Here is a 57671-nt window from a genome sequence, read left to right as displayed (position 1 = left end):
TACTAAATAGGCAATTCCTAAGCTGCTGACACATAAGGCTTTACTTTGAAGATCGCCTAATTTTTCTGATAATTTTAAACCTTGTTCCAAATAGTTAATTGCAGCTTCATAAGTTTCTGGTTCTAGGTTTTCCAATTCCTGAGCTTGCATGACTTCGCTGTAACCTAAATTTACCAGCGCGTTTGCTTCTCCTGTGCGATCGCCTGCTTGCCGACTTAGTATTAATGCTCGTTGACTGTAGTTAATTGCCTCAGGATAATTTTGCTGTTGCACGTAGGTACGGCTGAGGTGATTGAGATTGGCAATTTCACAGGCGCGATCGCCTGCATTTCTGGCTATCTCTAGCGCCTGCTGATGAAAATCAAGTGAGCGCTGGTATTGTCCCAAAGCACGCTGGGAATAGCCTAAAAGGGTCAAAATTCGCGCCTTTTCTTGAGTTCCCTCGCCTCGTCGCAGAGGTTCATCCAAATAATCTAAAGCATCTCGCAAATAAGTACCAGTAAAAGAGGCAAAAATCCCACCGTAAAAGGGAAAATACGGACGCTGGGCAAAGGTTCGCAAAATCTGGAGCATGATTTGAGAACAGGCATCGCTGTATACTGTCCCAATACTCCCAAAACCACTTGCTAACTGACTCCAAATCACTGCAAAGGTCAAAAAAGTGGAAATGGACAACTTTGGCCCCGCTTTCACATCGTAAGCTTGTTGGTCAAACCAGTTAATTAGTCCCCGTTGCAAGTACTGTAAAATCAATGCCATTTCTACCCAATCTCTAAGGGTAATCCCCCGTTGTCGCTCGGCAAACTCTATTGCAGATTCTTCCCTAGCTAAGGTGCGAAGCAGTGCTTGTGGTAACTCACTATTAAGTTGTTTCGCCCAACTTGCCCAAGGACCACGTTCTCCCGGTACACCGCCAAACCCCAGAGATTCTTTTTGCTCGTACATCCAACTGAGCAAGTTGTCTTGCAATCGCTGCCAAGAAGCTAAACCACGGGTAATCCCTTCAGAAAATTGTTGTAAATCAGCATCTGCCTGAGCAAATTGCAGCAATGCCTTTGACAACTGCTGTAACTGTTGTAAATTTAGTGGATACTTCTGATTCGGGTCAGTAACTCGGATAAATGTCGCTAGACGCTCGGCAGCAGGGGCTGTGGTGATTTCTGTAACTGCGAAGGCGATCGCTTCTGTGGCTTTGTTTTGCTCTGAAAAGCGTTGCCATTGACTTTGAATCGTCTTAATGGCTCTCAAACTGCGAGTCACCTTAGCTTTCTTGAGTTCGTCTTTTTCACTATCTATTTGGCTTTGGAAGGTAGTCAGGCGATCGCTCAAAGCTAGCTCAAAGACTTCCCCTGTACCGGAAGTAATTCCTTTCAGCAGCATTTGATACACCTGTTCTACAGAGCTAATTTTGCCCTTGAGGGTGGTTTCGACAATTTCATCGATTAAGGCAAGATAGCGATCGCTTAATGGCAGAGAGTCTGGCACTTTGGCTACTAGAAGAATGTCACATCAATTCTAATTCTAATCTTAGCAGCAGACGTAGAGAAAACAATTGGTCAATTTAGGGCAGTCATGGTCATAACTAAATGCAAAATTTAGAAAAAATTTATTTAGCGATTTGTGATCATTCCTTGAGCGATTCGCTGTTTAACTAGACGATAAAAAAATAATGGAATGCCTACAATATAACGGTCTGCTAGACGAGTCGGTTCAGTAATTAAGCGTATTAACCACTCCAGACCATTATCAGTCAGCCAACGCGGCCCGCGATATATAGAGTCAGTATAAAAATCTAGACAAGCACCCAAAGGTAAAAATACAGTAGTTTCAATTTTCTTGAAGTTATCTAAAATCCAGCGTTCCTGTAACGGCATACCAAAACCAATATATAAAATATCTGGTTGGAATATATTAATTTTTTCTATTACCAAATCATTCTCTTTTCCTGATTTTTCAAAATAACCATGATGTCCCTGTACGCGTAAATTAGGCGCAATTGATACTAATTTAGTGATTGCCTTATCAACTACGCCAGGTTTTCCAGCTAACAAAAATAAAGAAAGGTTTTCTTTCTCACACCTTAATGCTAAATCTTCTATGTAATCTGGTGCTGTCATTCGATGTGCAGATTGCATTGAATAACCGTTGAATCTAGCTCCTACCATTACACCAAATCCGTCACAAAATACTAAATCAGCCTTATTTAAAAAATCTCGATACCAAGACTTTTCATAAGCTAAATTCATTGCTCTGATATTCACATGTCCTACAACTGTTTTTTTTTGGTTTTTTGCTGCTTCTATTAAATAATCAACTAATTCTTGTACTTTAACTTTATGGAATCTTGTATCAAACAACTTCACTTCAGGAAAAGTTTTCATTTCTGCACCTCCCTTATTTATTAGCCAGTATACCAAGTTTAGAATAATGCAAACAACAAAAGAATAATACCTTTATCGCTTCTTGACTTTTCCTAATATTAAATCCATACCTTTTTAACGCCTATTATCCTTATACAGAATGAATTATGTCGTTTGTAAGTTCGGTATTTAAGACATAGTGTAAGTCACTTCAAACTATTTTCATGAAGATGGTTCTTAATTGATAACTGCTGTATATATGCATCTTAAATATGTAAAATAACTGTTTATGTCCAAGTTTTTAACTCTGACTCGTGCATTACTTCCCAAAGATATTCTCAGATTTTCGTCTGCAATTAAGGATTGCATTGCCTCTGACAATTGTTGAATATTCCCCGGATTAACTAACAAACCATTCTGATTTTGAGTAACTAATTCGGGTATTCCTCCAACTGCGGTAGTGATAACTGCCAAACCCCAACTCATTGCTTCTAGTAATGCCATAGGCAGACCTTCGTTGTAGGAAGGTAACACAAATACATCAGCTTTAGTTAAAAGATCGTCGCGTTCTTCTTGGTTTACCCAGTCAAGAACAATGATGTACTCAATGAGATTTAGACTTTGAATCAAACTCCGAGCTTGTTCTGTATCTCCATCCCCCGCCATAACCAACTTGGCTCGGCTTTGCTCAAGAGCAGGTATAGAAGCAAATGCCTTAATTAAATCAAATGCACCTTTGCGCTCACCAATGCGCCCTAAAAATAAGAAAAATATCTGTTTGGAATCTATTCGCTGTGGAATTTGGGCGGGAATTTTTACTGGGTTAGGGAGAACAATAACTTGCTCTGACTTCAAGCCAAGATTCTCAATATAGAATTTTTTCCAGCTATCTGATAAAACAATGAAACGGGTACATTTACAAAACGACCAACTTAGCCACTGCTTAAGCCATTCAGGTAGTTTAGAGTAAAACAAATGAAAATCAGCACTATGAGTATGAATAATTACTGGTTTTTGAAATAGCCAACCAATAAGAGTAGTGATTGAATGACGAAAAGCGCTACCTCTATCAGAAACATGAATGTGAATTAGGTCAGTCTTTTGGTTTAATAAGTTCCAAAATAACTCACCTATTGCCTGCAAAAACACTAACACTTTATGGATAGCAGAACCATTCGGTAAAGTAGCAATATGTTTAATTTGAATATCAGAGGTAGTTTCTTCAAGAATGAGCTTTTCCACAGAAACTATTCCACCTTGGCGCTCCAAGCTTTCGCCCAACATAGTAATTTTTATGGGACTCATAATTGCTATTCATCTGTTTTGGAAATTGAGTAAATGGCTATTTATATAAACTATTATAAGAACGAATTTCTTATAGTTTATATTCAAAGGCTTACTTTAGGGGCATTTTGAGAGTTAATGCTACTAACTCTTAAAATGCCCGATCGCAGTTCCACAAATTTATTCAATGTACGCTTTAGTAATTTTACAGGATTACTGCAAAAAAAAATTCTGCCATAGGAAGTGTTATGAAAGGATGTTTGAAAAGTATTGTTTTTAATAAGAAAATATTATAGATTTAACCCTCTTTTTATCTGAGGGTATGGTGGTTTCAAAGCCCCTCACGAGTGTGGGAGGTTTATAGAAAGGGTTTATAGTAGACTTTTTGCAGCTTTTTAACCATCTACTTAAACAATCCGAACTTTTAGAACTCTATAAACTATATCATGTATCACGTCCAAATCAAACATAATTTCCGATAAACTGCCGATAAAACTATAGAAAAAACTTAAACGATTTCTACGTTGATAACCGTAGTTTTTGGAATGATGGTAAAGTTCCAAATACAAGCTAAAATTCAATAATCTCCTATTATTCAAAACCCCAGGTTTCAAAATAGATAAGGTTTAACTCAGAAAGTAGCCATTATAAAGTGGGTACACAAGGACACATGAAAAACTTCTTCCCTTGATTCCCCTGACCCCTGTATTTGCAAAGCTTTGACCATAGCATAAGTTACAGATATGGTAACTTCTTTATAACTTCCCTGCTTTTTCCAGCTAGAACGGCACAATTTTTTGTTTAAGCTAAATCATAATATTTACAGTTCGGAAAAACCAATGAATTTATTTGAGCTTTTAGTAGGGGAAGACAATCATCCAGCCCTAGTTACACCTGATGGGCGATCGCTAACCTATAAGCAATTGCGCGAGAATGTTATTAGACTGGTATCTCAACTCAATAGCTTTGGATTGAAACGGGGAGAACGCATTGCCATTGCCATGACTAACGGTTCACCAATGGCGATTACCTTTTTGGCTGCTGCCATCTGTGGCACTGCTGCACCCTTAAATCCGAAATACAAACAAGAAGAATTTGCCTTTTACTACCAAGATACCCAAGCAAAAGCACTGATTACGTTGTCTGAGGGATTGGAAGCAGCCATTGCTAGTGTCACACCCGATATGATGCTGATTAATGCTAAGGTAAATACTGACGGCACATTAAGCTTTGAATTAGTCAAAACAGGTTCACAACCAGCAGAACCAGCGAATTCCGTAGTCCCCAACGCTGATGATATAGCGATGATTCTCCACACTAGCGGCACTACCAGTCGTCCCAAGCGCGTGCCGATTCGTCATCGTAACTTAATCGCTTCAGCCAGCAACCTAATTAGTGCTTACTCACTTACAGCAGCTGATACTACACTATGCCTAATGCCCCTATTCCATGTTCACGGATTGGTGGGCTGTTTGCTGGCAACTCTGGCTTCGGGCGGTACATTAGTTTGTCCTAATGGCTTTAATGCCTTAGAGTTTTGGAAACTGGTAGATACCTACAAACCTACCTGGTACTCCGCAGCGCCAACCATGCACCAGACAATTTTGGTGCGCGCTAGCCGCAACCCAGAAATTGTTAAAGCTAACCGCTTTCGTTTCATTCGCTCTAGTAGCGCTTCTTTGCCGCCGATTATCATTGAACAGTTAGAGGCAACTCTTAATGCTCCTGTGGTGGAATCTTACAGCATGACTGAAGCATCTCACTTAATGACCACCAATCCCCTACCGCCAAAAGTCAGAAAACCAGGTACTGTAGGTTATGGCTTCGGTGTAGAAGTAGGCATTATGGACTCTGAAGGCAACCTGTTATCTAAAGGTAGCTTGGGCGAGGTGGTGGTAAAAGCACCCAATGTTATAGATGGCTACGAAAACAACCCAGAAGCTAACGCCACTGCTTTTGTGAACGGTTGGTTCCGCACGGGGGATCAAGGTACTGTGGATGCAGACGGCTACCTCCGTTTGACTGGACGGATTAAAGAATTGATTAACCGGGGTGGGGAAAAAATTTCTCCTTTAGAAGTGGATGATGTCTTGCTGCGCTATCCCGCCGTCGCCGAAGCCTTAGCCTTTGCCGTCCCCCATAAATCTTTAGGAGAAGATATCCACGCGGCTGTGGTTCTGAAAGCAGAAGCTGGCGAAAAAGAACTTTTAGCTCACTGTGCAACTATGCTGGCAGACTTCAAAGTTCCCAAGCAAATTCACATTTTAGATCGACTACCTCGTACTGCTACCGGGAAACTGCAACGGTTGGCGATGGCGAAATTGCTGAATATAGGGGAGTAGGGAGTGGGGGAGATAACGGAAGTTTACTGTACATCTGTACTATAATTCAATACGGTTCAGTTAAGGCTAAAACTCTTTGCCAAAGTCAATTTTTTTAACGAACCGCATTCGCGTTAGCGTCTCCCCTTGGGAGAAGAACGCAAAGGACGCAAAGAGAAGAAAGAAATGCTTAACCCAAGCGTATTTTACTATAATTCCGTCGTTCCCACGTTCCTGCACCTCTTGACAAAAGTGCAATCACTTTAACCTCTCACCGATGCTCTACATGGGGATAGCTAATTAGGGGTTACTGCCTCAAGTCACATCATTTCACGAAATTAACGAGAGAGAATTTATTTATGAGGATTGTTAATTTTGAATTTTGAATTATTAGTAAGAACTGCCGCCTAAATGATAAGTTTTTAGCCGAACACGATATGAGCCAGCCTCCAAATCTCTGCCACAGGTGTCCTGCAATTAGTGTAGGTCTGACAAGAGCACATCTCCAAAAGTTATCTACACTGTATTGCAACCTCCTGCCTCCTTCACGACTTTGTTTTTAATTAAAAAGTATTGAATGCAGTTGACAAATTCTTCTAATTCTAAAATTAAATTAGTAGTACCTTTAAGGTCTCGATCGTTAGCTAGTTGTTCTAGTTTGTCAGCTACTAAGTACATAACTGTGGCTCCAATGTTGGCACTAGCACCTTTAAGGTGATGAGTTTCTCGCGCTATTTGCCCAAAGTCATCAGTTGCGATCGCTGCTTTAATTATTTCTAAACGGGGTTTAATATCTTCAACGCATATTTGCAATAGATTTAATTCAAATTCTTGATCATTTCCTGATATCTGATGCAAGTGTTCCCAATCAATTGCTAAGTCAGTGGAAACTGTTTGTTCATAGACAACTCCTTCTTGTTGGGAAACGATCACACCTGTCCAATGCTCTAAAGTCTCAGCCAATTTTTCTTTAAATACTGGCTTACTCAAATAGTCGTCCATTCCGGCATTTAGACACGTTTGTTTGTCTTCTTTCATCACATTAGCTGTCATCGCAATCACCACAGGACGATGACCCAATGCAAAAACGTCCTCTTGCCAACGATGAATTTCTTTTGTGGTTTCCAAACCGTCAAGAATTGGCATTTGGCAATCCATTAAAATCAAATCGTAAGGAATTTTTTCTAATAGCTGCAAAACTTCCTTTCCATTGGCAACGACATCAGCTTTATAGCCCAAACTCTGGAGTTGCTTTAGGGCTACTTTTTGATTCACCAAATTATCTTCGGCTAAGAGAATTCTTAACTTGGATTTAGTAGACGAGTTAGAGGAAGAAGTCAGAATACCTGAAGTTTCTGTACTCGGAATTTCTTCTGTAGGCTCTAGGCTCCTGCCTCTAAACCCTTGTTCTGATTCCGGCTGAGTTTCTAAAATATTTTTGATGGTATCAAGGAGTCGTGATGGCTTAATGGGTTTGAATAAATAAGCAACAAATCCGATTTTGAGCGCCTGTTGTACTTCATCCCGTTGATTAGTAGAGGCGAGCAGAATCAAAGGTATCTCAGCAATTGCAGAATTGGCTTGAATTTGTTCTTTTATTGTTATGTTATTTGTCTGGGGTATTTGCATATCAACCAAGGCAACATGATAAGATTTCCCCTGCTCGCTAGCTTGCTGAATAACTTTAACGGCCGCAGCAATACTGTCAGATCGATCTACCTCCATCCCCCAATGAGTAGCTTGATGGGAGATAATTTTATAATTAGTAGCGTTATTATCCACCACCAATAAGCGGCAATTTTGCAAAAGTCCGCGTTCGGATTTTGGCTCAACAGGCTCAACTTGTTTGGTAAAAAGTACCTCAAACCAAAACTTAGATCCTTTGTCCATCTGACTTTCTACCCCAATCACTCCTCCCATCAAAGTTACAAGTTGTTTACAGATGGCTAATCCCAAACCGGTACCACCATACTTGCGAGTGGTAGAAGCATCGACTTGGGTAAATGGCGTAAAGAGTTTGCGTTGGTCTTCAGGGCTAATGCCAAGACCTGTATCTGTAATGGCAAAATGGATGGTGGCTGTAGTCGAGGAAAGCGTAAGCAATTCGGCTTGCACTAATACTTCGCCAGCGCTGGTGAACTTGATCGCGTTACTGATTAAGTTCATCAGAATTTGCCGCAGCCGACCAGTATCTCCTTTGAGTTGGGTGGGGACGTTGCGATCGATCAGTACAGCAATTTCTAATCCCTTGTTATGGGCTGAGGGAGCCAATAATTCCACCACTTCTTCCACACAAGTAGATAGATCAAAATCTAGAGTTTCGAGAGCCATCTCTCCAGCCTCAAGTTTGGAAAGATCCAAAATCTCGTTGATTAAACTTAAAAGAGCGTCTCCACTACTCCGAATTGTTTCAATAAAATCTCGCTGTTCTTCGTCTAAAGGAGTATCTAACACCAAACTGGTCATTCCCAATACAGCGTTCATTGGCGTGCGAATTTCATGACTGATATTTGCCAAAAAGGCACTTTTCGTCTGAGAAGCTAATTCGGCTTGGCGACGGGCAATTTCAAGTTCTTGTCGCTGACGAGTTTCTGCTGCTAATAGTTGGGCTTGGGTTAAAGCAATACCTACTTGGTCGGCTATTTGTCGCAAAAGATCGGTTTCAAAGCTAGACCAGTGGTGGGAATCGTCACACTGATGAACTATGAGCAAACCGCGAAGTTCTTCTTTGACAAGAATAGGCACAACCAAATTAACTTTCACCCCAAACTGTTGCATTAATTCCAGATGGCTTTGTTCAACTTCCAGCAGATCCAAGTTAGCGAGTCCGAAAATCTTTCCTTGACGATACTGCTGTAAATAGTACTGTTGGAGATATTCTGCTTGAAAGTAGGGGGCGGTGTTGTTTTGCTCTTTCATTGCTGGTAAGCCAGAAACTACTGCTTCAACAACGGTGTTTGCAGACTGATCTGGCAAAAGCTGATAGATCAAAACTCGGTCAGTCTGGAGAATCTGTTGTACTTCTTCGACAGTGATTTGGAGAATTTCTTCGATATGCAAAGACTGGCGAATCTTCAGGGTGATTTCGGTAAATAGTTGCGATCGCAAATTTTGGCGTTGTATTTCTTCTTCAGCCTGTTTACGCTGGATAAATTGCCCCACTTGCTCGCCGATAGAATTCATCGCTTTGACTAAATCTTCGTCAAGCGGCTGGATTTCCCGGTTGAAGCAGGTAATGACACCGAGGATTTTGTTACCGCTGCGGATCGGAAAACCAAAAGCTGCGTGTAATCCTACTTGAGCAGCTATTTTGAAGTTAGGGAAATTAATATCTTTAGCGATATCAGCGATCCAAACCGATTCAGAACTAGCCCAAACCCGTCCAGGTAATCCAATTCCGGGTGCAAAGGTGGTTTGCCGCTTCAGTATTTCAAACTCTTGCATCTCAAGGGATGCTTTATGCCAGATATCGAGAAAGCGTAGCACATTTGCTTGCTCATCTATCATCCAAATTTCACCCAAATCCCATGCCAGACTCTCACAGATTCCTTGCAATATTTTGCGAGTAGCTTCGCTAATTGTGGCAGACTCTGCTAGGACGCGGGTTGCAGCATATTGTGCAGTCAGATGCTGCTGTGTTCGTTTGCTATCGGTAATGTCAATGCCAGTACCAACGATGTACTCAACACGGCCTTCATAGTCTTTTAAAATGGTATTCGACCAGGAAATCAGCCGCCGACTACCATTCTTCATTACCCAATAATTTTCGTACTCATGGGGGAGTTGACCAGTTAGCAATTGCTCGAAAATTGCTTTAATCGGCTCCACCTCTTCAGAGATCAGGAACAAGTTCCAGTAATACCTATCTCTGACTTCATCAAAGGAGTAACCAGTTATTTGCTCACAAGCTTGATTGAAACGAACGATTTGCCCTTGAGTATTGAGAACTATTACCAACGCGCCGACTGTATCAAGGACTGCTGAGATAAAGTTGCGTTCTTGATTTAAGGTTTCTTCTGTCCTCTTTCGCTCAATAACCTCACGATAGATCAAGTAGTAGACTATAGCAAGAACGATAAAACTTAGGCAAATAGCGATCGCAAGTGTCACAATTGTGTTGCGATCGCGATTCTTTGCGGCTTGTGACTGCTGTTGGAGTTGTTCCCTGGACTCGTTTTCCATCTCATCGATCGCCTTGCGGATATCATCCGTGAGATTTTGTCGATCGTTTCTCAGTAGTACTTGCAACGCCGCTTCTAATCCCTTGTTCTGGCGCAAGTTGATAGTCTCTTTTAGTTCAGTAAGTTTAGCCGTTATCAGAAATTCAAGCCTTGCAATCTGCTTTTGTTGATTCGGTCGATCTGCTGTTAAACTCTTCAGCTTGATAATTTCTCGATCGACGTTACCAAGTGCTGTTTGATACGATTTTAGATAAAGTTTTTCTCCAGTAAAGATGTAGCTACTTTGTCCAGTCTCAGCATCTTTTATCTGGGACAGTATTTCTTCTAGGCTATTAAGTTTTTGATAAGTGTTTTTTACTATACTGCGATTATTAGTAAATAGTGTTGTATTTTGATAAGAAACCACCCCAATCAGAACTAAAATTACCGACGACAAACCAAAACTTGAGGCAATCTTTTTGAAAAATTGCTTGCGTGCCCTTTGTGCCTGTTGGCCTTTCTTGGTAACAAGTACCAAACTTGCTAAATTTCGGCGCAATTCCAGTTGCTTAATGACTTGACGACCTAAAGTTCGTAATGCCTCTATTTGCTCTGGATTAAGTTTTCGAGGTACGTAGTCAATTATACACAGGGTTCCGAGCGTATATCCTTCAGGGTTAATCAGAGGGACGCCAGCATAAAACCGAATATTTGGGTCAGATGTTACCAGTGGATTTGTAACGAACCGTTTGTCATCTCTGGTATCAGGCACGACCAAAATATCAGGCTGGAGGATGGCATGGGCACAGAATGCAAAATCTCGGTGTGTTTCTAGGGCATCCAAACCGACTCTTGACTTAAACCATTGGCGATTTGTATCAATCAGACTAATTAAGGCAATAGGAGTCTGACAAATATACGAGGCTAAATGAGTCAGATCGTCAAAGGCGGCTTCCGATGGCGTATCGAGAATCTTATACTGCAAAAGTGTCTCGATTCTCTGTGCTTCGTTATCAGGTAATGGTGCTTTCATCCTTAGTTTACTTAAAAGCGTTAGCGTAATTTTACTGAGTTCTCTGTTGTGAAATAATCAGTCAAATGATTAAGTCTCTGCTGTATTTTTTGTGGGCTGGTTTATTTGAAATTGGGGGTGGCTACTTAATCTGGTTGTGGTTGCGCGAAGGTAAGCCCTTCTGGTGGGGCATCTTGGGAGGAATTGCTTTAGCTTTCTATGGGGTTCTTGCAACTTTCCAATCGGCAAATTTTGGCAGAGTATATGCGGCTTACGGCGGTGTATTTATCGCAATGGCAATGCTTTGGGGTTGGAAGGTAGACGGGGTAACTCCAGACCGCTACGACTTAATCGGAGTATGTTTAGCTTTGGTGAGTGTTTTAATTATCATGTTTGCTCCTAGAAGTTAAGTAAAATTTCTATATTATTTTTTTTGACCAATAACTTTTATATTGTTCCCTTTGAAACAGATAATAATCTCACGCAAAATTGCAAAAGTTTTTTCGCAACTAACCTGTCAAAAGCAAGCATCTAGATATATACGTGTTTATGCTTAAGATATAAATAAAACTTATAATGCAGTATTTTGCAACTACATGAGGTACACTCTTCCCCAACCCTTACGCTATTTGCTTCTCCCTTCTCTAGGAGACGATCGCGATCGCACGAATAGGCTATTTCTGTACCTCACATTGGCATAGCCTTTCTCTTTGACACGCTGTTTGCGTTCGTAGAGAAGTTTAAATCTGCTGTATATTTTGTGTAAATTCTCTGAAAATACTGGTGATACTTGACAATAATTATAAATTATTACCAGTATTTTGCTTTGTAACAGTAGGGTAAATAAAAATTTGGAATTTTGTCAGGCTTGAATAAGATACTATTCTTCTATTCTTCAAAAAATAAAGATGCAATGTAATGATTGCGTGTTTATACGCTAATTTAAATCTTGGCAACTACAATCCGGTTTATATTTTTGTTAACATTTCAAGAAAATTCAGGTTAAGTAACTTTTAAGACAAAAATGTGTCCATAAAAGTAATCAAATGTAGTTAAGGATACAAATCATTGGTGCTTAGGAAGAAAAAAAAGTGTTGAAGAAAGTTGTGATGATTGGAGCTATCACCCTACTATTTTTAGGAGGGCCGTTGATGGGCAATGCCTTTGCCCAAACCCCAACTGCTGCCCCGCCTACTGCTGATACTGGAGACACAGCATTTATGCTGATTTCAGCAGCACTTGTGCTGTTAATGACTCCAGGATTGGCGTTTTTCTATGGTGGATTTGTGCGATCGCGTAATATCCTAAACACATTGATGATGAGCTTTGTGTTAATGGCGATCGTGGGAGTTACCTGGATTTTGTGGGGCTATAGTCTTGCCTTTGCGCCAGGTTTACCGTTCATCGGTGGATTGCAATGGCTTGGGTTGAATGGTGTCGGGTTAGAGATAACCGATTATCTCAAAGGGTCAAACCCGCCGGAAGTTGTCTCTTATGCCGGAACGATACCCCATCAGGCATTCATGATCTACCAAGCCATGTTTGCCATTATCACCCCAGCCTTAATTTCTGGGGCGATCGTTGAGCGGATGAGTTTCCGCGCCTATTCGCTGTTTGTCCTCCTGTGGTCAACCTTTGTTTACGCTCCCCTAGCGCACATGGTCTGGGCGAAAGGTGGATTCTTGGGTTTGTATGGTGGATTAGGTGCCCTAGACTTTGCAGGCGGCACAGTAGTTCATATTAGTTCTGGGGTTTCAGCCTTAGTAGCAGCGATCGTCCTTGGGCCTCGGAAAACCCATCCCGATCGTCTTAGCCCGCCGCACAACGTTCCGTTTATTTTACTGGGTGCTGCCTTGCTGTGGTTTGGCTGGTTCGGTTTCAACGCTGGAAGTGCCTTATCTGTTGCCAGTGGAACTTCTGGTAATGTAGTCACAAATTTAGCAACAACAGCCTTTGTTGCCACCAATACAGCAGCGGCGGCGGCAGCTTTAATGTGGCTAATTTTGGAAAGCGTTTTACGGAGTAAACCAACCGCCGTGGGAGCAGCTACAGGAGCCGTTGCTGGTTTGGTCGGTATCACCCCCGCCGCTGGATTTGTCACACCGCTATCAGCTATTTTGATTGGTTTCATCACTGCCTTTGTTTGCTTCTATGCTGTGAGTTTCAAGCACAAGCTGCAAATTGACGATGCTTTAGATACCTATCCCGTGCATGGCGTTGGTGGTACAGTCGGGGCAATTTTAACGGCCATCTTTGCCACAACTCAAGTCAACGGAGGAGGTAAAGACGGAGTACTGCGTGGTAATTTGGGTGAATTGGGAGTTGAACTAGTAGCAATTGTCGTTGCTTATGTGATTGCAGGTGTTGGTACGTGGATTATTCTCAAAGTTATCGATGCTACAGTCGGGCTGCGAGTCAAAGAGGAAGCGGAACTTCAAGGTTTGGATATCAACGAACACGGCGAAGAAGGTTACAACTCCGAGTTTGGCGATCGTCCTACTTAGTAATGAGTGCTGAGTGCTAAGTAAAAATCTCACTCAATCCCCAATCCCCATTTTAAGATTGTGTAATTTGCGATCGCTAGCGTTAAAATTTGATTCAAATAATTGGTAAATTTCGCTAGTCGTGTCTACTTCTGCAAAAACCTTTCCTATCTGGGCATTTTTCTCGCTGTTAACCAACGGCATCCTAATGTTGGCGGTCATCCTGCTAATTTGGCAACAGCAGAGATTGGCCGCTTTTTTTGGGATAACGACATCTCCAGAGCCAATCAACCTGAACAATTCACCGCAAATTGCTACACCTGATTTAGGTCGCCGTCACCAACTTACTTATCAAGAGTGGGTAGATATCCTCAAGCAAGAAGCTAAGGTCGCAGCTGACCAACATACTCCGCATTTAAACATCCTGGCGGGAGATTCTCTGAGTTTGTGGTTTCCCCCTGAGTTATTACCCGAAGGGAAAAATTGGCTCAATCAAGGAATTTCTGGCGAAACTAGCAATGGACTCTTAAAAAGATTAACAATATTTGATCGCACCCAACCAGAGGTGATTTTTGTGATGATTGGCATTAATGACCTAATTCGGGGGATGAGCAATGGAGAAATTTTAGATAATCAGCGGCAAATTATCAATTACCTACAAAAGACGCATCCCACAGCGCAAATTGTTGTCCAATCGATTTTGCCACATGGCGCAGAAGAAGCAACTTGGAAAGGACGAGATAAACTTCTGGCTGTTGCCAACAGTCGCATTCGCGAGTTGAATCGGCAACTGCAAAGCATATCTACCAAAAAAGGTGTCAAATATCTCGATTTACATCCTCTGTTTACCAACAAGCAAGGAAATCTCCGCCGGGAATTTACTACTGATGGCTTACATCTAAGTTCTGAAGGTTATATGGTTTGGCGTTCTGCATTGCAGATTTATAGCGAGATTGAATTAAAACCCCAGCGTCAACGTCCTGCGCGAGAAAAAGGCTAAAGCCCAAAAAGAAGTAATATCTTTGAAGACAACTCTGTATCAATCGCGTCTAGGCGCGAGAAAATAAGCAATAGTGGTTTAAATAGAAAAATCTCATGGATACAAAAGCTTTTAAGCGCAGCCTCCAACATTCAGAAAATTACAATCGCAAGGGCTTTGGTCATCAAGCAGAAGTTGCCACCCAGTTGCAATCTGAGTATCAGAGTAACTTGATTCAAGAAATTCGCGATCGCAATTACACTCTACAACGGGGTGATGTGACAATCCGACTAGCACAAGCCTTTGGCTTTTGCTGGGGTGTAGAAAGAGCTGTAGCAATGGCCTACGAAACTCGTCAGCACTTCCCCACAGAACACATCTGGATTACTAACGAGATTATCCACAACCCTTCTGTAAATCAGCGGATGCAGGAGATGGAAGTAGAATTCATCCCCATTGAAGGAAAGAATAAAGACTTTTCTGTTGTGGGAACTGGTGATGTAGTCATATTACCCGCTTTTGGGGCTAGCGTTCAAGAAATGCAGATACTTCACGATAAAGGCTGCAAAATTGTTGATACTACTTGTCCTTGGGTATCTAAAGTTTGGAATACAGTAGAAAAGCACAAAAAAATCGATTATACATCAATCATTCACGGGAAATATAAGCACGAAGAAACAGTTGCGACTAGTTCTTTTGCTGGCAAATATTTGATTGTGTTAAATTTGCCAGAAGCAGAATATGTTGCTGACTATATTATCAATGGTGGCAACCGTGAAGAATTTCTGACAAAATTTCCTAAAGCTTGTTCAGCAGGATTCGATCCCGATCGCGATTTAGAAAGAGTTGGCATTGCTAACCAAACTACCATGCTTAAAGGTGAAACTGAGCAAATCGGCAAGCTTTTTGAGCGGACTATGTTACAGAAGTATGGCCCTACTGAGTTAAATCAGCATTTCCAAAGCTTCAACACCATTTGTGATGCTACTCAAGAACGGCAAGATGCCATGCTGGAATTAGTGGAACATAATTTAGATTTGATGGTAGTAATTGGTGGGTTTAATTCCTCGAATACTACTCAGTTGCAACAAATTGCCTTTGAGCGAGGAATTCCTTCTTATCATATTGATACTGTTGAACGTATTAAATCAGGATATTCTATTGAACATCGGCAATTAAATGGACAGTTAATAACTACAGAAAACTGGTTGCCTAATGGAGAAATTGTTGTGGGAATTACTTCTGGTGCTTCCACGCCAGATAAGGTGGTAGAAGATGTGATTGAGAAGATTTTTACATTAAAAGCAACAGCAGCGCTGGTTTAACAGTTCTCAGAAAGACTTGCAAATAAAAAATATCCAATTACTTATTGTGGGGTGGGCATCTAGCCCGCCTTACAAAAATTATCGATTTCATTATTGGCGAAATACCACACCAATATCAGTTAAACCTCATCTATGTTGAGAACCGTAGTTTTTGCCCTCACCCTAAATCCCTCTCCCTACTTGGGAGAGGGACTTCTTTCCGGCTCCCCTTCTCCCAATATTGGGAGAAGGGGCTGGGGGATGAGGGTTTTTCTATTCATACAGAACTACGGTTTTCAACGTGGACGCAGTTTATCAGTAACTAATCTTCAGTGTTCGAGTAATTTGAAAAACTTGCTAGCTTCTGCTGATGAAATCGCAGCCAGGTGTCAAAGGCTAGCAGCAGATATAAATACAGGACGCATTACTGAGATTGTCAAAAAGTATGAAAACGATTACGGAGATTATTTGTTTATAATTGCCGATAAAGTCGAGCTAAAGGGTAAAAGATAATCAGTGAGGTACAAGAATCCCACCCTTAACCTCCTCCCAAAAGCAAGGAAAGGACTATCGGGACTATGATGTACCTGACTATGATTAGGAAACGCTATATTTATTCACACATCACGCGCTTTGAAAAAATTATAGATAGCAAGGCCAATGGCTATAAGCAACACTGCGTGAATTAGATTTCCGGCAATATGAAGTGTCAGTCCTAATGCCCAAAAGGCAACCAGGATAACAACAATACCCCAAAGTATACTCAACATATATTTGTCCTGAATCAAATCAGTTTTTATTTGTTCAAATATTTTACTCCCGATCTTCACTTTTATTCTATTTGCCTTAAGAAAGATTACTTTACACCACCACTTAAAGTGACTTGGTATGCTTAATCTTTCGTTACTATTTAATTAGATAAAGATAGCTGTTAGTAGTTTTAAGCAAAGCCTTATCTCAAGCGACAGGATTGCTCTATAGTCGGAGTCTCCTCAAGTTGCACCATTATCAGAACAGCAGGTGCATCGCCTACTGTTCCAGATAAGTGACCTTTATGACCTTGCGCGTCTGCTTTTGTATTCTGATCTTCTCCAAATGAAATTTCGCCAGGGCCCATCTCGACTCGCTGTCCGTCCATAGTCTCCACAAACCAGCGTCCCGACAGTGGGATTATCCACTGGGGCTTGGGGTTCTCATGCCAGTTGCCAACCCATCCTACAGGTAGCACAGTAAAGGTGATTGTGGCACCGGACTGTTTCAACTTAGAAAGCCACTGCGGTGAAGTATCTGGGGCTATGCCTTTTTCCATGAAGTCCTCAATTTGACAACGGGATTGGTGACTTATACCGTCGCGATCAATCCAGACGTGCCAGTAGTCAATTGTTGGTTTATTTGATGAGTTGTTCTGCATAAAAATGGCTCTTTTTTATTGTGTGAGTCAGGACTAAAGTCATTATTTTCTAAGCACTAAAGTGCTTACTCCAAACTCTGAAAACTTGCAATAATTGCTACTAATCAACTGCAACTGTATAATTGCATTGTTCCCATTTATTGCTTTCAATCCAGAAAAAGGTAAAGCTGATTGGCTGTTGCTGGTTATCAGCAACAGAAATATCTACAAAATTCACTCCTAACTTTGTGGAAGTAGAAAGCGTATCTTTTACGGTTTGCCAATTATCATCTGACCAATGCAATTGAAAAGATGCTAAAGCGTGAATTCGCAATGTGTGACCTTTTTTAACTTTGTCTACTTGACGGTTAAACTTCCAAATTTCCAATGATTTACACTGCTTTCTTTCGCCTAGATAGCGATTTGCCACCTCTGGAATAAAATCAAACACCTGTCCGTCATGAGTTGACCGTAGCAGCTTGATATACTCTGCGTGTGCCCACATTAAAGGCATGGCTGAACCTGTTGGTTTTCCTAAATACATATAGATATCAGGTATATCTGCCTCATCCCAAACCTGTTCTGGTAGCAAACAAGTGTCTGAAGCAAATCCTTCCATCGCCTTGATATATGTTTTGACATCGCCGCCAGCAGCTAGTTCATAATGTCCTCGTTCTCCTGCCAAAAGAGGCCAAGCGCGTCCCTTACCCGAACCGACATAAGGATTTCCGTCTTTTTGCTGACCGTAGCCGTCGTGGTTGTAACGATGCCAACAAGGCCCAACAGGTGTATCTACTTTCAATACTGCATCAATTACTTTGACAGAATCAACAATAATCGGGTCATCTGGTTTACGAATTCCATAGCGTACTAATTGGAAAAATCCGCCATCGACAATTTCTTTGGCCGGAAATTCTGCTGGTTCACCAGCTGGTTGACTGCTAATGAAAATAGTTCCTTGGTTAGGATTTTCGTTGGGGTGAGGATTATTAATATCTGAGGGAGTTATTCGGATATAATGCCGTTTGATCCCAGGAACTAAAGTTCCTTCAGTAGTAACTGTCCAAGCTTCAATGTGAGATTCTAAAAAATCTGCGTATTCTTCAATAAACTTTGCTGTTGCTTCATCTCCACGTTCACGAACAAATTGAGCAGCACAGATTAAGGCGGCAATATTGGATGCTAGTGTTGATGGTGAATAACCACTGTTTTCTTCCCAGCGTTCTTGTTGGGTAGCCGGGCCGTGACGAATTAAATAACCCGCCGCCCGCAGAACCATCGGATAAATATCGAATTTTAAACAAGTATTCTGTTGGTGCAATAGCCATGCTAGAAGAATCGGAAATGCCACCTCATCTAGTTGGATACCTTTCCAGTAAGGTTTACCATCAACCCAGAAATTTTGGGCAAAACCGCCATCTTCCTGCTGGCTGGTGGCGAGATAAATTAGCGATCGCACTGCTGTTTCTGTTTGACCAGCAGCCACTAAACCTGATGCACTGCTTACCATATCCCGCGTCCAGACAAGGTGATATCCGCCTTCGTCTTGGTCGTTTTTGGCTTCACCCCAGGGGATCGCAAGGGATGCAATCAACGCACCTGGATAAACTTTGTCTTCATGTGCTAACAACAAACTAATGCTGTTGTGATACAACTTCCCATCATTGTATGAAACATCTTCGAGGGGTCGGATATTGCGGCGCGATCGCTTCCACTGTTCGCTGTATTGCTGCTTCTGCTGTTCAAAAGGAATATTGAGCGATTGAAATAGTGTAGAAATTGCATTGTGCAGGTTTGTACCAAACGCCAGTCCTAAAGTAAACTCTTTAGTGCGATCTAGATTTAGTTTTCCAGTCAGAGCAAGGTTGCCATCCACTGCACTGTCAAACTCCCAATCCATCTGGAAATTATCAGCTAAATCTGTCCAGCCATCACTTTCACCCACGTAACCACAGGAAAGGCGGGTAAAGGGAACTGTTGCACCCAGCGCCAGCCATGTTCCTTGTTTCTCGGCTATTAGAATATGATGCCCAGCAACCTCTACAGCGTAACCATTATTACCCATACCTCCAACTTCCAGATGCGGCGCACACAAAGTATATAAATGAAGTTGGGAGATAAAATCGTCCTCTCCTGTTAATTTTGTGTGCTGTAAGATACAAGATAAATGCGGGTCGGCAATTACTTCTTTGATTACGGCATAACGTCCTTGGGGATCGGAATTAGTGATACGGTATCCTAAACCATGAGTCCACATCGGTTCCACTTTGGATTCGAGATCGCCTTTCTCTTCGTGGAAAAAGCTTTTCCCATCAGAAATTAGATACTGCAAATCTCGAATTTGGGGTCTGTCTACTGTAGGATGGTAGACTTCAGTAACAACACCATTCCAGATAGTAAACCAAACGCGACTAGAGGTAGAGTAAGCTGTTCCGACTCCATCTTTATTCGCTTGAGTCCATCGAGGTTCAATACCTGGCGAGCCAAAAGCTTCTGCTTGACCAATAATCTTTACCATACTGTTTTGTTGTACCGATAAGCTTTGAAGATTTTTGGAAAATTATGTATTTGATATTTATCTGATTAAAAATTTATTGAGAATTTGGCGAAAATTGGCGAGCGGCGGTTAAGGATTTTGCTTCAATAAAAATTTGTTTTATTTCAGGATGTTTTTGGCGAATTTTTACTTCTAAATTTTCTACGGTTAGTGCTATATCCTCACCTGTAAGATTTTTAGAAAATTGAATTTCTAAGTTGAGTAATACTTCCTGGGGAGCAAGCTGCATTGTTAATATACGTACAACTTCTTGCACTCCTGGTTCTGTTTTTGACAAAGAGCGGATATTGATTATAGTTTGAGGATTAGCACTTTCACCAACTAATAACCCTTTACTTTCTCTTGCTAGTACCACTGCTACTATAGCCAATATAATGCCAATAACAATCGAGGCAATGCCATCAAAATAAACATTATTAAATAAATGTCCTAAAAAGATTCCTATTAAGGCAACAAATAAACCTAAAATTGCAGCAGAATCCTCAAATAATATTGTAATTACTGTGGGGTCTTTACTGTTTTTGATTGCTTGCCAGAAATTTTGTCTTCCCTTGGTCGGCAAAAACTCTTTTAAAGCTACAGTCCAAGAATAACCCTCCAATAATATTGCCATACTTAACACAATATAATTCCACATTGGGTTTTCTAGAGGGCTAGGTTTAATTAAATGAGTGATTCCTTCATAAATTGACATACCGCCGCCAAGGGCAAAGATCAGGATAGCAACGATGAAAGTCCAGAAATAAAGTTCTTGACCATAACCAAAAGGATGGCTATCATCTGCTGGCTTTTGGCTTCTGCGAATTCCTAGCAAAAGTACCAGTTGATCGCCAGTATCTACCACCGAATGAATTCCTTCAGAGATCATAGCGGAACTGCCAGTAATGGAGGCAGCAATAAATTTAGTAATAGCGATCGCTAAGTTAGCGCCCATCGCTGCAAATATAGTTTTATGAGATGAATTAGATGCCATGAGAGTAAATAATAATTATGCAGAAACTTCTAATTCACCATCCAGATGGGTAACTTCCCATTGGGTTTGTGTGCCATCACGCCAAAAGCGCAATCCCACCGTAGCGTCTCCTACAGACAAATTTGTGAGTTCTAAATCGGGTAAGAAATCTGGTAGATTCGGCTGTACTTTTAACTGTTGTTTTGAGGCATCGGCTTTAAGTCCTAAAATGGTACGAATGAGTAAGAAAATTGAACCAGCAGCCCAAGCTTGGGGTATATTAGCATCTGGGTAGGGAACTGGAAAGTTATCATCTTGGCGTTCAATTCCCGCAAACAATTCTGGCATTCGCCCAGCTTGAAAATAACTAGCAGCAGCAAAAATCCCCTCAGCAATGCGGTTAGCTTCTTGATGATAGCCATACTTTTTTAATCCAGCCGCAACGATCGAGTTATCATGAGGCCAAACACTACCCCGTTGATAACTAATCGGGTTATATGCCGGATTTTCAGATGAAAGAGTCCGCACACCCCAACCACACCACATATCTGGTTGAAAAAGTCGGTTAACAAGTTTTTTTGCTCGTTCCTGTGGTACGATACCAGACCAGAGCAGATGACCAGGATTTGAGGTAATTGATTGAATTTGTTGCTTTTTATCGTCTAATCCTAAACAGTAAAAGCCAGCTGAATCCATCCAAAAGCGCTCGTTAAATCGTTGATAAAGTTCTTCGGCTTTTTGACGCAGCTTTTTCGCTTGCTCTTTTTCGCCCCACACTTCATAAATTAAGGCTGCTCTTTGCCAAGCGTCATAAACGTAACCTTGTACTTCACACAAAGCGATTGGCGGTTCAACTAACTGACCATTTGGGTAAACTATCGAGTCCCCCGAATCTTTCCAACCTTGATTGCGTAATCCTTTTGACGAACGAGTTAAATACTCAACAAAGCCATCGCCGTCAAAGTCGCCGTATTTGTCAATCCAACTTAGGGCTTTTTCCAATGGCGCTCGACACTCATCAAGCATACTGACATCGGCGTTCCAGTTATAGGCTTCAGCTAAAGTAACAATCCAAAGGATGGTAGTATCTACTGTTCCGTAGTAGGGATGATATGGAAGGAGGTTTAATGTAGTTAACTCATCGCGGCGCATTTCGTGCAGCATTTTGCCTGGTTGAGCATCGTGCCAATCATCCAACTCAGTTGCCTGGAGTTGAGCCAGTTTTAGTAAGGTGCCACGGGCAAATTCATGATAAACTGCGATCGCTTGCAAACTAGCAATTATCGAGTCGCGTCCAAAAACGGCAACAAACCAGGGAATACCAGCAGCAGGCATCCAAAATTGATGCCCATTGTCATGTACCTCAATCCGCAACGCTCCCATATCTACGAGCGCTTGCTGATAATATTCGGCAATTTCAGCATTGGACGATCGCAACTTTGTCGCATTAATCAGAAACTCATCCCTAACTTTTCCGGCTTTTGTATTATGAGGTACAGCGCAGGTGTCTTGAGGTTTGAAGACATTTCCATTGGCTAGGGCTGTAAAATTGATACAAGTGTGCCATGTTTTGCCAGAAGCAATGGTAACATCAAACATTAAACGACCATTGGCATAGCGTGGCTCAGAACTAGTACAAACTGGCTCAATCACAATACCTCTTAAAAAAGAGCCGTTTCGATATTCAGTAGTGAGTACACCATTTTTCCAGGTGGTTTCTGTCTCACCCCGCGTCAAGATTTGCTGTGATTTGACATCAAAAATATCCGCAAAATCAGAGCGCACAGCTAGCATTAATTGAAACTTAACAGTTTCACTGTGATAATTAGTTATATCAATATCTTCATGCATACCTTCCACAATGTCGCGCCGAACTGTTACAAGCAAACTACCAGGAGGTAAAGTGCCGTTGATAATAGGAAGTTGCGGGTTGGTGAATTGGTAAAGCGCATTATGATGGGTGATAATGCTAGAAGCTAGCAGCGAAAGTGGGTGGCGATTGAGAGAAATTTCGTAGTAAGAAATTAGGCGTGTATCCCAAACAAAAAAACCTTGAGGTAAATTTTCGTCGATAGAACCATCACTAGCTGTTACTAAAAAAGAAGAACCATCGTTGATGGTTATCAAACCAGGATTAACAATGACTTTTGTCGGCATTATCTATTAACCATTCTCTGTAAAACCTGGATACAAGGTCATACCACCGTCTACAAACAGTGTTGTACCATAAACATAATCAGATTCATCAGAAGCTAACCAAACTGCTGCTTTGGCGATGTCTTCCACCTCTCCGACACGTTTGGCTGGAATCAGTTTTAGTAACTTCTCCTCTGCTTCTGGAGTATCCCAAGCTGATTTATTAATGGGAGTTTTGATTGCACCAGGAGCAATACTATTGACGCGAATTTTGTGGGGTGCAAGTTCTTGGGCAATACTTTGCATCATCATATTAATACCACCCTTGCTAGTAGCATAATTAACATGACCCGCCCAAGGAATTACTTGATGCACTGAACTCATACAAATAATCTTACCTGCGGCAGATGAAATTTCAGGCTGTACACCCCGGCGCAAAAATTCCTTTGCAGCTTCCCGCGCACACAAAAATTGTCCTGTCAGGTTCACCCCAATAACTCTATTCCATTGGTCAAGGGTCATATCTACAAACGGTGAATCTTTTTGAAGACCCGAATTGTTTATCAAAATGTCAATAGTGCCGAATTGCTCGATCGTCTGGCTGAACATTGCCTTTACTTGGTCTTCTTCGCTAACATCAGCTTGAATAGCAAATGCTTCACCATTAGCCGCTTTGATCTCATCAACAAGTTTTTGAGCTGACTCAGCTCCCGAATGATAATTGACGGCTACTGCTGCACCTGATAGAGCTAAATAGCGAGCTATAGCTTCACCAATACCAGAACTAGCACCCGTTACAAGTGCTTTTTGACCTTTGAGCAGGTAAGGGGAATAGCTCATAATGCTTTCAATACTTTTAAAACTTGTATTCGTTGTGAGTGTCTGAATATTCGGAAGACTTTCATCATATTATTTTTGCTTTTTGGACGTAGTAGTAACTTGGCGATTTAAATTATCAAATCAGTAAGCTATTTATGAACAAAGCAAAACATTTTTATGATTTTAATAATATTTAGTATTTTTCTAATCTATCCAGAGAAAGATAAATAGCATATTTTTTATAAATGATATTTCAATTATTTGTCATTTGTGTGGCAATAGTATGTTTTTATTTTGAAAATTTGTAAAATTTAAATTTGAAAGCTAACATCAATCTCAATAAAGATTTATGGTATATTCAAAGCAAGTTTGGTTAAAGTAAAATTTTGATTTAATCAAATCTAAAATGAGCTAAAGTAATAAAACCATATAAAGTAAGACGTTAAAGATTTTTTAGCTGCCTCTAAAGTATCTGAGTTGATTGGCTGTTGTCAAATATCCTATCTAATCAGAAATAACTCTCTTTTAATTTTTGTAAATGCAAATTTACATATAATATAATATAAATCAAAAAGATAGTTATTTTAGTGAGTTTTGACATTAGTGAAAAATAATCGCTGAAAAAGGAAGTATGTAAAAAGTTTTTTATTTAAAAATTTACTTAAAACTTTTCAGTGCATCGTAAATTTCCAATGTTTTTTAATTAGTTGAACTGTGGCGTTAGCACAGTATTCTTAAAAATATGAATGGTGCGTTAGGCGGATGGAAATTCCATGCAACGCATCTACATTATTTAGACCCATGAAGGAGAAAGCGATGCCTGCTCTGTCTCTGAATAACCAAAATTTACCATACCCTGACCCTCTACACCCGATAGTTGTCCATTTCGTAATTGCGATGGTGCTTTTTTCTTTCGTGTGCGATGTGCTGGGCTATTTCACGCGCAACGTGCGTTTATTTGAGGTGAGTTTCTGGAATATGTTTGTGGCCTCAGCAGCTATCTTTATAGCGGTGATTCTTGGTCAGTTTGAAGCAGGTCTGGCGAACATCTACCCAGCAGTCCAACCAACACTGAATTTTCATACGTTGATGGGTTGGTCACTGGCGGCTATTGTCGTTGGCATTACAGCTTGGCGTTTTGTGATTCGCAAACGCACCCCACGGAAAGTACCGCCTGCTTACTTGGGTGCTGCAACGTTTTTAGTCTGGCTAGTGTGCTTGCAAGTCTATCTAGGGAGTAAGCTAGTTTGGGTGTATGGGTTACACATCGAGCCAGTTGTGCAAGCGATGAAGCAGGGAGTTTCGCCATGAACTGGCAACTGATTGACCAGTTGAGATTGAGGCTGAATGCTAACGGATTACCTTATGAGATTCCGATACATCCGCAACTGGTGCATCTAACATTGGGTTTATTCATTCTTGCGATCGTTTTTGATATTGCCGGAGCGCTTTTTGCTTTAGAAAAACCAATCTTCAAATTTTTGGGTCTGCCTATTCTGCGTTCTGGTTTTTTTGATGTCGGCTGGTATAACCTCATAGGAGCAGCTTTTATAACTTTTTTCACGGTTGCAGCTGGTTTTTTCGAGCTACTGTTAGCAAATCCACCAATCGATCAAAAGAGCGTTTGGGGGTTAACTGCTGGTTGGACGATGCTTTTGCATGGTTTGGGTGGCGTTTTGCTGTTGGGAGCGATCGCAGCCATGACAGTATGGAGAGGTTTACAACGCTATCGCTGGCGCAAGGATGCTTCTAGGCAGGTGCAGTGGAGTTACTTGTTAGCAGGTATTGCAATATTGGGCATCTTGTTTGTCCACGGAACTTTGGGAGCGCAATTGGGAGAAGAGTTTGGAATTCACGTTACTGCTGCGAAGTTACTCCAAGAAGGTAAAAACCCAAATTTACTACCCAAATAATCAAGCAAGAAGCACTGTTACATGAGATTATTATGTTTAGTTTTTTTGAATATGTACTAATAGCGTTTTATGTCGCAGGGCTGCTAATTGTCAGTCGATGGATTGGACAACAGGCGTTTTCTTGGATGCCTCCCCAGGCGACAGCAGAAGCACAACGCGTAGATGATTTATTTAGCTTTTTAGTCTCAATTGGAGCATTTATTTTGCTGGGGCTTGTTGGTGTTATTGTGTATGCGATCGCTTTCCATCGCGCCAGCCCGGAAGACTACAGCGAGGGACACCCTTCTAGAGGTAATGGGAAGCTAGAAATATTGTGGACAGCGACCCCAACTCTGCTAGTAGTATGGATTGCCTTGCAAAGCTTCAATATTTATCAGCAATTAGATATTTTGGGTCTAAACCAAATTGTGCATTTGCACACACCCCTAGAATCTGCACCCGCCTACGCTGCAACCGTCAGTGATGTCCCCAAACCTGCATCTGAAACAATTGATGTTTTCGTTAAGCAGTGGGATTGGTCTTTCCGCTATCCAAATAATGTTACCAGCAAGGAATTACACTTGCCAATCAATCGCAGCACTCGCTTAAATATGCAAGCCCAGGATGTAATCCACGGTTTCTACGTTCCTGAGTTTCGCTTAAAACAGGATATTGTTCCAGGGCGCAAGATTGACATTGTGCTAACACCCATTCGCCCAGGCAAATATCGACTGAAAGATTCTCAATTCAGTGGTACTTACTTTGCCTTGATGGAGGCAGATGTATACGTTGAATCCCTTGATAAATATAACCAGTGGCTCGCGCAAACGGTATCTAGTGAAACTGCGAACGATAAAAATCAGGCAGTTGCCGAAAATATCCAACCACCAAAGACATTATTTAAAAGCGGCTGGCACACCATCACACCTCCTCAACCTGCTATAGCGAATCAAAGGAAGATAAATAATGACACATGATATGAGTGAAGCTATAGCCAAGAATAGAGAACATCAAAATGACTGGCGGCAATATTTCAGTTTCAGCACCGACCATAAGGTAATCGGTGTTCAGTACATGGTGATGACCTTTATTTTCTTTCTGCTTGGCGGGCTGTTGGCGATGATTATCCGTGCTGAGTTGCTCACCCCGGAATCAAATTTAGTCGATCGCCCCCTCTACAATGGTTTGTTCACCATGCACGGGACAATCATGATTTTCCTGTGGATTATTCCCTTCAATGCAGGTCTTTCTAACTACCTAGTGCCATTGATGATTGGAGCGCGGGACATGGCTTTTCCCCTGCTCAACGCCATCTCTTTTTGGATTTTGCCACCAGCCGGTCTTCTACTACTATCTAGCTTCTTGCTGCCTAACGGGACTGCACAAGCTGGCTGGTGGTCTTATCCACCAGTTAGTCTGCAAGTTCCAGGCGATCAGTTCATTAACGGTGAATTCATTTGGATAGTTAGCCTAGTACTAATCGGCATCTCCTCAATTATGGGGGCTGTCAACTTTGTCACTACTATCTTTTGGATGCGGGCACCAGGGATGACATTTTTTAGAATGCCCGTCTTTGTGTGGTCAGTTTTTAGCGCCCAGTTGTTGCAACTGATTAATTTGCCCTCCTTGACGGCTGCATTGATACTACTGTTGCTTGACCTCTCCTTCGGTACACAATTTTTTAAACCTGAAGGAAGTGGCGATCCCATTATCTACCAACATTTATTCTGGTTCTATTCTCACCCCGCAGTGTATATCATGGCGCTACCAGCCTTCGGTATTATTGCGGAAGTTCTGCCAGCCTTTTCTCGCAATCCTCTATTTGGCTATCGGTCAGTTGCTCTTGCTTCTTTAGGTATCGCTGTAGTCAGCATCTTCGTCTGGGTGCATCACATGTTTACCAGTGCTACCCCCGACTGGATGCGGATGACCTTCATGGCCACCTCGATGTTAGTTGCCATACCCACTGGTGTTAAAGCATTTGCTTGGACTGCCACCATCTGGAGGAGCAAATTGCACCTAGAGACACCAATGTTATTTGCGATGGGAGGTGCAGCGATGTTTATTTTTGGCGGTGTGACTGGTGTGATGCTTGCCGCCACCCCATTTGATATCCACGTCAATAATACTTACTTTGTAGTAGGTCACTTCCACTACATCGTTTTTAATACCATCACAATGGCAATCTTTGCAGCCATTTACTTCTGGTTTCCCAAAATAACTGGCAGGATGTACGCTGAGGGTTGGGGTAAGCTGCATTTCTGGTTGACCTTTATTCCTGCTAATATCACCTTTTTCTCCATGCACCCATTAGGTTTGCAAGGGATGTTACGCCGAATTTCTTCCTACGATCCTCAGTATCAGGGTTGGAACGTCATCGCTAGCCTGGGATCGTTCTTACTAGGAGCATCGACACTGCCCTTTATTGCTAACATTGTCGGTTCCTGGCTATATGGAGCCAAAGCAGTTGATAATCCCTGGCACGCTACGGGATTGGAATGGACAACTTCCTCACCACCTCCGCGAGATAACTTTGAAGAGATTCCTGTTGTCAACAGACCTCCTTACGACTATGGCGATCCAAAATATTCATTCGTGGAAAATTCTGATAATGCTGAGTCAAATCGGTAGGGACTGGGGAGTGGGAAGGAGATATAGTTATAAATTCTTCAATGCCCAATCCCCAATACTTCGGCTCCCTTCTCTACGAGAGGCTGCGCCAACGACTACCAAGAGGGCAAGTCGCTCAGTACAAGTGCCCAATCCCCAATTCCCAATTCTTAATTCCCAATTTCCAAAATTATGCAACGTGGCAACATTCATATAGATGAAAGTCCGATCCGTTTTGATCGGTGGCTGCGACGCTTACCGAATTGGTTACAGCGCTTTCTGCCAAGTGGTGGCGGAAGTCATCAAGATCATCATGGCAAAGGAATGTTTGGATTTACTGTGTTCCTGTTGTCAGAAAGTATCATTTTTTTGAGTTTTATCTTTACTTATGTTGCTCTACGACTGAATACTACTAACTGGCTACCACCCGGTATTTCTGGCCCAGAATTGTCTAAACTCGTGATTCTTAATACGGTAGTTTTACTTTCTAGTAGCTTTGTGATCCAACCAGCAGAAAATGCCCTCAAGCGTAATCAACTGGGTAAATTTCGCGGGCTATGGCTGATAACGATCGCAATGGGAACCTACTTTTTAATTGGTCTATTAATTGAGTGGAAAAATCTTGATTTTAAGATTACTACAGGATTAGTTGGTTCCACATTCTATTTGCTGACGGGTTTCCACGGTTTACACGTTCTGGCTGGTGTTGTGCTTCAGATAATTATGCTGATTCGCTCATTCATTCCAGGCAATTATAATAAGACTCACTTCGGTACAAGTGCGACTACACTATTTTGGCACTTTGTAGATGTAGTTTGGGTCTTCCTTTTCTCGCTTATCTACCTTTGGCGGGCATAAAATTTTTCAGTTAACCAAGTATTCTCAGGAGGAATTTCATGAACTTATTATTGCAAGAACTACCAGCCTCAGAACTCGCCCCAAAAGCAGTTCAAGAAACACCAGCACCAGGTAAAGACCCTCTCATTGCACAAGGTTTACAAAAAGAACAATATATTGGCATTATTGGGCTAGCGATCGCTCTAATTGCTGCTGTGGGATTTTTTAGTCGTAGAGTCGAATACGCTATTGCTTTCGCTTTATTCCTCAGCGTCATTTTAATTGCGTTATTTTTATTTATATAGCAGATTTGTCATTTGTCATTTGTGCTTTTGCAAAAGTCTTAATTTTGACTCTTTCTTTGCACCTGTGCGTCATCAAGCAAAAAAATCTGATTTAAATGCTTAACATCCTGGCAAAATCATAATTTGACATACTTTGGAGATATTTTATGAACAGCCCAGTTTATCAAACTGTTATTGTCGGTGGTGGCTTCACCGGCTTATTTACAGCCTTACACCTAGCTAAGGAACATTATCCTCGTTCTGTAATTTTGATCGATCAAAATGAACGCTTTTGCTTTAAGCCGTTACTATATGAATATTTCGATGGTGAGATGGATACTTTTCAAGTAGTACCGCGTTTTTCGGAATTGCTTAAAGGTAGCGGTGTCATCTTTGTTCAAGATACAGTGCAATCGGTAGACTTGCATCAACGAGAAATAAAATTAGTTTCGGGAAACTCCTACAACTACAGTAATTTAGTATTAGCTTTGGGTAATGTTACTGCTTATCATCATCTTGAAGGTGCCCAAGAATACGCTTTCCCTTTTTGGACACAAGAAGATGCGATCGCTCTTGACCGTCATTTACGCGACTGTTTACAAAAAGCAGTCAAAACAGAAGATATAGAACAACGCCGGAAACTATTAACAGTAGTCATAGTTGGTGGTGGTGCTTCTGGTGTAGAAATGGCAGCTACTTTAGCAGATTTACTCCCACATTGGTATAGCGCTATGGGAGGAAGTTCTAGTGAAATCCGTGTAGTACTGCTTAATCATGGTCAAAAAATCCTTGATGCCGATATTAACGATCCACTACGCCCAATTGCTGAGAAAGAATTACAAAAGCGCACTGTACCAATTGAAATCCTTACGGGAGCAGAAGCTACTGCTGTTCACCCTAATGCAATTGAATATAAGAGTAATAATCAAGTTAATACACTGGCAACGTATACCACAGTCTGGACAGCTGGTACTTCTATTCATCCACTGATTAAAGATTTACCAATTTCCCAAGAACATCGCGATCGTCGCGATCGCCCCATAGTTACTCCCACAATGCAACTACTTGACTTTCCAGAAGTCTTTGCAGGCGGGGATTGTGCAGCCGTTGAGAATAAATCACTACCGCTAACAGCCCAAGTTGCTTATCAGCAAGGAGCCAATATTGCCCAAAATTTGAAAGCATTAGCGTTGGGCGAAGACCTCAAACCAGCAAAGGTAAATATACGCGGAACTCTCTTAAAATTAGGGTTAAATAATGCTGCTGCTAACGTTTTTAATGTTTTGGAAATTACAGGCGAATCCGGGCATTTAATCCGTCAAGGCACTTATTTAACGCTATTACCAACTCCAATTCATGATTTTAAAGCTGCTAGTGAATGGGTGGATGAAGAGATTTTTCACCACCACCTTGACCCTCATGATGTGAGCAAAAAAGTTGTCCAAGCAGTGGAAGTAGTTGGTGCAGGAGTTGTAGGTGTTTTAGTTGCCAGAAAACTATTGAAAATGTTGGGTTCGGAGGATAAAAGAGACTAGGGATTAGTAATCTGTCAACTTTAAATTGATGTGGAAACAAGTTCGTAGTAAGGACTAAAGTCCTTATTTTCTAAGCACTTTAGTGCTTACTACAAACTCTTCATTACTAGCTTGACAAGCCACTAGAGATTGGGAGAGGGTAAAGGGGACATTGATTTATGAATACACCTACTCATATCAACGTACAGGTGCAAAGAATTCGAGCTATTGGATTAACAGTGACAAACTGCGATCGCTCTTTAAATTTCTATCAAGAAGCACTGGATTTTAAACTAGTTTCTGATATTACTGTTGAAGGGCACAAGTACAGCGATTTAGAAGATGTAACTGGGACAAAAGTTCGCATTGTTAGCTTACGACTTGGAGATGAATTTATCGAGTTGATAGAGTATCTCAATATTCAGGGTAAGCCGATTCCCAGCGATTCACAAAGTAATGACCTGTGGTTTCAACATCTGGCGATTGTTGTAAGTGATATGGATCGCGCTTATGCTCACTTGCGTTCATTTCCCATTGAACCAATTTCAGTTGCTCCCCAGACAATACTACCTGATAATGAAGCATCTGGTGGTGTCCGTGCTTTCAAGTTTAAAGATCCTGATGGCCATGATTTAGAGTTAATTTGGTTTCCGCCTGATAAAGGTAAAAAGAAATGGCATCAAAACAGTCATAGCTTGTTTTTGGGAATCGATCATAGTGCGATCGCAGTTTCTAACACTGAGCAAAGTCTACACTTTTACTGCGACCTTCTGGGAATGCAAATTGATAGCCACAGCCTTAACTGGCGTGCAACTCAAACTCGCTTGGATAACTTACCAGGAGCCAAAGTGAGAATTACAGGACTGCAACCAGTTGAAGATGGTGTAGGAATTGAACTGTTAGACTACATTTTGCCTGGAAAGGGCCGTCCGATACCAAGTGACTGGAAAAGTTGCGATATTGCAAGTGTGCAAATTGAGCTTATTGCCAATGATATTGAGCAGCTAATAGATAAGCTACGGCAAAATCAGATACCGATTGTAGATAACTCTTTTTCTAAGAAGCAAGGTTATTTAATAAAAGATCCTGACAAACACACCATTCTACTCATTGCAGAATGATATTAGGGAAATTTTCATAAATCAGGGCGCAATTTCAGACGACATAAATTTTAATACATTTAGTCATGCTTTTGTCACAATTTCGCAATAGCTTTGTCAATACCCCGTGTAATGCTATAGCTCTGGCTTGGGAAATAGTCTCAGACTAAACCCACATACCAGAATCTACAAAGGAGAATCACTCAAGGCACAGTCCCTTATGAAGATGACTCTTCAAATAGAAATTGCAAAATCTCATCCAGTTGGAAGGAACAAGAAGATGAATTGGAAAATACTTGCTTTGCTCCCTGCTTTGACTCTAGCAGCTGCTTTGCCTGCTTACTCTTTAACTAATAAAAGTCAAAATACAACGGCTACTACTACCCACATTGCCCAAAGTACTCCGCAAGGCAACATGATGAAAAAGCCTAATGCTATGCACAAGCCTAATGCTATGCACAAGTCTAATAGTATGGCAAGGCGTAGTACTGGTACTGTATTAACAGTAGGCAGCAGGGGAGATACAGTGAAAACTGCTCAGAATTCTTTAAAGCAGCAAGGATTTTATACAGCAAGTGTGAATGGTGTCTTTGATAATAAGACTCGTGCAGCAGTGATGAAATTTCAGAAGTCTAAAGGATTAAGAGCAGACGGAATAATTGGACGCCGGACTTTAGCCGCTCTTAAATAAAATGGTTTACTAATATCCTGATTGCAAAAATGTCTTAAAGACAAAAGGCTAGGAAATGAATTCTAGCCTTCAATTTTCACAAAGCCAAGCGTCTTGATAAATAATGTATGTTTCAGCGTCCAAAAATTAAAGCATCAAGTGAATAAGCTCCAGGGCCTAAAACCGCGATCGCAATCAGCATGACGCAGTACATAAAAGCTTTTTCCCAACTTGGCGGTTCACCTTTTCCTAAAGGCCCTTTATACTGTTGTTCAGGAATTAAGTATGGATCTTGGGCTACAAAAGGCTTACTTCCAGAAATGTCTAAATAAATCGCAAAAATCATTGAGCAGAGAATCGGCAAGGTTGCTAAGAGTGTCAGGAATCCAATCATTAGAAAAATTCCCCCACCTAACATCGATGCAGCTGATAAAAAGCAAAGAGAAACAGGCGTTTTTAGAGAATCAGCCCATTGTTGAAGATGCGTTATTTTGGGATAGCCATGTAGTATAAACAACCAGCCAAGGCTAACTCTTAATAGTAAAAGTGCCAATCCGGGAAATCCGTCAAGATACACAAAAGAGAGTGAACTTAACAAGTGTGGGCCTAATTGGGGGAAATTAAATGCAGCGAGAAAAAAGGCGATCGCTACACCCAGCCCAAATTGATAAATCATAGTTGTACACCACGGGTATTAAGGTCAATAGCATATAAAGAATGACCGGCTGTGATAAATAAGCGATCGCGTTCTTTACCACCGAAAGTCAGATTAGTGCTTGTCTCCGGGATGAGAATTTTTCCTAGCTTAGTCCCGTCTGGGGCGTATACCTGCACGCTGTCTTGAGAACTAGTAAAAATATTGCCATGTTCGTCAACCCGAAATCCATCCGGTTGTCCTGGATCGATGACTGCAAACACACGCCCATTTTTTACATGGCGATTATCTACAACTTCGTAGACGCGAAGATGATGAGGCCCACCAGGAATATTAAACGCAGCTGTATCTGAAACATATAGTAAACTTTCGTCTGGACTGAAAGCCAGCCCATTCGGGCGTACCATATCCGTTACTACAGCATAAATCTCACCAGTAGTCGGGTTAAAGCAGTATACGTAACTTCCAGGTTGTTCCTGTTCGCCGCCGTAACCTTGGTTTGGCTCGGTGATCCCATAAGGCGGATCGGTGAACCAAATCGTGTTGTCACTTTTGACTACCAAATCATTTGGACTATTCAGGCGTTTGTCCTGGTAGCGATCGATTAAAACCTTCCATTCCCCATCGTGTTCGCGTCGGATAATAGCCCGCAGACCGGAGGAACACGCAACCAAACGACCCTCTAAGTCGCGGTAATTACCGCTTTGGTAATCAGATGGGTCGCGTATAACACTGACGTTTTTGGTAGAATTCCAGTGCAACAGGCGGTTGCCGTGAGCGTCACTCCACACAACGCTATCATCTTCGTGAAAGTAAACAGGGCCTTCGCTATGGACTGCACCGTTTGCCAGCTTTTGCAGTGAAGCACCTGGGCGTACTAAGGCACAGATGCGATCGTCAGAAATCTCAATGGCTTCAGGCATAGGAATCTCCTGTTATTTAACTTGGTTACTGGCGATAAATGGCAGGTTCAAGTTAATGTCAATTTAAAAATTAATAGGCTGTAAAATTATTCCACACTTTTATAGATATCAAATATGCTTGAGTTACATAATATATAGACAAAAATAAAATTAAAATTAAATATTAGCCCCTCTTTAGACATAAATAAAAATTAATCCCTTGGGTATAATCTAAAATTTTAAATTGACAATACCTCTGTAACTCTAGGTTATACCCATCCATCTACCACCAACTTTTTTCCCAATTCTCAGTTAAAACAACTTTTTTAAGTTTATCTATGTCTAAAGGCTGAATTTATCATCTTAAGAGATATACCATCGATAAGTTGAAAAAATCAGAGTTTGTGACATAAAGTAAAATGTAGAAATAAAAACTATTTAAATATTTCTCAATTAATCGGTTTGGCGTAAATTGTTCTTCATCTAATAAATAGCTTATGGATCTTGGTCTGAAAGATAAAGTTGCTGTAATTACTGGAGGTGATTCTGGCATTGGAAAAGCGACAGCTAAATTGCTCGCTCGTGAAGGTGCAAAGGTTACTATTATCGATAAGACTTCGGAAAGTCTTCAACTGGCGGCTGAAGAGTTGAGAAAGTCTGGAGAAATATTTACACTTCAGGCAGACCTCACTCAGCCCAAAGAAGTCGAAGCTGCTAAAAAGCAAATTATTGAGCGCTTCGGAACAGTTCACATCCTTGTTCATGCAGCAGGAATCACAGGTGCTACGGGAGATTTCCTGGAACTAAGTGATGAAGAGTGGTACAAGACGATTGAGGTTGACTTGATGGCGGCGGTACGCACCTGTCGCGCTTTTATTGGGGCAATGCGTCAAACTGGTTGGGGAAGAGTCATCCTCATTAGTTCGGAAGATGCACTACAGCCCTACCCAGAAGAGATGCCTTACTGCGCTTGCAAAGCAGCAGTACTGAATCTTGCTAAAAATTTATCTAAAGCTTATGCAAAAGATGGCGTGTTGGTAAATGCAGTTTCTCCTGCCTATATTGCCACCCCAATGACTGACGCAATGATGGAAAAGCGCTCAAAACAATTGGGTGTAAGTTTTGATCAGGCAATTGACAGTTTTCTTGATGAACAGCGCCCTCACATCGAACTTAAACGACGTGGCAAAGCAGAAGAAGTTGCGGCTGTGATTGCATTCCTTTGCTCTGAGCAATCAAGCTTTGTGGTTGGTTCTAATTATCGGGTAGATGGTGGCTCGGTTGCAAGTTTGTGAGCAAAGGAGGTTTAGGAGAAACTAGTGGTCTGTCCGATTAATTCTGATATGGTGAATCAAATTTAAATTTTTCTTCTTTCCTTCTTCCTTTGCGCTCTTTGCGTCCTTTGCGGTTCGTTCTCTGAATCTCTCAAAACTAATCGGACAGACCACTAATCCCGAACACAGTATGCCAGTTTTTTATTGTTATATCAATTCGTCATGAAAGGGTGTAAAACCTTGTACCCGTACTCAGACTAACATGTTATCAAATTTTAAAGAATTGGTATAACTCTTATTCTTATTTTGAGAGTTGATTATGAAACAGATAGAAGCAGTTGTTGGTAACATCAACGATTTAAATGATGGCGAAATGCGACAAGTGTCTGTCGGCGAGACAGAAATTTTATTAAGTCGTATAGATGGAAAGTTTTATGCCGTCGGCGCACACTGCACTCATTATAAAGCGCCACTGGCTGAAGGGGTACTGAGTGGACATCATGTTGTTTGCCCCTGGCACAATGCCTATTATGACGTAACGACTGGCGACCAACAAGAGCCACCTGGTTTGGATGCTTTAGCTTGTTATAAAGTACGCATTGAAGGTGAAAATGTCATTGTCAGCGTACCAGAGGACACTAAAGGATTGCGATCGCCGGCAATGGCGAAATTCGACCCTAATGTTGATGGGCGGACATTTGCGATCTTAGGCGCAGGGGCAGCGGGTGTCCATGCCGCAGAAACTTTGCGAGTAGCTGGATATCAAGGGCGAATCGTGATGATTACTCAAGATAACAAGCTACCCTACGATCGCACCAAGCTGACTAAAGACTACTTCATTGGTAAGACATCCGCAGAGGAAATGCCTTTGCGATCGCCTGATTTCTTCAAAGAACACGCGATTGAAGTGCTGTTGAATAAGCGAGTTGAACAGGTGCAAACAACGGCAAAAACGATCGCCTTTACCGATAGCGACACAGGCGCGTCTAGTGATTCATTAACCTATGATGCCTTACTAGTAGCAACAGGAGGAAAACCACGCCAGCTAGATATTCCCGGTGCAGACTTGCAAAACATTTTGACATTACGTAGTTTTCAAGATACAGATCGCATCTTGACAACCATCAAGCAAAAAGGACAAGCGGTAGTCATTGGCTCCAGTTTTATCGGCATGGAAACGGCAGCTGGGCTGAGGCAGCATGGCTTAGAAGTAACTGTTGTTTCACCGGATTCTGTACCTTTTAAGAAAATTCTGGGCGAGGAAATTGGCAAACTATTTCAGCAAGTCCATGAGAAAAACGGCGTTTCCTTTAAGTTTGGTAGGAAAGCGGTGCAATTTGAGGGTAGTGACAAGGTTGAAGCTGTAATTTTAGATAATGGCGATCGCTTAAAAGCAGATATTGTAATTGTCGGAATTGGCGTACAGCCTGCAACAGACTTTCTTCAGGGTATCGATTTGCATCCTAAAGATGGCAGTGTTGTTGTTGATGAATACTTGCGTGCAGGTGATGGCATCTATGCCGCAGGTGATATTGCCCATTATCCCGATTGGCGGACAAACGAATCGATTCGGGTTGAACATTGGCGAGTCGCAGCACAGCAGGGGCGAATTGCCGCTCAGAACATGACAGGGAAAGCAGTCAAATTTAGAGGGCTTCCTTTATTCTGGACAATGCAATTCGACTTTCCGTTACGCTACATCGGACACGCCCAAAGTTGGGATGAAATAATTGTCGATGGGGATTTGCAAAAACAGGAATTTATCGCTTTTTATCTGAAAAACAATCAAGTCTTAGCAGTTGCAACCAGCCATCAAGATACAGAAACAGCAGCGATTTCAGAATTGATGCGCTTGAACCAGATGTTAACTGTTGATGAATTACGGCGTGGTACAGTTGATTTGATTAACAGAGGACAGCCTGAAGTTAGTAGTAAGCGCTAAGGCATATATGACAAACATCACTGAGCGCTATGACATTATAATTATCGGTACGGGAGCAGGTGGAGGTACGCTAGCCCACCGCCTCGCACCCACAGGTAAAAAAATTCTAGTGCTGGAACGAGGCGACTTTTTACCGAGAGAAAAAGATAACTGGAATCCCCAGGAAGTCTACCAAAAACATCGTTACCACACCGATGAGCAATGGTATAACAAAGAAGGCAAAGTTTTTAAGCCTCAGACAGGTTACTGGGTTGGCGGCAATACTAAACTCTACGGTGCAGCCTTAATTCGATTCCGGGAGCGAGATTTTGAAAGGGTAATTCACAAGGGAGGAATTTCTCCAGAATGGCCGCTCAAGTACTCAGACTTTGAGCCGTACTACACACAGGCAGAAAAGCTGTATGACGTGCATGGCCAAGCAGGAGAAGACCCAACTGAACCACCTCGCAGCGAAGCATATCCTTATCCGCCAGTGAGTCATGAGCCGGATATGCAGTCCCTTGCTGATGGCATCCGCGAACTGGGTTATTACCCATTTCACCTACCACTAGGATTAAAGCTTAATGAAAGCGATCGCACCAAGAGTCCCTGCATTCGTTGCGATACTTTTGATGGATACCCCTGTCTCGTACACGCAAAAGCTGATGCCGATGTTAACGCCATTCGTCCTAGCCGCGAGATGTATGCCAATTTCACTCTTTTAACTAATGCCAAAGTCTTGCGGCTGCATACCAGCGAGTCGGGACGAGAAGTGACGAGGGTAGAAACTGAAATTGCCGGGGAAAAACATTGGTTTACCAGCGATATTGTCGTTGTTGCTTGTGGTTCTATCAACTCAGCAGCCTTGCTGTTACGTTCTGCTAACGATAAGCATCCCAATGGATTGGCAAATAGTTCCGATCAGGTGGGACGGAATTACATGAAACAGCTGGAAACCGCGATAGTTTCCATACACCTAGAGGTGAATCACGCTAAATTTCAAAAAACGATCGCTGTCAACGATTTTTACTGGGGAGAGCCGGATTTTCCTTACCCAATGGGCATGGTGCAAAATACTGGCAATGTACTAGCAGATATGATTCCCGCAGAGGCTCCGCCACTCATGGCTCCATTTATCAAGCTGATTCCTAATTTTGAGAGAAATTTGCTAGCCGAGCGATCGGTTGGCTGGTGGTTGCAAACAGAGGATTTACCAGACCCAAATAATCGGATTCGTGTGGTGGGCGATCGGATTCATGTTGATTATACATTGAACAATATTGAAGCAAGCGATCGCTTAATCCATCGTTGGACATCTGTACTCAAGTCAATTCCTCATTCGGCTAAAAGCGTCTTGCCATTTAGCATTTATCCCCGCACTCAAATACCTGAACAAGCAGTTGCTCATCAATGTGGTACTTGTCGATTTGGTACAGATCCCAAAACTTCAGTCCTTGACCTCAATTGCCGTACCCATGATGTCGATAATCTCTACGTGGTAGATAGTAGTTTCTTTCCCTCAAATTCAGGTGCTAACCCGACATTAACGATTATGGCTAATGCGTTGCGCGTTGGCGATCTGCTTGCAGCAGCGTTTCGCTAATGCATAATAGCTGAACGATTGCAATAGTGATTGATTTAATTTGTAAGGATAAAAAGGGCAAACATTATGACAAATGATGAACGGCAAATTACACCACAACAGCAACCACAGATTCAATCTCAACAGAACGAGTCAGAAGGTATACAATCCCATCCTTTGGCTACAGGTCTAGGTACTGTGGGAGGTGGCGTTGCAGGAACGGCGTTAGGTCGCTCCATTGGTGGTAAAGTGGGTGCTGCAATTGGTGGGATTGCCGGGGCAATTACTGGTGGCATTGCAGCCAATAAGCTGGTAGAGTATGCTGAAGAATTAATTGAAGAAATCCAGCCGACAAGTGGATTAGGATTAGGAGCCGATCGCAAACCAATTGAACTACCCTCTCATTATTCTTGGGAAGAATTACAAGCTTTATCAAAACCTTCAGCAATTTACAAGGCTTAGAAGGGTTTAATATCAGGTTTGGTTAAACACTTATAATATATGTAGGTTGGATTGAAGAACGAAACCTAACATTTTATTCTAGTTAATGTTGGGTTTCACTGTTATACCCCAGTGGCGAAGCAAGCTATAACCCAACCTATATATAGCAATCCTAAATGAGTAGTAAAAAATATAGATAAGGAAACGAACCGCCAAGAACGCCAAGGACGCAAAGGGAAGAAAGAAGAAAGAGATATATCATTTTCACAAATGATTTAGGACTGCTATATTTTGAAAAACATTAGTTTTACTTTTCAAAATTTCAATATGTGAATATACTTTATTAGCTTTAGAAGGGCAATCTACTAAACCCTTTCTATATTCTTCAAGATAAGCCAGAAACTCCTCTATTACTTGATAGCAATTGTTCGTAATCCTTTGGTGTATCAATATCGATATTTCCTAGTGGAAATGGAATAGAAAAAACTTCATTTAGGTTATTATTAATAACCCTTTTTGCTCCTGAAGTTTCTTTTAAAGTAGCAAGCTCTGAAAAAAATGTCTGATTAAATAAAGCAGGTACACCTAGTGTATCTCCATATTCACAAGCAATAATCGGTTTTTTTGTAGAATAATATGCATCAATAAGTTGATTAATAAGTTGGTGAGTAACAAATGGCTGGTCGCAAAGTGTAATAACTACTGCTTCTATTTTTTGCGGAAAATTATTTAAAAATTCAATCCCACTCTTGATTGAAGCACTCATTCCACAAGCCCAATCCAAGTTTTTAACTACTCTAACGGGAAGTTGCTCGATTTGGGGATGAATCTGTTCTGCGTTGGCTCCTAGTACTACTACCACAGGTTGACAAACTGAAGCGATCGCCATTTCTGTAATGTATTGTAACAAACTACGTCCTTGGTAAAGCAATAGTTGTTTAGGTGTACCCATCCGTGTAGATGCACCAGCAGCAAGAATCATAATCGCTATGGTTGATTTTTCATTGTCTATAGTAGTCATAAAAACTATGTGGTGAGTAGCAAGTTTGAGTTGCTTTCATCGTATTGGTGAATTGGTTGATTGCGATTTCTTAAAAAATTACCACTGCGATTTGTTAGCACTGCTTGAATTTCTGCAATAATAGCGATCGCTATTTCTTCGGGTGTATCTGCTCCGATGTCAATCCCAATCGGACCATGCAATCTGGTTAATTGCTCAGTAGTATAAACTATTCCTTGCGAACCTAAATCTTCAAGCAATCTTTCAGTACGCGCCTTTGGGCCTAAAACCCCTATGTAGCGTGCAGGAGATGGCAGCAACGTTTTCAAAATTTCCAGGTCATCAAGATAATTATGCGTCATCACTACAGCAACTGTGTTGACATCTATAAATACCTGTTTTTGGACAATTTCTCGCCGAGTCAGAATCACATCACAAGCTATTGGAAATCGCGCTCTAGTTGCCTCATTAGCTCGACAATCGACTACAGTAACGTCCCAACCTAATGCTTGAGCAAACTGTGCTACGGGTATAGCGTCATAACCTGCACCAAATATTACTAAAGGCGTGGGTGGTTGAATGACTTCAATAAAAACTTCTGCACTGCCTAAAGGTAACTGATAGTTTTTTACACTAGACTTTTGATTAGTAAAAGCTGCTTGAGTATCTGCAATCAAAGATTGAATTAAATTCGGATCTTTGATGTCGGTGATAATTTTACCATTTGGATACACCAGTAAGCGCGACCCAAGTTTCACATCTACCCCGCCTTCAAAAGCAAAGACTGTAGCAATAATACCCAAATGTTTTTTATGAAAGCACTCTTGTGTAAAAGCGATCGCATTCGGTGAACTTTCTGTTTCAAGACGTTCGATCAGAACTTGCACTGTCCCATTGCACCCCAGACCAAAGCCCCAAAGAATATCTTCAGAGGCGGTGTTATCGTAACTAACAACAATTGGTTTGCCATCTGACATTCGTTGTTGAGTATGCTCAAATACGTCGTTTTCCAAGCAACCAGCGCTGATTGTTCCGATCATCCGACCTGTATTTGTCATCAGCATTTTGGCACCCGGTCGGCGATAGGTTGAACCTTGAGTTTTGACTACAGTGGCAAGGAAAGTGATTTCGCCATTTTTTTTACTTGACTCGAAGCCTTCTAAAATTGCTTGTAATTCGTTCATTTGATTACTGATTTTTCTGTTTCTAGCAGTTTGATGAACTTGAGTAGACAGTCCCAATGAAAACAATGTGATAGACTGTGCCATTGTGCATTGCTGCTAGTGTCAAACACTCCTTCGATTTGCCGCTCATTAACGATTACAATATATGCGTTAGATTGAGGTGCGATCGCGGTGTTCTGCTATCCAAGATAAACGAAAATACCACTGAAATCATGCCCCGCAGGATAGTTGCCAACTTTAGTCATATAGTTGAAGACTTAATTACTAGTTTGCGTCAGTGTTATACCTTGCTGATTGTGACGCATAACCTAGCGCAAGCCAAGCGCATCGCGGATCAAGTTGCTCTGTTCTGGGTGCAGTCCGGTGTTGGGCAATTGATTGAGTTAGGTTCAGTGCAGCAAATTTTTGAGTACCCCCAACATCCCTTAACAGCAGCTTATGTCACAGGTGCAAGAGGTTGATTTGAAATAATTATACTCCCACTGCAATAAAGACGGCGTTGCTGAATCAAGGGATGAATTTTACCTATTGAAATGTAAAACTCCTCATTCTCTTTGCGCCTCTGCGTAATATAAATTCATATTCACACTCAGCAACGCCCAACAAAGACAGGACTTTGAGCAATTCTTCATTGCACCCATTATCAGTCAGTGTATGCTGCATTATTATATACTTCACTACTAGGTGGTAAATTTAATGGTACATTGAACGCACACACATCTGAAGCACTACCAGGCATAAATACAAATTCAACCGGAATACCATTTTTTGTGGTTAATAGCTGAATCACCTCATATAAATACATAATTTTATGTTATCATTTGTGCCACAGGAAATGAAAGACCCTGCTCCTTACCATCTATTGACAAGCATCGTTGCTCCTCGCCCAATTGCCTGGGTGTCTACAATTAGTGCCTCTGGAATTCCCAATCTTGCCCCGTATTCCTTTTTCAATGCAGTAGCAGGTTTTCCACCAACTATTATGTTCTCAGTCGCATATCGTAGACATGAGCCAAAAGAAAAAGACACGTTACGCAATATTCATGAAGTTGATGAATTTGTGTGTCATGTGGTGGATGAAACACTGTCTCAGGCAATGGTTCAAACCGCAACGGAATTTCCCTATGGAATTAACGAGTTTGAAAAAGCCAACTTAAAAGCTATTCCTGCTACAGATGTCCGACCATTGCGGATTGAAAGCTCACCAGTGGCAATGGAGTGTAAAGTCACACAAATAGTTGCAGTGGAAGGAACCAATAATGTAATGGTATTGGGTCGAGTGTTACGATTTCATGTGCGTGAAGACCTATACCGCCAAGATTTGGGGTTAGTTGATACTGTAGGGATGCAGCCGATTACGCGTTTAGGTGGGCCAGTTGAGTATACAAATATTGGGAAACTATTTGAGATGACAACTCCAAAAGTATGATGGGAGGTTAATTTACAAAGAAAGGCAGTGGGCAGAAAGCACAAGGAAAGAAGTATTAATCAAAACTTTACTGACCCTGACTTTGATAGAATTCGCCAAGAGCAACTGTTCTAAATTTCAGTTGATGGTTTTTTGTAGCAAGTGAACGATTAACATTACCGTAAAGATTTAAGTCTTTTATTCAAATGAATTCATACACTGAAACAAAATTTCTTGTTGGTGATATTCCATACCAAATATTTATTCAATATTACAGCGATCGCAAACACCAGAGTTCCGGCAATCACAACTCCATCGGCTGTGAGATTTTGCCGCACTCGTGGCATCAAAATTGCACCGAGAATCGCCCCAAATCCAAAGCAACCGAGTAGTAAACCATACCCACCCACCTGCTCACTGTCGCAAATCCTGTTGTGCTACCAAAGGCAGCAATGCTAACAAAGCACTCGTGCAACTACGTTACAGCAGAATTCAAGTATGAGAGAAGTCATTAGCCAAGCTCCCGCCGTGTCCTCCATCCAACCGCCAATGTTGGAGACAATTGAGGCAATCTGGCGATCGCGAAACAAAGATTTACGGAGCGGACTCCAAGCAGAGATTGTCAAAGTAATTCGTAATTGATAATTCGTAATTCGTAGTTGCAATCAGTTCAGGATTGTACCCTCCACTGATTTTAAACCACCAAAATCTCTGATTTGGCGGGGGCTATGACACCAAGTAATTACGAATTACGAATTAGGAATTAGTAATTATTTGGTCATAACTGCGGTATGCAAGTATTTACTTCAGCATTCGAGGAGCGGGGCCACGAGTTGTATCTAATCCTGACACACGAGGTAAGGTAATCGTCTTGCCTGTTTGTGCGGCTTCGTAAATCAACGCTATCAGTTTTTGGTCTTGCAAACCTTCTTCACCAGGCGTATGGGGTTGTTTATTTTGAATCACACAATCTGCCATGTGATCGATTTCCAAAGCAAACTGATTTTTCTCACCTATCCGCACTTCGCTAATGTTTTCTGCCATGCTATTCGTTGGTGATTTGCGCGAAATCATCATCCGCAAACCGTTGTAGGAGAACCCCGGATCAAGTTGCGCCCAAGCATCAGAACCGAAGACACGAAAGCGACGTGCTTCGTGGAAGCCGTAGCTAGTGGAGCAAATCCCTAGTATCCCACTGGGAAACCGCAATTGGAAGGTGACACTTTCTTCCACTTCTTTGAAGCGGGTATCGCCAGGAGTGCTGAAGATTTGGGCGCTAATTGCGATCGGTTCCTCTCCCGTCAAATAGCGAGTTGCATTCAAGCAATAAACTCCCACATCCGGTAAAGAGCCACCTCCAGCTAAGGCGCGTTTCAATCGCCACTGGTTTAAGTCACCGCCTTGGTTTTGGCCATTGTCTGCCTGAATCACCTTCACAGTTCCCAATTCTTTGCTGCGGATCATCTGAATCATGGCGCGATGATGCGGCTCATATTGGCAGCGATAAGCAATCATCAGCTTGCGATCGGCTTGTTTGCACGCATCAATCATTTGTTGAGCATCTTCGACTGTGGTTGCCATTGGCTTTTCACACAGAATGTGCTTTCCTGCTTTCGCACCACGCACCGTATATTCCCGGTGCATACTGTTAGGCAATACTATATAAATCACGTCAACGTCTGGATTGTTGCGGAGATTATCGTAATTCTGATAGTTGTAAACGTTCTGCGGTTTGATGCCATACTGCTGTGCAACAAGATTTGCTTTGGCAGCATCACCACTAACTAATGCAGTTGGCTTTGCTAGTTTACATTCTGCAAACGCAGGCATGATTTCTTCTAATGCTAGTCTCCCTAGTCCAACGATCGCAAACCCCAAACGTCGCTCTGGGGGTAATGCAGTTGGTGGCCCACCTGTATCAACCTCAGTCTTTTCTGAGATGGGCGGAAACTGAATCTGAGACGGTAAGGGGCCTCCGCGTGGGGTGGCTTGTCCAGTTGGCTGTTGGGCAACAACCTCTTGGCCCATACTACCAATTGCGGTGGCTGAAATGGCTCCTAACCCAGCAGTAGTGAGAATCTGACGACGAGAAAATTTTCCTTTAAACACTTCAGGCATCGTGGTTCCTTAATGATGAAATTTTGGATTTAGTACAACAATTCGTAGCGAATTAAATTTGGAAATACCCTGCAATGCCAATGCGTCGCCTGACAATGCCAATGCGTCGTCTGACAATGCCAATGCGTTGACTAACAATGCCAATGCGTTGACTAACAATGCCAATGCATTGCCTGACAATGCCAATGCATTGCCTGACAATGCCAATGCGTTGACTGACAATGCCAATGCGTTGACTAACAATGCCAATGCGTTGTCTGACAATGCCAATGCGTTCCTCTGCAATTAAAAATCTACGCTCTTACGCAAAACTGTACTTAGAGAACTCGAAGAAATAAATTATCTAATTCCTTCATGCAACGCTAATATTAGATTTTTCTGGCTAAAACTCTTTAACGTAGATGCAGAGCGATTTGCCACAGGCTATCGCCTTCTTGACGAGACACTACGCGTAGCTTGCTACTTTGCAGAAGTACGCGTAGCGGACGCAAAGGGAAAGAAGAAATGTTTAACTGAACTGTATTGCCTTATGGGGTAGTGCTTGGAGTTGGGGTAGTGCTTGGAGTTGGGGTACTAGTTGAACTTCCAGGATTAATAAGAGAACGAACTTGTTCCAGGTGTGCTGTGAGGGTTGGTAGCTTTTGAGCCGCAAATGCTTTCACATCTGGATCTTGTCCCTGTTGAGCTTCAGTTTCAAATGCGGAGACATCCTTTTGATGATCTTTAAGCATCTGATTCAAATATTCGCTATTAAACTTAGCACCAGAAAGTTTAGATAAGCGCTGCTCGACTTGCTTATTTGTGCTATTGAGAGTAGTTGGAAGCGTTACACCTTTTTGAGTCGCCAACTGTTTGAGTTCATTGTTTACCGGGGTGTGATCGTCAACCATACGCTGTCCATACTGTTTTACCGCATTGCTAGCTCCACGTTTTGATGCCAGTTTTCCTAATTGGACTTCTGCTAAACCACCTTGAGCGGCTTCAGTCATAAACTGTCTGTCTGAAGAACTGAGGCTATTTTGCCCTGATGGAGTTGGTGAAACAGTTGGTGAGGCAGTTGGTGAGGCAGTTGGTGAGGTAGTTGGTGAGGTAGTTGGTGATGCAGTTGGTGATGGACTCTCAGTCGTTTGTACAGGCACAGCAGATGGAGCTTCCGATGTAGTCTGGTCATGGGGAGTACTTGGTGTGCAACCAGTCGCCAAAGACAAGGCGATCGCTACTATACCAGTAGAAAATATTTTGAAGTTGGACATAATTGTTCTCCTTGGATAAAACTAGATTTTCAAACGTCGAATGAAAAATAAGTGCGATCGCACAGTTGAATACGACCATTAATGCTGAAATCACGAAGCAGATGCCGTCGGTGCAAATTGTGCAAATAGATTCAACATTTCCCGATTGAATGCAGGGATATCATCTGGTTGACGACTTGTCACCCAGTTTCCATCTACTACAACTTCTCTATCTACCCAGTTACCACCTGCGTTACTGATATCATCTTGAATTGTGTAATAACTAGTTAAAGTGCGTCCTTGCACCAAGTTGGCAGATATTAATACCCAAGGCGCGTGACAAATCACAGCGAATGGTTTACCTGCTTGTTGCATTTGTTGTAAGAAAGATTGCACTTTCGGCCCCATTCTCAGCATATCAGCATTGAGTACGCCACCAGGCAACAACACTGCATCGTATTCGCTTGCTTGTGCTTCATCAATAACCCGATCAACATTCACAGTCGTGCTTTTATCGTGATGCCGAAACGCTTGGATTTGTCCAGATTTGGTTGAGAGAATTTCAACCTGTGCGCCAGCTTCTTTGAGTGCCTTTACGGGTTCTGTGAGTTCAGCCTCTTCAAACCCATCGGTTGCTAATACTGCAACTCGTAAATTTGTTAATTTAGCCACGATCATCTCCATGTTTTATCCAAGAATTTGCAGTTATGATTCAACGGTTACTCCTGCTTCTAACTCCAAAGCTTTGATGAATGCCGATGCATTTTCTTCTCCCCACCCTTGATTAACTGCTGTTTTAATCGTTTCTCTGACAATTGCCGCAGCAGGCATTGGAGAATTTAAATCTTGGGCAAATTGAGCGATCAGATTCGCATCTTTGAGCATGTGCTTTAACGCAAAACTCGGCGAAAAATCACGATTCACCAGCATCTTGCCCATGCCGTCAAAAAGCAGCAATCAATACCGGGGTAGCAGTGAATCCTCTGGATTTTTGGGAAAATGCATTGAGTCAAGTGACACAAGAATTTATTTTGAGAGGATGTGCGTAACTCACACCTGCAAAATTGTGTCACCGATAGCGTAGCGTCACAGCCCGTCGTAGACATCGCTGTTAGCATTCAGAAAACGGTTAATAGTATTAATATTTACCCCAGCCAAGCTGGATTCATAGCTGTACTATCATTTTGGGTTGTGGTCTTATATCGTTCGTACTGCCCTTTAGCTGCTGCCTCACGGGTACGCGCTAACAGTGCTGTAACTCGTGCCTGATCCATCGGCTCAAACGTGCGGACTGCCTCAAAGGCTTGGTCTAAAATTCTCATGCTATCGATGCCCGTAATTACCACTGAGGTGGGCAAATTCATTGCGTAGTGCAGGCAGTCAATCGCGCTAACCGTGTTGCTTCTAAGAATGTAAGACTCCCCGATCGATTTCATTCCCAGGACACCAATGTTGTTTTTGACTAGCACAGGTAAAACTTGATGTTCAAAACTTCTAAAATGGGCATCCATCACATTTAATGGCATCTGCACGGTGTCGAAGCGGAAATCATTTTGTGCAGCAGTTTCCAACATTTGAAGGTGAATCTGGGGATTCTTATGTCCTGTGAAACCAATATAGCGAATTTTGCCCGCTTTCTGCGCTTCAACAACTGCCTCCATTGCGCCGCCAGGAGCGAAGATCCGATCGGGGTCTTCAAAGCGCAGTATTTCATGATGCTGCACTAAATCGATGTGATCGACCTGCAAATCTTTGAGCGATTCATCAATCTGCATTTTGGCAGCGCCTTTGGTACGACCGTCGATTTTCGTCATTAGGAAGACCTTTTGACGATAACCATTTTTAAGAGCATTTCCCATCCAACGGTGGCTACGTCCGTTGTTATAGTCCCAAGAGTTATCCATAAAGTTGATGCCGCGATCAATCGCACTGCGGATCAGCTTGATACTTTCTTGTTCCTCTTCAATTTTTCCAATGTGATACCCACCTAAGCCAATCACAGATACTTGTTCTTTGGTGCGTCCAAGGCTGCGATACAACATCTCGCCGCGTCGGGTTGAAGTGGGTGTTTGGGCTAGCAGTTGAGTATTTTCATCAACAGGTTCTGTTTGAGCGAGGCTCGGTTGCAAAAATCCTTCCGAAACCGCAAGTCCTGCTGCCACTAATCCCGAAGCAGAAGCAGTTTTTAACAAGCTGCGTCTACTGATTTCCATAATTGTCTCCTACAACCAACAACAGGAACGAGCTGTATAATATCACGGCTATCTGGCACAGAGACTCTAGCTAAGGTGTGTTTTGAAACATACTCCGCAAGATGTATTCCCAATGCAAGTTGATGTATTCCCAATGCAAGTTGATGCATTTACAATGCAAGTTGATGCATTTACAATGCAAGTCGATGCATTTACAATGCAAGTCGATGCATTCACAATGCAAGTTGATGCATTCACAATGCAAGTCGATGCATTCACAATGCAAGTCGATGCATTCACAATGTTTACCCTTTGTTTAAGCTTGCCCGATTTAAAACTTTATCTTACTGATATATTTTTAGTTTTAATGGGCACATCAGAGGTGTACTATACTAGTAGATACATTTATGAGTATCCAAGATACTTCCATTCACCTTGGCTTTAAGTTCATTACTTCTTTTTTTCCCTTGTTGGGCTTACCATTACAGGCACTAAAGTTTTAACTAAACCCGTAATCGCCACAATCACAGAGGTAATTCCCCCAATGGATAATGAAGTCAAAAATGCCGCCGCGAGGATGATTTCAGTAGGACTGTATCCATCTCGCATCCAAGAAGATGGATTCTCTACCGATGTTGGCGATGCAGGGATTAATTGCGAATGGGTAGTTTGATTGGAGTTGACTGGAGTTGTTAAGGCACTCTAGAAATGGAGAGAAAGTAGAAATTAAGTAGAATCAAGAAGAAATCTTACAAGCTGTCTATGCAATGGGTTGATTTTCTCACCAATGAAGCTGCTACTCATAGCTTATCGTCAGAGCAAACGGCAGCTTTTGTAGAGCGTTTGAAGAATGAAAACTTAGGTAAGAGTCAGGTGAAACTTGCCAGTGAATTGAATATCGGTGTTGGTGTTTTCAAAAAGCTGATGACTAAGGTGTATAACAAGTTTGCTCAGAGTTATCCTGAGTTAGCGACTTCTAAGAGTCGGGGCAAACTAGAAAAGTTACGGGCTTGCCTGAGAGCAAAATATAATGGCAGCCAAGACTTCGGCGTGAGCGCTCAGTCGAACGCTGCCCACACCACAATTAAAGAAATTCATCAAAATATTCCCCCTGCTGTTCCATTTGAAAAATTTGTGGGACGTGAGGCAGAACTACAAAAACTGCACTCCTCATTACAAACATCTCGGCAAGTTGCCATTGTAGCTAGGGCGGGTATGGGTGGTGTGGGAAAAACTCAACTGGCTACTCAATATGCCAAACAGCACTTGCAGAATTATCAAGGTGGGGTTTGCTGGTTATCAGCGCAGGTAATTGATGTCGGAATTCCGATTCTCAGATTTGCCCAATTGAAATTTAACTTCATTGCACCGGATGAGTGGGAATTAGCAGATAGGCTGAAGTCCTGCTGGGAGAAGTGGCAACAAGGTGAAGTGTTGCTGGTGTTTGATGATGTCACTGACTACGAAACACAGGTTCAGCCTTATCTACCCCCAGAATCACCCCGGTTTAAAGTATTGCTGACAACGCGCCAGGAATTTAATAAAACTTTGCCGCAATTACGTTTGGATGTCCTCAAACCATTGGCGGCGATGAAATTATTAAAATCGCTGGTTGACAGGGAACGACTTAAAAACGAGGCTTGGGTTGCCAGAAGAATTTGTAAATTCTTGGGATATTTGCCTTTGGCGTTAGAGTTAGTGGGGCGATATCTGGATACAATACCAGATTTGTCTCTGGAGATACTACTAAAGCGGCTAGAGAAAAAGCGACTGGAACACGAAGCAATAGCTAAGGCTAACCCATTGATGCGTTATGAATACGGCGTTGCTGAAGCTTTTGCATTGAGTTGGGAACAGTTAGATGAGAAAGCACAAGGCTTAGGCTGTTGGCTGAGTTTGTATGCTTTGGCTGACATTCCCTTATTTGTTGAGGCGATAGAAAATGACAATGAACAAGAATTCTGGGATAAAGCTATAGCCCAGTTGCAAAAACTGCATTTAATACAATGGCAGGCTAAAGGAATTTATCGTCTACATCCACTGATTCGGCAATTTTTCCAAATGAAGTTGGATGAGTCAAGTGAGGCAGATAATGTGAAAACTGCTTTTGTGGCGCTGCTGGTAGAAGTGGCAAAGCAAATTCCTCAACAGCCTAACCCTGAAGATATTTTCAATCTCACTTCCGCTATCCCCCACATTGCAGAAATTGCAACCCATCTATCCCAGTATCTCAGTAACGAAGATTTAATTTGCCCTTTCACAGGCTTAGGCTGGTTTTATCTAAATCAAGGACTTTATCAGCAAGCAGAACCTTGGTACAAAGTATGTGTAGAGGTAGCTGAAAATCGTCTTGGTTTAGAACATCCCGATGTCGCCACTAGTCTGAACAATCTCGCAGAACTCTATCATTCTATAGGACGGTACAGCGAAGCCGAAGCCCTGTATCAGCAAGCTTTGTCACTGAGAAAACGCTTACTGGGAGACAACCATCCCGATGTCGTTACTAGCCTGAACAATCTCGCAGGACTCTACAAATCTACAAGACTCTACAGCAAAGCCAAACCCTTGTTTGAGCAAGCTTTGGAATTAAGCAAACGCTTACTAGGAGACAACCATCCGCTTGTCGTCACTAGCCTGAACAATCTCGCAGCACTCTATCATTCTATAGGACGGTACAGCGAAGCCGAACCCCTGTATCAGCAAGCTTTGTCACTGACAAAACGTTTACTGGGAGATAACCATCCCGATGTCGCTACTAGCCTGAACAACCTCGCAGTTCTCTACGAATCTACAGGACGTTACAGCGAAGCCCAACCCCTGTATCAGCAAGCTTTAGAATTGAGAAAACGCTTACTAAAAGACAACCATCCCGATATCGCCACTAGCCTAAATAATCTCGCAGAACTTTACCGTTTTACAGAACGCTACAGCGAAGCCGAACCTCTGTATGAGCAAGCTTTAGAATTGAGAAAACGCTTACTAAAAGACAACCATCCCGATGTCGCCACTAGCCTGAATAATCTCGCAGAACTTTATCGTTTTACAGAACGCTACAGCGAAGCCGAACCTCTGTATGAGCAAGCTTTAGAATTGAGAAAACGCTTACTAAAAGACAACCATCCCGATATCGCCACTAGCCTGAACAATCTCGGATTACTCTACGGTTCTACAGAACGCTACAGCGAAGCCGAACCCCTGTATCTGCAAGCTTTAGAATTGAGAAAACGCTTACTGGGAGACAACCATCATCATGTCGCCAATAGTCTGAATAATCTGGCATTACTCTACAAATTTACAGGACGCTACAACGAAGCCAAACCCGTGTTTGAGCAAGCTTTGGCGATTTGTGAGCAGACTTTAGGTGTAGGTCATCCCAATACAATGACGATAAGGGGAAATTATGCAATCTTTTTAAGAGAAATATATCGCTAGCGATCGCCTCTTGCACGATACGCGAACGCACCTCTGACAAAATCACACCATAACCCTTCACTTGTAGAAATCTTTGCCCAACTGCAAGCAAAAATTGATGCCACACAACAGTTGTAGTTTAAATTTTAGGAGCGATCGCCCATCAATTCTAACTTCAAACAGCGATCGCTCCCTGATATCTAAATTAAACTGAAAAATAGAGCGACGCCGAATAGCCCGTCGTAGACATCGCTTACCCATTTCAAGTTCCAAACGCCAAATTTGAGGTTCAAAGGTTCAATATTAGCGCTCTTGACTCTAAGCAGAGGAATGCTCTCTAATCAACTGAGGATAAATTTATGCGAACAGTACCAATTCAATTACCAGAAACAGTATTTTCAGCACTTCGTAAAAATCCGGAAGAATTTATTCAAGAAATGCGAATTGCAGCAGCAGTTAAATGGTATGAATTAGGTGAGATTTCACAAGCTAAAGCAGCAGAAATCGCTGGGCTAACTCGTGCTGAATTTATTAATGCGTTATCACGCTACCAAGTAGATTTTATGCAATATACTGCCCAAGAGTTAGCCCAGGAACTGGCAGATGTCGATTAATCGTGTAATTATTAACTCTTCACCTTTGATTGAGTTAGCGGATAGATAAGTAGAAAAGCTATTCCAATAAGAACCAGAGCGATTCGTAAGTAGCGATCGCGCCCATCCATTGTTTTAACCTCCGCGATTTTCCAGTGCAGTCTCTACAAACAAAACTGTCTAATTTTGTGATTGTATTCCCACTAGTAACACTTTCGCTTTGGAGTGTTAGAAATTTTAATGCTCCTCGTGGTTTAAAACTGATTCAACTGTGAGTGCAAGTCGATGCATTCACAATGCAAGTCGATGCATTCACAATGCAAGCCGATGCATTCACAATGCAAGTCGATGTATTCACAATGCAAGTCGATGCATTCACAATGCAAGTCGATGTATTCACAATACAAGCCGATGCATTCACAATGCAAGTCCATGCATTCATAATGCAAGCCAATGCATTCACAATGCTTACCCTTTGTTTAAGCTTACTCGATTTAAAACTTTATTTTACTGATATACTTTTAGTTGCAATTATTACATTAAATGTACACTATACTAGTAGATACATTTATGAGTATCCAACATACAACACGCCGTTTGCGCCCTCAAACCATTAGTCAAGATATTGACTCATTCCACGGTTTGCAAACCGTCAGCACCTACAACACAACTCGTGGTGATGCCTCAGTTGCAACGTTACAGGAAGTTTATCAGACGATGTTGATTTCTCAACAAACTGAAACTGAGAAACTAGCTTTATACTGTGCTGCTGCTGATGCTGCGCGATTAGCAGAGTGGGAATTTCATAATTCTGTATTAGCGATCAAAGAAGTTGTGCGCGGGCAATATGGTTCAGATAGCGTGAAGAAAAAATCAGAACGCAAGCGTCCCACGCGCAAAAAATCCAGATGCGATGGCGTAACCGCCCCCTGGAAGCGATCGCCAGTTAATCAACTTGATTGAGATTGAAAATTAGCGATCGCTAATCGGATGATTGAGCTTTCATCGTTTCGGCGATCGCACAATTCCTTAAAGTTCAACGGCAGCAATTAATCTCTTATGTAATATCTTGCATTTGCTGATTGCTCGGACGCTCCAACTCCATATCTTCCCAAGAAACTGGATCTTCTACAGGTTCCAGGTGAGTTGTAACGTGGGTTGAAGGCAGCACCCGAAGAATAGCAAGCTCAATTGTCTCGCACAAATCATGCCCTTGTTTCACTGTCCAAGATCCAGGCACAAGAACATGAAAGGAAACAAAGCGGCGGGTTCCAGCAGTGCGGGTTCGCAAGGCATGAAACTGGATGTCCTGATGTTTGTACTCGTTAAGAATACTCTTGATTGCGTCAATTTCTTTTTTAGGCAAAGCTGCATCCAGTAACGCACTACTGGTTTCCCGCAGCAAACGAAATCCTGTCCAAGTAATATTTGCTGCTACTATCAGTGCAACAATTGGATCAAGTACGAGAGCGCCTGTTACCTTGACGAGGAAGATTCCAACTACCACACCACCTGAAGTCACCACATCGGTAAACAGGTGGTGAGCATCAGCCCTCAGTGTAATGGAACGCAACCGTCGCCCTGCCCGTAGCAAGATAAAGGCAACAACGCCGTTGATTGCGGTTGCAAATAGGGAGAGTGCCAACCCAAATCCAAGCTGTGTTAATGGTTCTGGATGCAACAAGTGTCCCCAAGCTTCAATAGCAATGCTGATGGCTGCCACTATAATCAACGCACCTTCTGCACCACTGGAGAAGTATTCAGCTTTAGAATGCCCAAAGGCGTGTTCGGTATCGGCTGGTTTATCAGCATAGGTCAATGCCCATAGAGCGACCAATGCAGCTAGAAGATTTACAATTGATTCAATAGCATCTGAAAGCAAACCTACTGACCCGGTTAGCAGGTAAGCGCCAAATTTTAGAGCAATAGTGACGATTGCCGCTGCAATCGACAAGAAAGCGTAGGAGCGGGCTGATCGACTACTCATCTCGGTCACGGATGTAACTACAGTGATTCCGAGCTAAGAGTACCAAATTTTACTTTAGTCGTCATCAATCCTGAGACTTCTACTGATTGGCAAAAGAAACGTATGAACTTCTTGCTCATACTAGATAATGTAGCGATCGCCGATCGGATGATTGAGCTTTCATCGTTTCGGCGATGCCTACGGCTGGCTACGCCTACGCATTTGCACTATTCGGTGTATTAATATCTCTGACTAAGTTCACCCACCCCTACAAACACTAAGGTATCAAGTGGATTAGTATTTGCATTGCCCTGTTATTTAAATGCAGGTCGATGCATTCACAATGCAAGTCGATGCATTCACAATGCAAGTCGATGCATTCACAATGCAAGCCAATGCATTCACAATACAAGCTCATGCATTCACAATACAAGCTGATGCATTCACAATGCTTACCCTTTGTTTAAGCTTGCATAATTAGCAGAGTGGGAATTTCATAATGCTGTGTTAGCGATGAAAGAAGTTGTGCGCGGGCAATATGGCTCAGATAGCGTGAAGAAAAAATCAGAACGCAAGCGTCCCACGCGCAAAAAACCAGATGCGATGGCGTAACCGCCCCCTGGAAGCGATCGCCAGTTAATCAACTTGATTGAGATTGAAAATTAGCGATCGCTAATCGGATGATTGAGCTTTCATCGTTTCGGCGATGCCTACGGCTGGCTACGCCTACGCAATATCTACAGCAGCTTGTCTAATGTAATTGGCAAATCGCGGACGCGCTTACCTGTGGCATGATAGACAGCGTTAGCGATCGCCGCCGCACTTCCAGTAATCCCAATTTCGCCAATTCCCTTGACTCCAAGCGGGTTGATATGTGGATCATGTTCATCAACAAACAACACCTCAATATCAGGAACGTCTGCATTTACTGGCACGTGATACTCAGCTAAATCATGGTTGACAACGTGTCCTCGGTTCGGGTCTGTTACCGTATGTTCCATCAGTGCCATACCGATACCATAGATAATCCCACCAATTAGCTGACTGTTGGCTGTTTTAGCGTTGAGTATGCGTCCCACGCCAAAAGTTCCCACCCAGCGCGTTACTCGCACTTCACCCAAATCAGGTTCAACGCGGACTTCGGCAAACTGCGCTCCAAATGCGTGCATTGAGAACTTCTTTTGTTCGTCTCCCAGCTTGGCATCTGCACGCGCTTCGATCATTTTCATTCCATGCCGTGCCAAGATTGCCTGATATGTTTCGGTTGCGGACGATTTATTTTTTAAGAAAAAGCTGCCATTTTCGGCAATCACATCCTCAGCGTTTGAACTATAAAGCGGCGATTTTTGATCGGCAAGTGCTAGTTCCAAAAGCTGACTACGAGCTTGATTTCCCGCTAAATGCACGGACGAACTGACACTGGCGGCAGTTTGTGAACCACCGGAAACGGGGGTTTCTGGCATCTTAGTATCGCCTAGTTCAAAGCGAACTTTGTCAACTGGTAGACCGAGTGCCTCAGCTGCGACTTGAGTCATTACAGTATAAGTTCCCGTGCCAATATCTTGGGAACCGCTCTGCACAACGGCTGTACCGTCTGCCATAATTCGGGCGATCGCTGATGCTGGAGAACGGTTGGTAGGATAAGTTGCTGTCGCCATACCCCAACCAATCAAATAATTGCCGTCTCGCATCGAACGGGGCTTAGGATTGCGCTTTTGCCAACCAAACTTTTCTGCTCCTAACTTGTAGCACTGTATCAGTGACTTGCTCGACCAAGGCAGTCCTTTACTAGGATCGACATCAGCATGGTTACGCAGACGCAACTCCACCGGATCGATATTCAGCGCATAAGCTAGTTCGTCCATTGCCGATTCTAGGGCGAACGACCCAGAAGCTTCTCCAGGCGCACGCATAAAGGTTGGTGTACCCTCATCGAGCTGAACCAGATGGTGGCTGGTTTCGATATTCGGGCAAGCGTAGAGCATACGGGCGCTTTTACCAACAGGTTCGATAAATTCATCGAAAGTTGAAGTCTGGGAAATGCCAGCGTGTCGCAGAGCGGTTAATTTACCGTCGCGGGTTGCACCTAGAGAAACCTGTTGAATTGTCTCTGGTCGGAAGCCAACAGGCCCATACATCTGTATCCGTCCCAGAACTAATTTCACTGGGCGATTAACCTGCCGTGCTGCCATCGCCGCTAGAGGCACATGCGACCAAGCCGACCCTTTGCAACCGAAGCCACCGCCCACAAAGTAAGACATAACGCGGACTTTCTCTGGCTCAATTCCTAATACCCCTGCAACTTTTTGTTGAGCCGAAAAGATTCCCTGAGTTGCGTCATACAGCAGCAGTTGATCGCCTTGCCAAACTGCTGTTGTGGCATGAGGCTCCATCGGATTGTGATTTTCGATCGGTGTAGTATAGGTTTGCTCGACGCGGACAGCCGCAGTTGCTAATCCCTGGTTAATATTGCCGTGCGCTAAATCAGGCGGTTCTTCTCTGGGGATTTTACCTTTAGGCAAGTATGCTTTAGCGAGATTGTCCCGCATATTGATGGTCGGTTTTTCTTCGTCATAGCGAACTTGCACCAGCGAGGCAGCGTACATGGCTCGTTCAAAGGTATCGGCAACGACGACACCAATGTGTTGACCGCTATACAGCACAACGTTATCTTGCAGGACTTGTAGCTTGCGACCGCCACCCTTTTCTCCAGAAGCTTTAGGCGCGTTGAGGTGGGTAATTACTGCTAATACACCCGGTACTTGTTCCGCCGCCTTTGTATCGATTTTGGCAATCTTCCCTTTAGCGATCGTGCTTTGAATCGTCACACCATAAGTCATTTTTGCTACCGGAAACTCTGCCGAATAGCGTGCGCCACCCGTCACCTTCAGGTGTCCATCGACTCGATTGAGCGGTTTGCCAAGAACTGTATTTGTATCCCCTGTATTCATGCCATTCCTCCCACGGTTGCCAGCGCCTTAACAATTGTGCGTTTAGCCAGTTCCACCTTAAACCCGTTGTATTTTTGAGGTTTAGCTCCAGCGACAGCAGCGTTCGCAGCTGCTTGAAATGTTGCCTCGTTTGCGGGCTTGTTCAAAAGGGCTTTTTCCGCTTCAAAGGCACGCCAG

At 42.4% G+C, this 57671-nt stretch carries 52 protein-coding genes and 1 pseudogene (2 of these 53 only partly in view); 26 read left to right on the top strand and 27 right to left on the bottom strand.

Annotation, left to right across the window (positions count from 1 at the left end; genetic code table 11):
- The 3 genes from NLP_RS03320 to NLP_RS03310 form a co-directional block, all read right to left on the bottom strand.
- Positions 1-1485, bottom strand: the 5' portion of a protein-coding gene (locus NLP_RS03320; RefSeq protein WP_104905139.1) for a tetratricopeptide repeat protein. The gene continues 360 nt to the left of window position 1, outside the view; the window shows 1485 of its 1845 coding nt (coding positions 1-1485); it begins with the start codon at positions 1483-1485; its stop codon lies off the left edge, out of view.
- Positions 1486-1610: 125 nt separating this feature from the next.
- On the bottom strand, positions 1611-2381 hold the full coding sequence (locus NLP_RS03315) for a WecB/TagA/CpsF family glycosyltransferase (RefSeq protein WP_199784750.1): 771 nt from the start codon (positions 2379-2381) through the stop codon (positions 1611-1613).
- 216 nt (positions 2382-2597) lie between these two features.
- Positions 2598-3665 (bottom strand): glycosyltransferase family 4 protein, encoded by a 1068-nt coding sequence (locus tag NLP_RS03310; RefSeq protein WP_104905138.1) that lies wholly within the window; start codon positions 3663-3665, stop codon positions 2598-2600.
- An 818-nt stretch (positions 3666-4483) separates the two neighbouring features.
- Here NLP_RS03310 and NLP_RS03305 point away from each other — a divergent pair.
- Positions 4484-5986, top strand: a complete 1503-nt coding sequence (locus tag NLP_RS03305; protein WP_104905137.1) for an acyl--CoA ligase — start codon at positions 4484-4486, stop codon at positions 5984-5986.
- A gap of 495 nt (positions 5987-6481) precedes the next feature.
- Here the strand turns inward: NLP_RS03305 and NLP_RS03300 are convergent, their stop codons facing one another.
- A complete protein-coding gene (locus tag NLP_RS03300) occupies positions 6482-11158 on the bottom strand; it encodes a GAF domain-containing protein (protein ID WP_104905136.1) in 4677 nt (1558 codons plus the stop codon).
- 65 nt (positions 11159-11223) lie between these two features.
- Between NLP_RS03300 and NLP_RS03295 the strand changes: the two genes are divergently transcribed.
- The 5 genes from NLP_RS03295 (at position 11224) to NLP_RS03275 (ending at position 16416) form a co-directional block, all read left to right on the top strand.
- Entirely contained in the window at positions 11224-11547 is a 324-nt protein-coding gene (locus NLP_RS03295; protein ID WP_104905135.1) for a YnfA family protein, read from the top strand.
- A 699-nt stretch (positions 11548-12246) separates the two neighbouring features.
- Positions 12247-13641 (top strand): ammonium transporter, encoded by a 1395-nt coding sequence (locus NLP_RS03290; protein WP_442946658.1) that lies wholly within the window; start codon positions 12247-12249, stop codon positions 13639-13641.
- A 121-nt stretch (positions 13642-13762) separates the two neighbouring features.
- On the top strand, positions 13763-14620 hold the full coding sequence (locus NLP_RS03285; RefSeq protein ID WP_104905133.1) for an SGNH/GDSL hydrolase family protein: 858 nt from the start codon (positions 13763-13765) through the stop codon (positions 14618-14620).
- Between the two features lie 95 nt (positions 14621-14715).
- Entirely contained in the window at positions 14716-15924 is a 1209-nt protein-coding gene (locus tag NLP_RS03280; protein ID WP_104905132.1) for a 4-hydroxy-3-methylbut-2-enyl diphosphate reductase, read from the top strand.
- A 132-nt stretch (positions 15925-16056) separates the two neighbouring features.
- A complete protein-coding gene (locus NLP_RS03275; protein ID WP_104905131.1) occupies positions 16057-16416 on the top strand; it encodes a hypothetical protein in 360 nt (119 codons plus the stop codon).
- A gap of 104 nt (positions 16417-16520) precedes the next feature.
- Here the strand turns inward: NLP_RS03275 and NLP_RS03270 are convergent, their stop codons facing one another.
- The 6 genes from NLP_RS03270 to NLP_RS03245 all read right to left on the bottom strand — a co-directional run bounded on the left by NLP_RS03270 (position 16521) and on the right by NLP_RS03245 (position 23778).
- A complete protein-coding gene (locus NLP_RS03270; protein ID WP_104909758.1) occupies positions 16521-16673 on the bottom strand; it encodes a lmo0937 family membrane protein in 153 nt (50 codons plus the stop codon).
- 182 nt (positions 16674-16855) lie between these two features.
- Positions 16856-17314: a cupin domain-containing protein gene (locus tag NLP_RS03265; protein WP_104905130.1), complete on the bottom strand. Its 459-nt coding sequence runs from the start codon at positions 17312-17314 to the stop codon at positions 16856-16858.
- A 100-nt stretch (positions 17315-17414) separates the two neighbouring features.
- Positions 17415-19811: a glycoside hydrolase family 15 protein gene (locus tag NLP_RS03260; RefSeq protein ID WP_104905129.1), complete on the bottom strand. Its 2397-nt coding sequence runs from the start codon at positions 19809-19811 to the stop codon at positions 17415-17417.
- A 73-nt stretch (positions 19812-19884) separates the two neighbouring features.
- Positions 19885-20823 carry a cation diffusion facilitator family transporter gene (locus NLP_RS03255; protein ID WP_104905128.1) on the bottom strand — a complete coding sequence of 313 codons (939 nt, stop codon included), beginning with the start codon at positions 20821-20823 and terminating at the stop codon, positions 19885-19887.
- A 15-nt stretch (positions 20824-20838) separates the two neighbouring features.
- Complete coding sequence (locus NLP_RS03250; protein WP_104905127.1) at positions 20839-22959, bottom strand: amylo-alpha-1,6-glucosidase; 2121 nt, start codon at positions 22957-22959, stop codon at positions 20839-20841.
- A 6-nt stretch (positions 22960-22965) separates the two neighbouring features.
- Positions 22966-23778, bottom strand: coding sequence for an SDR family oxidoreductase (locus NLP_RS03245; RefSeq protein WP_104905126.1), 813 nt, complete (start codon positions 23776-23778; stop codon positions 22966-22968).
- A gap of 795 nt (positions 23779-24573) precedes the next feature.
- On the opposite strand from NLP_RS03245, the gene NLP_RS03240 reads away from it, so the two are divergent.
- From NLP_RS03240 to NLP_RS03200, 9 genes are all read left to right on the top strand, one after another.
- Positions 24574-25068 (top strand): DUF2231 domain-containing protein, encoded by a 495-nt coding sequence (locus tag NLP_RS03240; protein ID WP_104905125.1) that lies wholly within the window; start codon positions 24574-24576, stop codon positions 25066-25068.
- On the top strand, positions 25065-25670 hold the full coding sequence (locus tag NLP_RS03235) for a DUF2231 domain-containing protein (protein ID WP_104905124.1): 606 nt from the start codon (positions 25065-25067) through the stop codon (positions 25668-25670). The genes NLP_RS03240 and NLP_RS03235 overlap by 4 nt, the downstream gene beginning before the upstream one ends.
- Positions 25671-25702: 32 nt before the next feature.
- Positions 25703-26626 carry a cytochrome c oxidase subunit II gene (locus NLP_RS03230; protein WP_104905123.1) on the top strand — a complete coding sequence of 308 codons (924 nt, stop codon included), beginning with the start codon at positions 25703-25705 and terminating at the stop codon, positions 26624-26626.
- Entirely contained in the window at positions 26616-28280 is a 1665-nt protein-coding gene (gene ctaD / locus NLP_RS03225) for a cytochrome c oxidase subunit I (RefSeq protein WP_104905122.1), read from the top strand. Before NLP_RS03230 ends, ctaD begins: the two co-directional genes overlap by 11 nt.
- Positions 28281-28451: 171 nt before the next feature.
- Positions 28452-29117, top strand: coding sequence for a cytochrome c oxidase subunit 3 (locus NLP_RS03220; RefSeq protein WP_104905121.1), 666 nt, complete (start codon positions 28452-28454; stop codon positions 29115-29117).
- A 38-nt stretch (positions 29118-29155) separates the two neighbouring features.
- Positions 29156-29401, top strand: a complete 246-nt coding sequence (locus NLP_RS03215) for a hypothetical protein (RefSeq protein ID WP_104905120.1) — start codon at positions 29156-29158, stop codon at positions 29399-29401.
- Positions 29402-29547: 146 nt separating this feature from the next.
- Positions 29548-30915, top strand: coding sequence for an NAD(P)/FAD-dependent oxidoreductase (locus NLP_RS03210; RefSeq protein ID WP_104905119.1), 1368 nt, complete (start codon positions 29548-29550; stop codon positions 30913-30915).
- Positions 30916-31073: 158 nt separating this feature from the next.
- On the top strand, positions 31074-32015 hold the full coding sequence (locus tag NLP_RS03205) for a VOC family protein (protein ID WP_104905118.1): 942 nt from the start codon (positions 31074-31076) through the stop codon (positions 32013-32015).
- A gap of 259 nt (positions 32016-32274) precedes the next feature.
- Positions 32275-32685, top strand: coding sequence for a peptidoglycan-binding domain-containing protein (locus NLP_RS03200; RefSeq protein ID WP_158680267.1), 411 nt, complete (start codon positions 32275-32277; stop codon positions 32683-32685).
- Positions 32686-32797: 112 nt separating this feature from the next.
- Here NLP_RS03200 and NLP_RS03195 read toward each other — a convergent pair whose 3' ends face one another.
- Positions 32798-33340, bottom strand: a complete 543-nt coding sequence (locus NLP_RS03195; protein ID WP_104905116.1) for a DoxX family protein — start codon at positions 33338-33340, stop codon at positions 32798-32800.
- Positions 33337-34242, bottom strand: a complete 906-nt coding sequence (locus tag NLP_RS03190; protein WP_104905115.1) for an SMP-30/gluconolactonase/LRE family protein — start codon at positions 34240-34242, stop codon at positions 33337-33339. Before NLP_RS03190 ends, NLP_RS03195 begins: the two co-directional genes overlap by 4 nt.
- A 476-nt stretch (positions 34243-34718) precedes the next feature.
- On the opposite strand from NLP_RS03190, the gene NLP_RS03185 reads away from it, so the two are divergent.
- From NLP_RS03185 to NLP_RS03170, 4 genes are all read left to right on the top strand, one after another.
- The gene (locus NLP_RS03185) at positions 34719-35516 is read left to right on the top strand and encodes an SDR family NAD(P)-dependent oxidoreductase (RefSeq protein WP_104905114.1); all 798 of its coding nucleotides are present in this window, start codon (positions 34719-34721) and stop codon (positions 35514-35516) included.
- Positions 35517-35814: 298 nt separating this feature from the next.
- Positions 35815-37437 carry an FAD-dependent oxidoreductase gene (locus tag NLP_RS03180; protein WP_104905113.1) on the top strand — a complete coding sequence of 541 codons (1623 nt, stop codon included), beginning with the start codon at positions 35815-35817 and terminating at the stop codon, positions 37435-37437.
- Positions 37438-37444: 7 nt separating this feature from the next.
- Positions 37445-39019: a GMC oxidoreductase gene (locus NLP_RS03175; protein WP_104905112.1), complete on the top strand. Its 1575-nt coding sequence runs from the start codon at positions 37445-37447 to the stop codon at positions 39017-39019.
- A gap of 66 nt (positions 39020-39085) precedes the next feature.
- On the top strand, positions 39086-39460 hold the full coding sequence (locus NLP_RS03170) for a colicin V family bacteriocin (protein ID WP_104905111.1): 375 nt from the start codon (positions 39086-39088) through the stop codon (positions 39458-39460).
- Between the two features lie 364 nt (positions 39461-39824).
- Here the strand turns inward: NLP_RS03170 and NLP_RS03165 are convergent, their stop codons facing one another.
- Both NLP_RS03165 and NLP_RS03160 read right to left on the bottom strand, forming a co-directional pair.
- Positions 39825-40460 carry a nucleotidyltransferase family protein gene (locus tag NLP_RS03165; RefSeq protein ID WP_104905110.1) on the bottom strand — a complete coding sequence of 212 codons (636 nt, stop codon included), beginning with the start codon at positions 40458-40460 and terminating at the stop codon, positions 39825-39827.
- Between the two features lie 5 nt (positions 40461-40465).
- Positions 40466-41707 carry an XdhC family protein gene (locus NLP_RS03160; protein WP_325034717.1) on the bottom strand — a complete coding sequence of 414 codons (1242 nt, stop codon included), beginning with the start codon at positions 41705-41707 and terminating at the stop codon, positions 40466-40468.
- Between NLP_RS03160 and NLP_RS33990 the strand changes: the two genes are divergently transcribed.
- Positions 41701-42084, top strand: coding sequence for a hypothetical protein (locus NLP_RS33990; RefSeq protein ID WP_199784749.1), 384 nt, complete (start codon positions 41701-41703; stop codon positions 42082-42084). The genes NLP_RS03160 and NLP_RS33990 overlap by 7 nt on opposite strands.
- A gap of 185 nt (positions 42085-42269) precedes the next feature.
- On the opposite strand, the pseudogene NLP_RS35965 reads toward NLP_RS33990, so the two are convergent.
- A pseudogene (locus NLP_RS35965) lies at positions 42270-42434 on the bottom strand (IS982 family transposase); the annotation flags it as partial.
- Between the two features lie 24 nt (positions 42435-42458).
- Between NLP_RS35965 and NLP_RS03150 the strand changes: the two are divergent.
- Positions 42459-43052 carry a flavin reductase family protein gene (locus tag NLP_RS03150; RefSeq protein WP_234017189.1) on the top strand — a complete coding sequence of 198 codons (594 nt, stop codon included), beginning with the start codon at positions 42459-42461 and terminating at the stop codon, positions 43050-43052.
- Positions 43053-43243: 191 nt separating this feature from the next.
- On the opposite strand, the gene NLP_RS03145 is transcribed toward NLP_RS03150, so the two are convergent.
- The 8 genes from NLP_RS03145 to NLP_RS03110 all read right to left on the bottom strand — a co-directional run bounded on the left by NLP_RS03145 (position 43244) and on the right by NLP_RS03110 (position 48594).
- Positions 43244-43441, bottom strand: a complete 198-nt coding sequence (locus tag NLP_RS03145; protein WP_104905108.1) for an MFS transporter — start codon at positions 43439-43441, stop codon at positions 43244-43246.
- A gap of 45 nt (positions 43442-43486) precedes the next feature.
- Complete coding sequence (locus tag NLP_RS03140) at positions 43487-43621, bottom strand: MFS transporter (RefSeq protein ID WP_234017344.1); 135 nt, start codon at positions 43619-43621, stop codon at positions 43487-43489.
- A 211-nt stretch (positions 43622-43832) separates the two neighbouring features.
- Positions 43833-45149, bottom strand: a complete 1317-nt coding sequence (locus NLP_RS03135) for a Gfo/Idh/MocA family protein (protein WP_104905106.1) — start codon at positions 45147-45149, stop codon at positions 43833-43835.
- Positions 45150-45158: 9 nt separating this feature from the next.
- Positions 45159-45434, bottom strand: a complete 276-nt coding sequence (locus NLP_RS03130; RefSeq protein ID WP_234017188.1) for a hypothetical protein — start codon at positions 45432-45434, stop codon at positions 45159-45161.
- A 242-nt stretch (positions 45435-45676) separates the two neighbouring features.
- Positions 45677-46402 (bottom strand): DUF4142 domain-containing protein, encoded by a 726-nt coding sequence (locus NLP_RS03125; RefSeq protein ID WP_104905104.1) that lies wholly within the window; start codon positions 46400-46402, stop codon positions 45677-45679.
- A gap of 90 nt (positions 46403-46492) precedes the next feature.
- Positions 46493-47059 (bottom strand): type 1 glutamine amidotransferase domain-containing protein, encoded by a 567-nt coding sequence (locus NLP_RS03120; RefSeq protein ID WP_199784748.1) that lies wholly within the window; start codon positions 47057-47059, stop codon positions 46493-46495.
- Positions 47060-47086: 27 nt separating this feature from the next.
- Positions 47087-47311: an NAD-binding protein gene (locus tag NLP_RS03115; protein WP_234017187.1), complete on the bottom strand. Its 225-nt coding sequence runs from the start codon at positions 47309-47311 to the stop codon at positions 47087-47089.
- A 215-nt stretch (positions 47312-47526) separates the two neighbouring features.
- Complete coding sequence (locus NLP_RS03110) at positions 47527-48594, bottom strand: aldo/keto reductase (RefSeq protein WP_104905103.1); 1068 nt, start codon at positions 48592-48594, stop codon at positions 47527-47529.
- Positions 48595-48676: 82 nt separating this feature from the next.
- Between NLP_RS03110 and NLP_RS32730 the strand changes: the two genes are divergently transcribed.
- The 3 genes from NLP_RS32730 to NLP_RS03095 all read left to right on the top strand — a co-directional run bounded on the left by NLP_RS32730 (position 48677) and on the right by NLP_RS03095 (position 52005).
- Positions 48677-49018 (top strand): hypothetical protein, encoded by a 342-nt coding sequence (locus NLP_RS32730; protein WP_234017186.1) that lies wholly within the window; start codon positions 48677-48679, stop codon positions 49016-49018.
- A 99-nt stretch (positions 49019-49117) separates the two neighbouring features.
- Positions 49118-49246 (top strand): hypothetical protein, encoded by a 129-nt coding sequence (locus NLP_RS35460; protein ID WP_267894906.1) that lies wholly within the window; start codon positions 49118-49120, stop codon positions 49244-49246.
- Positions 49247-49335: 89 nt separating this feature from the next.
- The gene (locus NLP_RS03095) at positions 49336-52005 is read left to right on the top strand and encodes a tetratricopeptide repeat protein (RefSeq protein WP_104905101.1); all 2670 of its coding nucleotides are present in this window, start codon (positions 49336-49338) and stop codon (positions 52003-52005) included.
- Positions 52006-52062: 57 nt separating this feature from the next.
- Here the strand turns inward: NLP_RS03095 and NLP_RS32725 are convergent, their stop codons facing one another.
- Positions 52063-52245: a hypothetical protein gene (locus NLP_RS32725; protein ID WP_158680264.1), complete on the bottom strand. Its 183-nt coding sequence runs from the start codon at positions 52243-52245 to the stop codon at positions 52063-52065.
- A gap of 98 nt (positions 52246-52343) precedes the next feature.
- Here NLP_RS32725 and NLP_RS03090 point away from each other — a divergent pair, with 98 nt between their 5' ends.
- Together NLP_RS03090 and NLP_RS03080 are read left to right on the top strand one after the other, a co-directional pair.
- Positions 52344-52598, top strand: coding sequence for a UPF0175 family protein (locus NLP_RS03090; protein ID WP_104905100.1), 255 nt, complete (start codon positions 52344-52346; stop codon positions 52596-52598).
- 549 nt (positions 52599-53147) lie between these two features.
- The gene (locus NLP_RS03080; protein WP_104905098.1) at positions 53148-53540 is read left to right on the top strand and encodes a hypothetical protein; all 393 of its coding nucleotides are present in this window, start codon (positions 53148-53150) and stop codon (positions 53538-53540) included.
- 94 nt (positions 53541-53634) lie between these two features.
- Here the strand turns inward: NLP_RS03080 and NLP_RS03075 are convergent, their stop codons facing one another.
- The 3 genes from NLP_RS03075 to NLP_RS03065 form a co-directional block, all read right to left on the bottom strand.
- On the bottom strand, positions 53635-54564 hold the full coding sequence (locus NLP_RS03075) for a cation diffusion facilitator family transporter (protein WP_104905097.1): 930 nt from the start codon (positions 54562-54564) through the stop codon (positions 53635-53637).
- A 716-nt stretch (positions 54565-55280) separates the two neighbouring features.
- Positions 55281-57494 carry a xanthine dehydrogenase family protein molybdopterin-binding subunit gene (locus tag NLP_RS03070; RefSeq protein ID WP_104905096.1) on the bottom strand — a complete coding sequence of 738 codons (2214 nt, stop codon included), beginning with the start codon at positions 57492-57494 and terminating at the stop codon, positions 55281-55283.
- Positions 57491-57671 carry the final stretch of an FAD binding domain-containing protein gene (locus NLP_RS03065; RefSeq protein WP_104905095.1) on the bottom strand. Its footprint extends 803 nt past the window's final position, so only the last 181 of its 984 coding nucleotides appear in the window; the start codon falls outside the window, past its right edge; the stop codon is at positions 57491-57493. The genes NLP_RS03070 and NLP_RS03065 overlap by 4 nt, the downstream gene beginning before the upstream one ends.

Origin of the sequence: Nostoc sp. 'Lobaria pulmonaria (5183) cyanobiont' (assembly GCF_002949795.1) — a bacterium.
Classification (GTDB): Bacteria; Cyanobacteriota; Cyanobacteriia; order Cyanobacteriales; family Nostocaceae; genus Nostoc.
The sequence above is the reverse complement of the archived record's forward strand: the minus strand, read 5'-3'. Positions and strand labels throughout refer to the sequence as shown.

Bases quoted from the DNA above. Each gene is read 5' to 3' on its own strand.
- NLP_RS03315 (WP_199784750.1), bottom strand. From the start codon at position 2,381: ATGAAAACTTTTCCTGAAGTGAAGTTGTTTGATACAAGATTCCATAAA.
- NLP_RS03310 (WP_104905138.1), bottom strand. From the start codon at position 3,665: ATGAGTCCCATAAAAATTACTATGTTGGGCGAAAGCTTGGAGCGCCAA.
- NLP_RS03305 (WP_104905137.1), top strand. From the start codon at position 4,484: ATGAATTTATTTGAGCTTTTAGTAGGGGAAGACAATCATCCAGCCCTA.
- NLP_RS03300 (WP_104905136.1), bottom strand. From the start codon at position 11,158: ATGAAAGCACCATTACCTGATAACGAAGCACAGAGAATCGAGACACTT.
- NLP_RS03295 (WP_104905135.1), top strand. From the start codon at position 11,224: ATGATTAAGTCTCTGCTGTATTTTTTGTGGGCTGGTTTATTTGAAATT.
- NLP_RS03290 (WP_442946658.1), top strand. From the start codon at position 12,247: ATGATTGGAGCTATCACCCTACTATTTTTAGGAGGGCCGTTGATGGGC.
- NLP_RS03280 (WP_104905132.1), top strand. From the start codon at position 14,716: ATGGATACAAAAGCTTTTAAGCGCAGCCTCCAACATTCAGAAAATTAC.
- NLP_RS03275 (WP_104905131.1), top strand. From the start codon at position 16,057: ATGTTGAGAACCGTAGTTTTTGCCCTCACCCTAAATCCCTCTCCCTAC.
- NLP_RS03270 (WP_104909758.1), bottom strand. From the start codon at position 16,673: ATGTTGAGTATACTTTGGGGTATTGTTGTTATCCTGGTTGCCTTTTGG.
- NLP_RS03265 (WP_104905130.1), bottom strand. From the start codon at position 17,314: ATGCAGAACAACTCATCAAATAAACCAACAATTGACTACTGGCACGTC.
- NLP_RS03260 (WP_104905129.1), bottom strand. From the start codon at position 19,811: ATGGTAAAGATTATTGGTCAAGCAGAAGCTTTTGGCTCGCCAGGTATT.
- NLP_RS03255 (WP_104905128.1), bottom strand. From the start codon at position 20,823: ATGGCATCTAATTCATCTCATAAAACTATATTTGCAGCGATGGGCGCT.
- NLP_RS03250 (WP_104905127.1), bottom strand. From the start codon at position 22,959: ATGCCGACAAAAGTCATTGTTAATCCTGGTTTGATAACCATCAACGAT.
- NLP_RS03245 (WP_104905126.1), bottom strand. From the start codon at position 23,778: ATGAGCTATTCCCCTTACCTGCTCAAAGGTCAAAAAGCACTTGTAACG.
- NLP_RS03240 (WP_104905125.1), top strand. From the start codon at position 24,574: ATGCCTGCTCTGTCTCTGAATAACCAAAATTTACCATACCCTGACCCT.
- NLP_RS03235 (WP_104905124.1), top strand. From the start codon at position 25,065: ATGAACTGGCAACTGATTGACCAGTTGAGATTGAGGCTGAATGCTAAC.
- NLP_RS03230 (WP_104905123.1), top strand. From the start codon at position 25,703: ATGTTTAGTTTTTTTGAATATGTACTAATAGCGTTTTATGTCGCAGGG.
- ctaD (WP_104905122.1), top strand. From the start codon at position 26,616: ATGACACATGATATGAGTGAAGCTATAGCCAAGAATAGAGAACATCAA.
- NLP_RS03220 (WP_104905121.1), top strand. From the start codon at position 28,452: ATGCAACGTGGCAACATTCATATAGATGAAAGTCCGATCCGTTTTGAT.
- NLP_RS03215 (WP_104905120.1), top strand. From the start codon at position 29,156: ATGAACTTATTATTGCAAGAACTACCAGCCTCAGAACTCGCCCCAAAA.
- NLP_RS03210 (WP_104905119.1), top strand. From the start codon at position 29,548: ATGAACAGCCCAGTTTATCAAACTGTTATTGTCGGTGGTGGCTTCACC.
- NLP_RS03205 (WP_104905118.1), top strand. From the start codon at position 31,074: ATGAATACACCTACTCATATCAACGTACAGGTGCAAAGAATTCGAGCT.
- NLP_RS03200 (WP_158680267.1), top strand. From the start codon at position 32,275: ATGAATTGGAAAATACTTGCTTTGCTCCCTGCTTTGACTCTAGCAGCT.
- NLP_RS03195 (WP_104905116.1), bottom strand. From the start codon at position 33,340: ATGATTTATCAATTTGGGCTGGGTGTAGCGATCGCCTTTTTTCTCGCT.
- NLP_RS03190 (WP_104905115.1), bottom strand. From the start codon at position 34,242: ATGCCTGAAGCCATTGAGATTTCTGACGATCGCATCTGTGCCTTAGTA.
- NLP_RS03185 (WP_104905114.1), top strand. From the start codon at position 34,719: ATGGATCTTGGTCTGAAAGATAAAGTTGCTGTAATTACTGGAGGTGAT.
- NLP_RS03180 (WP_104905113.1), top strand. From the start codon at position 35,815: ATGAAACAGATAGAAGCAGTTGTTGGTAACATCAACGATTTAAATGAT.
- NLP_RS03175 (WP_104905112.1), top strand. From the start codon at position 37,445: ATGACAAACATCACTGAGCGCTATGACATTATAATTATCGGTACGGGA.
- NLP_RS03170 (WP_104905111.1), top strand. From the start codon at position 39,086: ATGACAAATGATGAACGGCAAATTACACCACAACAGCAACCACAGATT.
- NLP_RS03165 (WP_104905110.1), bottom strand. From the start codon at position 40,460: ATGACTACTATAGACAATGAAAAATCAACCATAGCGATTATGATTCTT.
- NLP_RS03160 (WP_325034717.1), bottom strand. From the start codon at position 41,707: ATGGCACAGTCTATCACATTGTTTTCATTGGGACTGTCTACTCAAGTT.
- NLP_RS03150 (WP_234017189.1), top strand. From the start codon at position 42,459: ATGAAAGACCCTGCTCCTTACCATCTATTGACAAGCATCGTTGCTCCT.
- NLP_RS03135 (WP_104905106.1), bottom strand. From the start codon at position 45,149: ATGCCTGAAGTGTTTAAAGGAAAATTTTCTCGTCGTCAGATTCTCACT.
- NLP_RS03125 (WP_104905104.1), bottom strand. From the start codon at position 46,402: ATGTCCAACTTCAAAATATTTTCTACTGGTATAGTAGCGATCGCCTTG.
- NLP_RS03120 (WP_199784748.1), bottom strand. From the start codon at position 47,059: ATGATCGTGGCTAAATTAACAAATTTACGAGTTGCAGTATTAGCAACC.
- NLP_RS03115 (WP_234017187.1), bottom strand. From the start codon at position 47,311: ATGCTGGTGAATCGTGATTTTTCGCCGAGTTTTGCGTTAAAGCACATG.
- NLP_RS03110 (WP_104905103.1), bottom strand. From the start codon at position 48,594: ATGGAAATCAGTAGACGCAGCTTGTTAAAAACTGCTTCTGCTTCGGGA.
- NLP_RS35460 (WP_267894906.1), top strand. From the start codon at position 49,118: ATGGATAATGAAGTCAAAAATGCCGCCGCGAGGATGATTTCAGTAGGA.
- NLP_RS03095 (WP_104905101.1), top strand. From the start codon at position 49,336: ATGCAATGGGTTGATTTTCTCACCAATGAAGCTGCTACTCATAGCTTA.
- NLP_RS32725 (WP_158680264.1), bottom strand. From the start codon at position 52,245: ATGGGTAAGCGATGTCTACGACGGGCTATTCGGCGTCGCTCTATTTTT.
- NLP_RS03090 (WP_104905100.1), top strand. From the start codon at position 52,344: ATGCGAACAGTACCAATTCAATTACCAGAAACAGTATTTTCAGCACTT.
- NLP_RS03080 (WP_104905098.1), top strand. From the start codon at position 53,148: ATGAGTATCCAACATACAACACGCCGTTTGCGCCCTCAAACCATTAGT.
- NLP_RS03075 (WP_104905097.1), bottom strand. From the start codon at position 54,564: ATGAGTAGTCGATCAGCCCGCTCCTACGCTTTCTTGTCGATTGCAGCG.
- NLP_RS03070 (WP_104905096.1), bottom strand. From the start codon at position 57,494: ATGAATACAGGGGATACAAATACAGTTCTTGGCAAACCGCTCAATCGA.